Annotated in this window: 56 protein-coding genes (1 of these 56 cut by a window edge); 36 read left to right on the top strand and 20 right to left on the bottom strand. The window is 61.4% G+C overall.

Features of this window, described 5'->3' with window-relative positions:
• The 6 genes from HX823_RS28845 to HX823_RS28820 form a co-directional block, all read right to left on the bottom strand.
• Window positions 1–1,016, bottom strand: the 5' portion of a protein-coding gene (locus HX823_RS28845; protein ID WP_177077994.1) for an MFS transporter. The gene continues 328 nt to the left of window position 1, outside the view; 1,016 of the gene's 1,344 nt are visible here — the first part of the coding sequence; the start codon lies at window positions 1,014–1,016; its stop codon lies off the left edge, out of view.
• Between the two features lie 21 nt (window positions 1,017–1,037).
• The gene (locus HX823_RS28840; protein ID WP_177077992.1) at window positions 1,038–1,859 is read right to left on the bottom strand and encodes an aspartate/glutamate racemase family protein; all 822 of its coding nucleotides are present in this window, start codon (window positions 1,857–1,859) and stop codon (window positions 1,038–1,040) included.
• A 32-nt stretch (window positions 1,860–1,891) separates the two neighbouring features.
• A complete protein-coding gene (locus HX823_RS28835) occupies window positions 1,892–2,782 on the bottom strand; it encodes a hypothetical protein (protein WP_177077990.1) in 891 nt (296 codons plus the stop codon).
• A 63-nt stretch (window positions 2,783–2,845) separates the two neighbouring features.
• Window positions 2,846–4,504, bottom strand: a complete 1,659-nt coding sequence (locus tag HX823_RS28830) for a hydantoinase B/oxoprolinase family protein (RefSeq protein WP_177077988.1) — start codon at window positions 4,502–4,504, stop codon at window positions 2,846–2,848.
• Between the two features lie 13 nt (window positions 4,505–4,517).
• Entirely contained in the window at window positions 4,518–6,602 is a 2,085-nt protein-coding gene (locus tag HX823_RS28825) for a hydantoinase/oxoprolinase family protein (protein ID WP_177077986.1), read from the bottom strand.
• A gap of 171 nt (window positions 6,603–6,773) precedes the next feature.
• On the bottom strand, window positions 6,774–9,320 hold the full coding sequence (locus HX823_RS28820) for a LuxR C-terminal-related transcriptional regulator (protein ID WP_256350309.1): 2,547 nt from the start codon (window positions 9,318–9,320) through the stop codon (window positions 6,774–6,776).
• Window positions 9,321–9,646: 326 nt separating this feature from the next.
• Here HX823_RS28820 and HX823_RS28815 point away from each other — a divergent pair, with 326 nt between their 5' ends.
• Both HX823_RS28815 and HX823_RS32100 read left to right on the top strand, forming a co-directional pair.
• Window positions 9,647–10,288, top strand: coding sequence for a glycoside hydrolase family 25 protein (locus tag HX823_RS28815; protein ID WP_177077985.1), 642 nt, complete (start codon window positions 9,647–9,649; stop codon window positions 10,286–10,288).
• A gap of 313 nt (window positions 10,289–10,601) precedes the next feature.
• Complete coding sequence (locus HX823_RS32100) at window positions 10,602–11,078, top strand: hypothetical protein (RefSeq protein WP_235165401.1); 477 nt, start codon at window positions 10,602–10,604, stop codon at window positions 11,076–11,078.
• 103 nt (window positions 11,079–11,181) lie between these two features.
• Here HX823_RS32100 and HX823_RS28805 read toward each other — a convergent pair whose 3' ends face one another.
• Entirely contained in the window at window positions 11,182–12,039 is an 858-nt protein-coding gene (locus tag HX823_RS28805; protein WP_038843682.1) for a sensor domain-containing diguanylate cyclase, read from the bottom strand.
• Window positions 12,040–12,233: 194 nt separating this feature from the next.
• On the opposite strand from HX823_RS28805, the gene HX823_RS28800 reads away from it, so the two are divergent.
• From HX823_RS28800 to HX823_RS32095, 5 genes are all read left to right on the top strand, one after another.
• Window positions 12,234–12,395, top strand: coding sequence for a hypothetical protein (locus HX823_RS28800; protein WP_177077983.1), 162 nt, complete (start codon window positions 12,234–12,236; stop codon window positions 12,393–12,395).
• A gap of 5 nt (window positions 12,396–12,400) precedes the next feature.
• Entirely contained in the window at window positions 12,401–12,718 is a 318-nt protein-coding gene (locus HX823_RS28795) for a hypothetical protein (protein ID WP_038843679.1), read from the top strand.
• Window positions 12,719–13,140: 422 nt separating this feature from the next.
• Window positions 13,141–13,854, top strand: a complete 714-nt coding sequence (locus HX823_RS28790; RefSeq protein ID WP_152514696.1) for a hypothetical protein — start codon at window positions 13,141–13,143, stop codon at window positions 13,852–13,854.
• 134 nt (window positions 13,855–13,988) lie between these two features.
• Window positions 13,989–14,258: a hypothetical protein gene (locus HX823_RS28785; RefSeq protein WP_038843675.1), complete on the top strand. Its 270-nt coding sequence runs from the start codon at window positions 13,989–13,991 to the stop codon at window positions 14,256–14,258.
• Window positions 14,259–14,528: 270 nt separating this feature from the next.
• On the top strand, window positions 14,529–15,026 hold the full coding sequence (locus HX823_RS32095) for a hypothetical protein (RefSeq protein WP_073860010.1): 498 nt from the start codon (window positions 14,529–14,531) through the stop codon (window positions 15,024–15,026).
• 50 nt (window positions 15,027–15,076) lie between these two features.
• On the opposite strand, the gene HX823_RS28775 is transcribed toward HX823_RS32095, so the two are convergent.
• Together HX823_RS28775 and HX823_RS28770 are read right to left on the bottom strand one after the other, a co-directional pair.
• The gene (locus HX823_RS28775; RefSeq protein ID WP_038843672.1) at window positions 15,077–15,703 is read right to left on the bottom strand and encodes a helix-turn-helix domain-containing protein; all 627 of its coding nucleotides are present in this window, start codon (window positions 15,701–15,703) and stop codon (window positions 15,077–15,079) included.
• Window positions 15,704–15,708: 5 nt separating this feature from the next.
• Window positions 15,709–15,867 (bottom strand): hypothetical protein, encoded by a 159-nt coding sequence (locus HX823_RS28770; RefSeq protein WP_177077981.1) that lies wholly within the window; start codon window positions 15,865–15,867, stop codon window positions 15,709–15,711.
• A 223-nt stretch (window positions 15,868–16,090) separates the two neighbouring features.
• On the opposite strand from HX823_RS28770, the gene HX823_RS28765 reads away from it, so the two are divergent.
• The 3 genes from HX823_RS28765 to HX823_RS28755 all read left to right on the top strand — a co-directional run bounded on the left by HX823_RS28765 (window position 16,091) and on the right by HX823_RS28755 (window position 19,755).
• Window positions 16,091–18,208: a TonB-dependent receptor domain-containing protein gene (locus tag HX823_RS28765; protein WP_177077979.1), complete on the top strand. Its 2,118-nt coding sequence runs from the start codon at window positions 16,091–16,093 to the stop codon at window positions 18,206–18,208.
• A 75-nt stretch (window positions 18,209–18,283) separates the two neighbouring features.
• Window positions 18,284–18,826: a sigma-70 family RNA polymerase sigma factor gene (locus HX823_RS28760; RefSeq protein ID WP_038843667.1), complete on the top strand. Its 543-nt coding sequence runs from the start codon at window positions 18,284–18,286 to the stop codon at window positions 18,824–18,826.
• Complete coding sequence (locus tag HX823_RS28755) at window positions 18,823–19,755, top strand: FecR family protein (protein ID WP_177077976.1); 933 nt, start codon at window positions 18,823–18,825, stop codon at window positions 19,753–19,755. The genes HX823_RS28760 and HX823_RS28755 overlap by 4 nt, the downstream gene beginning before the upstream one ends.
• Here HX823_RS28755 and HX823_RS28750 read toward each other — a convergent pair.
• Window positions 19,752–21,569: a sigma-54-dependent Fis family transcriptional regulator gene (locus HX823_RS28750; protein WP_177077974.1), complete on the bottom strand. Its 1,818-nt coding sequence runs from the start codon at window positions 21,567–21,569 to the stop codon at window positions 19,752–19,754. The two genes, HX823_RS28755 and HX823_RS28750, sit on opposite strands and share 4 nt — an antisense overlap.
• Window positions 21,570–21,817: 248 nt before the next feature.
• Between HX823_RS28750 and HX823_RS28745 the strand changes: the two genes are divergently transcribed.
• From HX823_RS28745 to HX823_RS28720, 6 genes are read left to right on the top strand one after another with little or no spacing between them, the layout of a single operon-like run.
• Complete coding sequence (locus tag HX823_RS28745; protein ID WP_033896779.1) at window positions 21,818–22,912, top strand: ABC transporter ATP-binding protein; 1,095 nt, start codon at window positions 21,818–21,820, stop codon at window positions 22,910–22,912.
• A complete protein-coding gene (locus HX823_RS28740; protein WP_038843655.1) occupies window positions 22,912–24,009 on the top strand; it encodes an ABC transporter ATP-binding protein in 1,098 nt (365 codons plus the stop codon). Before HX823_RS28745 ends, HX823_RS28740 begins: the two co-directional genes overlap by 1 nt.
• Window positions 24,006–24,872, top strand: a complete 867-nt coding sequence (locus HX823_RS28735; RefSeq protein ID WP_010209674.1) for a carbohydrate ABC transporter permease — start codon at window positions 24,006–24,008, stop codon at window positions 24,870–24,872. The genes HX823_RS28740 and HX823_RS28735 overlap by 4 nt, the downstream gene beginning before the upstream one ends.
• A 10-nt stretch (window positions 24,873–24,882) precedes the next feature.
• Window positions 24,883–25,683, top strand: coding sequence for a carbohydrate ABC transporter permease (locus tag HX823_RS28730; protein ID WP_003174634.1), 801 nt, complete (start codon window positions 24,883–24,885; stop codon window positions 25,681–25,683).
• Between the two features lie 10 nt (window positions 25,684–25,693).
• Window positions 25,694–25,966 (top strand): DUF2160 domain-containing protein, encoded by a 273-nt coding sequence (locus tag HX823_RS28725; protein ID WP_016977309.1) that lies wholly within the window; start codon window positions 25,694–25,696, stop codon window positions 25,964–25,966.
• A 32-nt stretch (window positions 25,967–25,998) separates the two neighbouring features.
• Window positions 25,999–27,741, top strand: a complete 1,743-nt coding sequence (locus HX823_RS28720) for an ABC transporter substrate-binding protein (protein WP_177077973.1) — start codon at window positions 25,999–26,001, stop codon at window positions 27,739–27,741.
• Between the two features lie 55 nt (window positions 27,742–27,796).
• On the opposite strand, the gene HX823_RS28715 is transcribed toward HX823_RS28720, so the two are convergent.
• Entirely contained in the window at window positions 27,797–28,681 is an 885-nt protein-coding gene (locus HX823_RS28715; protein WP_177078051.1) for an AraC family transcriptional regulator, read from the bottom strand.
• A gap of 138 nt (window positions 28,682–28,819) precedes the next feature.
• On the opposite strand from HX823_RS28715, the gene HX823_RS28710 reads away from it, so the two are divergent.
• Genes HX823_RS28710 through HX823_RS28695 form a run of 4 tightly spaced genes read left to right on the top strand, consistent with a single transcriptional unit; the run spans window position 28,820 to window position 31,422 of the window.
• Complete coding sequence (locus tag HX823_RS28710) at window positions 28,820–29,563, top strand: SDR family NAD(P)-dependent oxidoreductase (RefSeq protein ID WP_177077971.1); 744 nt, start codon at window positions 28,820–28,822, stop codon at window positions 29,561–29,563.
• 16 nt (window positions 29,564–29,579) lie between these two features.
• Window positions 29,580–29,981, top strand: coding sequence for a VOC family protein (locus HX823_RS28705; RefSeq protein ID WP_038847037.1), 402 nt, complete (start codon window positions 29,580–29,582; stop codon window positions 29,979–29,981).
• Window positions 29,978–30,937 carry a trans-acting enoyl reductase family protein gene (locus HX823_RS28700; RefSeq protein WP_177077969.1) on the top strand — a complete coding sequence of 320 codons (960 nt, stop codon included), beginning with the start codon at window positions 29,978–29,980 and terminating at the stop codon, window positions 30,935–30,937. The genes HX823_RS28705 and HX823_RS28700 overlap by 4 nt, the downstream gene beginning before the upstream one ends.
• Before the next feature lie 20 nt (window positions 30,938–30,957).
• Window positions 30,958–31,422 (top strand): nuclear transport factor 2 family protein, encoded by a 465-nt coding sequence (locus HX823_RS28695; protein WP_177077967.1) that lies wholly within the window; start codon window positions 30,958–30,960, stop codon window positions 31,420–31,422.
• On the opposite strand, the gene HX823_RS28690 is transcribed toward HX823_RS28695, so the two are convergent.
• Window positions 31,419–32,285 carry an AraC family transcriptional regulator gene (locus HX823_RS28690; protein ID WP_095015679.1) on the bottom strand — a complete coding sequence of 289 codons (867 nt, stop codon included), beginning with the start codon at window positions 32,283–32,285 and terminating at the stop codon, window positions 31,419–31,421. The genes HX823_RS28695 and HX823_RS28690 overlap by 4 nt on opposite strands.
• A gap of 147 nt (window positions 32,286–32,432) precedes the next feature.
• Here HX823_RS28690 and HX823_RS28685 point away from each other — a divergent pair, with 147 nt between their 5' ends.
• Window positions 32,433–33,182 carry an SDR family NAD(P)-dependent oxidoreductase gene (locus HX823_RS28685; RefSeq protein ID WP_177077965.1) on the top strand — a complete coding sequence of 250 codons (750 nt, stop codon included), beginning with the start codon at window positions 32,433–32,435 and terminating at the stop codon, window positions 33,180–33,182.
• Here the strand turns inward: HX823_RS28685 and HX823_RS28680 are convergent.
• Window positions 33,176–34,102 (bottom strand): LysR family transcriptional regulator, encoded by a 927-nt coding sequence (locus tag HX823_RS28680; RefSeq protein WP_177077963.1) that lies wholly within the window; start codon window positions 34,100–34,102, stop codon window positions 33,176–33,178. The genes HX823_RS28685 and HX823_RS28680 overlap by 7 nt on opposite strands.
• Window positions 34,103–34,232: 130 nt before the next feature.
• Here HX823_RS28680 and HX823_RS28675 point away from each other — a divergent pair, with 130 nt between their 5' ends.
• Complete coding sequence (locus HX823_RS28675) at window positions 34,233–34,982, top strand: SDR family NAD(P)-dependent oxidoreductase (RefSeq protein WP_177077961.1); 750 nt, start codon at window positions 34,233–34,235, stop codon at window positions 34,980–34,982.
• On the opposite strand, the gene HX823_RS28670 is transcribed toward HX823_RS28675, so the two are convergent.
• Window positions 34,983–35,411, bottom strand: a complete 429-nt coding sequence (locus HX823_RS28670) for a hypothetical protein (protein WP_038847020.1) — start codon at window positions 35,409–35,411, stop codon at window positions 34,983–34,985.
• A gap of 164 nt (window positions 35,412–35,575) precedes the next feature.
• Here HX823_RS28670 and HX823_RS28665 point away from each other — a divergent pair, with 164 nt between their 5' ends.
• Entirely contained in the window at window positions 35,576–36,577 is a 1,002-nt protein-coding gene (locus HX823_RS28665; RefSeq protein WP_177077959.1) for an ABC transporter substrate-binding protein, read from the top strand.
• On the opposite strand, the gene HX823_RS28660 is transcribed toward HX823_RS28665, so the two are convergent.
• A complete protein-coding gene (locus HX823_RS28660) occupies window positions 36,574–37,470 on the bottom strand; it encodes a LysR substrate-binding domain-containing protein (protein WP_177077956.1) in 897 nt (298 codons plus the stop codon). The genes HX823_RS28665 and HX823_RS28660 overlap by 4 nt on opposite strands.
• Before the next feature lie 172 nt (window positions 37,471–37,642).
• Between HX823_RS28660 and HX823_RS28655 the strand changes: the two genes are divergently transcribed.
• The 7 genes from HX823_RS28655 (at window position 37,643) to HX823_RS28625 (ending at window position 44,122) form a co-directional block, all read left to right on the top strand.
• Window positions 37,643–38,590 (top strand): branched-chain amino acid ABC transporter permease, encoded by a 948-nt coding sequence (locus HX823_RS28655; RefSeq protein WP_177077954.1) that lies wholly within the window; start codon window positions 37,643–37,645, stop codon window positions 38,588–38,590.
• A complete protein-coding gene (locus tag HX823_RS28650; RefSeq protein ID WP_177077953.1) occupies window positions 38,587–39,672 on the top strand; it encodes an ABC transporter ATP-binding protein in 1,086 nt (361 codons plus the stop codon). The genes HX823_RS28655 and HX823_RS28650 overlap by 4 nt, the downstream gene beginning before the upstream one ends.
• Window positions 39,669–40,442, top strand: coding sequence for an ABC transporter ATP-binding protein (locus HX823_RS28645; protein ID WP_016977293.1), 774 nt, complete (start codon window positions 39,669–39,671; stop codon window positions 40,440–40,442). Before HX823_RS28650 ends, HX823_RS28645 begins: the two co-directional genes overlap by 4 nt.
• Window positions 40,435–41,151: an ABC transporter ATP-binding protein gene (locus HX823_RS28640; RefSeq protein WP_177077951.1), complete on the top strand. Its 717-nt coding sequence runs from the start codon at window positions 40,435–40,437 to the stop codon at window positions 41,149–41,151. Before HX823_RS28645 ends, HX823_RS28640 begins: the two co-directional genes overlap by 8 nt.
• Before the next feature lie 63 nt (window positions 41,152–41,214).
• Window positions 41,215–42,354 carry a branched-chain amino acid ABC transporter substrate-binding protein gene (locus tag HX823_RS28635; protein WP_177052173.1) on the top strand — a complete coding sequence of 380 codons (1,140 nt, stop codon included), beginning with the start codon at window positions 41,215–41,217 and terminating at the stop codon, window positions 42,352–42,354.
• Window positions 42,355–42,411: 57 nt separating this feature from the next.
• Window positions 42,412–42,894: an L-2-amino-thiazoline-4-carboxylic acid hydrolase gene (locus HX823_RS28630; RefSeq protein WP_177052176.1), complete on the top strand. Its 483-nt coding sequence runs from the start codon at window positions 42,412–42,414 to the stop codon at window positions 42,892–42,894.
• Window positions 42,887–44,122, top strand: coding sequence for a Zn-dependent hydrolase (locus tag HX823_RS28625; RefSeq protein WP_177077949.1), 1,236 nt, complete (start codon window positions 42,887–42,889; stop codon window positions 44,120–44,122). Before HX823_RS28630 ends, HX823_RS28625 begins: the two co-directional genes overlap by 8 nt.
• On the opposite strand, the gene HX823_RS28620 is transcribed toward HX823_RS28625, so the two are convergent.
• On the bottom strand, window positions 44,119–44,907 hold the full coding sequence (locus tag HX823_RS28620; RefSeq protein WP_177077947.1) for a helix-turn-helix domain-containing protein: 789 nt from the start codon (window positions 44,905–44,907) through the stop codon (window positions 44,119–44,121). The two genes, HX823_RS28625 and HX823_RS28620, sit on opposite strands and share 4 nt — an antisense overlap.
• 86 nt (window positions 44,908–44,993) lie before the next feature.
• Between HX823_RS28620 and HX823_RS28615 the strand changes: the two genes are divergently transcribed.
• From HX823_RS28615 to aqpZ, 4 genes are all read left to right on the top strand, one after another.
• The gene (locus HX823_RS28615) at window positions 44,994–45,992 is read left to right on the top strand and encodes a bile acid:sodium symporter family protein (RefSeq protein WP_038846999.1); all 999 of its coding nucleotides are present in this window, start codon (window positions 44,994–44,996) and stop codon (window positions 45,990–45,992) included.
• Window positions 45,993–46,078: 86 nt separating this feature from the next.
• A complete protein-coding gene (locus tag HX823_RS28610) occupies window positions 46,079–46,438 on the top strand; it encodes a type 1 fimbrial protein (protein WP_177077945.1) in 360 nt (119 codons plus the stop codon).
• Window positions 46,439–46,561: 123 nt separating this feature from the next.
• Complete coding sequence (locus HX823_RS28605) at window positions 46,562–47,746, top strand: sugar transporter (protein WP_033896745.1); 1,185 nt, start codon at window positions 46,562–46,564, stop codon at window positions 47,744–47,746.
• A gap of 102 nt (window positions 47,747–47,848) precedes the next feature.
• Entirely contained in the window at window positions 47,849–48,550 is a 702-nt protein-coding gene (gene aqpZ / locus HX823_RS28600; protein WP_371317988.1) for an aquaporin Z, read from the top strand.
• Between the two features lie 72 nt (window positions 48,551–48,622).
• Here the strand turns inward: aqpZ and HX823_RS28595 are convergent, their stop codons facing one another.
• The 4 genes from HX823_RS28595 to HX823_RS28580 all read right to left on the bottom strand — a co-directional run bounded on the left by HX823_RS28595 (window position 48,623) and on the right by HX823_RS28580 (window position 52,612).
• Window positions 48,623–49,822 carry an NAD(P)/FAD-dependent oxidoreductase gene (locus HX823_RS28595; RefSeq protein ID WP_177077941.1) on the bottom strand — a complete coding sequence of 400 codons (1,200 nt, stop codon included), beginning with the start codon at window positions 49,820–49,822 and terminating at the stop codon, window positions 48,623–48,625.
• Between the two features lie 133 nt (window positions 49,823–49,955).
• Window positions 49,956–50,324, bottom strand: a complete 369-nt coding sequence (locus HX823_RS28590; protein WP_038846986.1) for a response regulator transcription factor — start codon at window positions 50,322–50,324, stop codon at window positions 49,956–49,958.
• Window positions 50,325–50,405: 81 nt separating this feature from the next.
• A complete protein-coding gene (locus HX823_RS28585) occupies window positions 50,406–51,077 on the bottom strand; it encodes a response regulator transcription factor (RefSeq protein ID WP_177077939.1) in 672 nt (223 codons plus the stop codon).
• On the bottom strand, window positions 51,074–52,612 hold the full coding sequence (locus tag HX823_RS28580) for a sensor histidine kinase (RefSeq protein WP_177077937.1): 1,539 nt from the start codon (window positions 52,610–52,612) through the stop codon (window positions 51,074–51,076). The genes HX823_RS28585 and HX823_RS28580 overlap by 4 nt, the downstream gene beginning before the upstream one ends.
• 419 nt (window positions 52,613–53,031) lie before the next feature.
• Here HX823_RS28580 and HX823_RS28575 point away from each other — a divergent pair, with 419 nt between their 5' ends.
• Both HX823_RS28575 and HX823_RS28570 read left to right on the top strand, forming a co-directional pair.
• Window positions 53,032–53,961 carry a LysR family transcriptional regulator gene (locus HX823_RS28575; RefSeq protein WP_305729222.1) on the top strand — a complete coding sequence of 310 codons (930 nt, stop codon included), beginning with the start codon at window positions 53,032–53,034 and terminating at the stop codon, window positions 53,959–53,961.
• A complete protein-coding gene (locus HX823_RS28570; protein ID WP_177077935.1) occupies window positions 53,961–55,379 on the top strand; it encodes a mechanosensitive ion channel family protein in 1,419 nt (472 codons plus the stop codon). The genes HX823_RS28575 and HX823_RS28570 overlap by 1 nt, the downstream gene beginning before the upstream one ends.
• Window positions 55,380–55,399: the final 20 nt, after the last annotated feature.

Raw genomic sequence — 55,399 nt, 5'->3', positions numbered from 1 at the left:
ACAGAGGCGCTGATGAAACCGATGATGATGTATTTGCGGCCATAGCGATGAGTGAGCCACGACGCTGCCATGTAGCCAGGGATCATGCACAGTGCCGACAGCGCGATAAAACCGTAGCTTTGCGGCAGGCTCAGCCCGCGTTGCTGCAACAGCGTCGGTAGCCAGGTCTGCAAACCCCAGTAGCCCCAGGAGAACGTAAAGTTCACCAGAATCTGCAACGCACTGATCCTGAACAGCGCGGGTGAAAACAGCTCCCGCTGGCGCCCTAACGTCGTTTGGTCCACTTGCAGCAAGCAATCCTCAGGTACTTGCACGGTGCCTCGGCTTAATCGCGTGATGACCGCGCGTGCCTGCGGTTGGCGTTTGGCGCTGGCCAGCCAATACGGCGACTCCGGAACACAGCGCGCCACCACCCATGCCCACAACCCCCCCAGTGAACTCACCGCAATGATCGTGCGCCAACCATAGGGCATCAGCCATACGGTCGCGCCCAGCGCCAGCAACATGCCGATTGGCCATCCCGAGGCCAGGTACACGGTCAGCGCGCCGCGATGGCGTACTGGCAATAGCTCCTGATAGTGGGCAAACGTCACCACCATCATGCCGACCGCGGCCACGCCCGAGAGCAGCCGTAACGCGTAGAGCGAGGCGTAGTCGGGGGCAAACGCACTGGCCAGCGAGATCACGCCGTAACTGGCCAGGCTCCAGACCACCGCGCCCTTGCGGCCGATACGTTCGGCCAGCTTGCCCCAGACCAGTGAGCCCAGCAGCATGCCGATGAACATGGCGCCGATCAGGTGGCCGACGGCGAGCGCATCCAGGGAAAAATCCTGGGCGATCAGCGGCGCGGTGTAGACGATGATCATCATCTCCCACGCCTCAATGGCGAACACAAAAAACAGGGCAAGGCAGCACTTGAGGTGCTCGCGGGTCAGGGGTACGTCTCTGAATACATCGCCCACTTGCCGAGTGGAGGTGTAGTTGCCTTGTGCGGGCATTGGCGTGACGTCGCTCATAGGGAGTGCTCCAAGTAAGGGCTAGGCTTGCACACGGTTACCAATTGGCGCCGGGCCTTGAAACAGGCCAAAGGCTTTGATTTCGGCTTCCGGTGGTGGCTCGCAACTGCCGACGCGGCTGGGGCTCCAGCCGAAGCGCTGCTTCATGCCTGCCATGGCTTCGGCCATCTTGAACGCGGCGACCACCGGGTCGATCACGGGGACGCCGACCTCGCGCTGCACCTGTTCGAAGAAGCCAAATTCGATGGTGCAACCGAGGATGATGGCCTCGGCGCCGTCTTCCTCAACGGCCAAAAAAGCCTGTTCAATGATCCGGCGACGGGTGAGGGCCGGGTCTTTCTGGAACTCATCGACGCCCATGCCCAGCGCGCGCATAGAGGCGAGTCGATCCGCCGCGCCGTAGCCGCGAACGCGCTCGCGCATTTGCTCCATCCATTTGTCACGCCCGACGATGATCGAATAACGGTTGGCCAGTTGATCGGCGATTTGCAGGCTGGCCTGGCAGGGCGCAACGACCAGGCAATTGCCGGAGATTTCCCTGGCATCCTCCAGCGCCGGATCGTAGAAGCAGCCAATCACCAGCGCATCGATGTTTTGCTGAGCGCAGTCGCGGGCGATGCGTACCGTGCGCTCGTAAGTCATGGCCTCGTAGGCCCGGTACTCCAGGTGTGTCGGACTGTGCTGCATGTCGAACGACACTACTTCGATGTGTGTCGAGGGTTGTTTGATGCCGTGCAGCAAGTCGGCGATGGGTGCGTCGAACATCGAGCAACCAATCGGGTTAAGCCAGCGTACCGTCACTGGCACATCGTGTGGCGGGGGAGTGGGTGTTGGCGTGTACATGGGGTATCTCCTCGAATAGTGGGCCGATGGCGCTAGAAAAACTTCACTAGCGCCATGGTCAGCTCATTGGAATGGGTCAGATTGGCGCTGTGGTAGTAGTCGAAATTCAGGTTTGCAGACAGGAAGAGTCCCTGTTGGGAAAAACCTGTGTAGGTCATCGACGGTCCGATCTTTCCAACCCGTGACTCGGCGTAGTCCGAGGCTGTTCGATTGTTGATGTGGTAGACGTGATGCACGCCCAGCCACAGGTCATCCGTGACCAGATAGCCGGCGGCGACGTCGGCCAGCCATAGGCTGACACCGCCTTGCAAGCGCTTGGGATCGCCGGTGCCGAAATCCGTGGTGTTGCGGTTTCGTGCTGCGTAGTGGAGGCCAACCGGCGTGAAGGTGGCGGCGAATTTTCCGACGCGCAGGTAGTTGGCGAGGCTGAAGCTCACCGCATAACGGTTGGCGAAGGCGCCGTAACCCGCGACGTCGTTGTTGCCGTTGGGGAACTCGAATGACAGCGTCGGGTTGGTCCAGAAGGTGGTGTAGTCCGACGATCCGTATTCGGTGCTCGGTTCGACCACGTTGTAGTAGTAGGCGAAGCCCAGGTTGGGCGATGCGATACCCCAAGGGCTGGCCTGCTTCGCGCCGTTGGTGCTGGCGTAGCCGGGTGCTGCACCGACCCAGAATTGCAATTGATCTCGGGTGGTGTCGGTAAAGCCGGTCTCGGAAAAGTAGGCAAGTACCGTATTCGCGCCTGCACGTACATTGCCATCGGTGTTGCGGTTGAACACTGGAAAGGTTTCCAGCGCCCAGCGCCCCGGTATTCCCGGTTGACCAAAGCCAATGAATTGTTCGGCCTGGGCCGTAGGGCTGCTGCCCAAGGCCATCGCCAGTGCACACGCAGCGCCGCAGCGCCAGAGTGAAGGTTGGGACATGACGGTTCTCTCTTATTGTTGTAGGTGTACTTAGGGAGCGCCGCCGAGGGGCGGCGGTTGGGATCAGGGCATGACGCCGTACACGGCGCGGGCGGTTTGTGCGTCGACGTAGCCGTTCTTCACGTCGTCGCGCACGGCCGCCGGATCGCGTGCTGCGGGCGGGCCATAGCCACCGCCGGCACCGGTGCGTACCCGCACCAGGTCACCGGCATTGAGGGGGATGCTGCTGGCCATGGCGTAGCGCTCCGGTGGGTTGTCGCCGCGCAGCACTTCGACGTAGTTGGGGGTGCCGTCGTGGCCCTGTTGAAGGCCCCAAGGGGGGATGACCGAACGGGTGTAGCCGCAGGTCAGGAAGCTGCCATCGGCCCGCACGCGATAGTCGATGCAGATGCCACGCCCACCACGGAATTGGCCATGCCCACCCGGCTCGTCGTTCAGTTCCATGCGCTCGACATACAGGCCGTAGCGGGCCTCGCAGACTTCCACCGGACAGTTGTAGGTCTCGCCGTGCAGGCCACAATAAACGGCGTTATTGCCGTCACGCCCGGGCTCGGCGCCCCAGCCGCCGATTTCCGGCTCCACCAGGGTGTACAGGCGACCGTTATCCGGGTGCTGGCCGCCAATAACGGTGGCGCACACTGAAGAGAAATTGCCTGCCGGCAAGCGATCGGGAAAATGCTGGGCCAGGCAGCGCAAGATCAAGTCGTGCACGCGAATCAGGTTTTCAAAGTAAAACCCCTCAGCGGCTGGCGCTTGAGCATCGAACAGCGAGCCAGGGCGGGTCAGCACATTCAGCGGGCGGAAGGTGCCCCCATTGGTGATGCCTTGCGGGGTGGTCAGGGCCTTGAACGCCATTTGGGCCGCAACCACTGCGCCATCCCGGCTCAGGTTGGTGGGCCCGGCGCACTGATCGGGGTTGTCCCGCAGGTCGACGGTCATTGCACGGTCATGAATGTGTACCGACACCGTGAACAGGGAGCCATCGTCTTGCGGCTCCGTCAGCGAAAGGCTGACATTGGGCAGCTCGGCCAGGGCTTTGCGCGAAACCTTTTCGCCCAGGTCCATGAAGTCCTGCATCGCCAGCAAAAACAGATCAGTGCCGTACTTGGCCGTCAACTCACGCAGGTGCAAAGCCCCGCCGCGCACTGCCGCAACGCCAGCCCAGAGATCGCCTTCCATGAAGTCCGGCATGCGTGTGTTGGCCCGCAGGATCTGCAATACCGAGCGGATTGGTTGGCCACGGCTGATCAGCTTGACCGAGCACAGGCGCAGCCCTTCCTGAAAGATATCGGTAGCCTGAGTGGACATCGATCCGGGGACCATGCCACCCACATCGTTCCAGTGAGCGATGTTCGCGGTCCAGGCCACGCGCCTGCCCTCGGCGAATACTGGCATGGCCAGCACTACATCGTTCAGGTGAGTCACTGCACCGCTATGGGGGTCGTTGCAGATGAACACATCACCGTCTTCGATTTCCCGTGGGCCGGCATGTTGCAGCAGGATCTGTTTGACCGCCTTGTCCAGCACACCGACAAAGGCTGGGATACCCGCGCCGGAGCTGGCAATCTCGCCGTTGGCATCGGTGATGCCGGTGCCCATGTCCAATACTTCATAAATGACGGGGCTCATGGCGGCTTTGCGCATCGCCACGAACATTTCGTCAGCAATGGCCTGCAGCGAATTCTGGATAATGTCTCGGGTAAAAATGTCGAGCGTGTGCATGGCGAAACTCCCGTCAGCCGTTGATCGTGATGTGCAGGTTGCCGAGGCGGTCCACGTGCACCCGGTTGTGTGGGTGAACGACCACGGTGGTGCCGGCGTCCTCAACGATGGCGGGGCCGTCGAAACACATCTGGGGTTCCAGCAGGGCGTAGTCGTAGATGGCCGCTTCGTGGATGCCGTCGGTGGCGTAGTCGACGACGCGGTGGCCTTTGCGTGCGCCCTCCAGCGTGCGGTTGGTAACCGGGAGGGCTTCGGGAATCAGCTTGTCAATTTGAGCGATCGCAACCAGATGGAAGCCGACGATTTCTACGGGGGCGTCCAGGCAGTAGGTGTAATGCTGTTCGTACAGGCTGTGAAAACGATGCTCGATGTGCGCCCAGTCGCGGTCGAGCTGTTCGTCAGCGTTCAGCGGCACTTCCACTGAGTGTTCCTGGTTCTGGTAGCGCAGCTTGCAATGCACCGTTAACTCGACGTGCTCCGGGGGGACCGCCTCGGCAATGAATTGCTCGCGGGCCGAGGCCATCAGTTCGTCCAGGAACACCTGGGTGTGCGCCTGAGCCTGCGGCTGCGTGGTGTCAACAAAACGATTGATGAACAGGTCGCGACGCAAGTCCGACAGCGTCATGCCCCAGGCTGAAAACACCGAGGCACCCCGCGGAACGATGACTTTTCTGACACCCAGCTCTTGAGCCAAGGCGACCGCATGCAGCGCGCCACCACCGCCAAAGGCCATCAAGGTCAGCTCCCGAGGATCGTGGCCACGGCTCAGCGACACCAGTTTCAGAGCGTTGACCATATTGTTGTTGGCCAGGCGCACCACACCACGGGCAATGTCATCGGCGGGCAGTTCCAAGCGTTCGCTGAGCAGGCTGAAGCCATCCGCCACTGCTTGTAGATCGGCCACCACTTCACCGCCGCAGAAGTACGCCGGGTTGATTCGGCCGAGTGCAAGGTTGGCATCGGTGGTGGTGATGTCGGTACCACCGTTGCCATAGGCCGCCGGGCCGGGCAGGGCGCCCGCCGATTGGGGTCCGACATGCAGCTTGTCAAACCCATCGACCCAGGCAATGGAGCCGCCGCCGTTGCCGATCTCCACCAGATCTACCACCGGCACCATGATGGGGTAGCCGGCGTTGAGGCGGTCCCGCTCGATCCAGTAGTCCGTCTTGATTGCGACCTGGCCGTTGCGGATCAGCGCGCATTTGGCCGTGGTGCCACCGATGTCCAGGCCCAGCAGGTTGGGTTCGTCAATCAGGCGCCCCAGCTCGGCGGCCGCCCAAAAACCACTGGCCGGCCCGGACTCGACCATGGTGATCGGGATGACCCTGGCGTGGGCCACGCTATCAACGCCGCAATTGGATTGCATGATGTACAGCGGCGCTTCGTAGCCTCCGTTGCGCAGACCCGACTCCAGTTCATCGAGGTAGCGCGCCGCAATCGGTTGCACGTAGGCCGACAACACCGTCGTGCTGGAGCGTTCGTACTCGCGCCATTCGCGGGTGATCTGGTGTGAAGCGACCACCGAGACTTCAGGCCACAGCCGCTTCACTTCGGCCAGCACCGCCTGCTCGTGGCCGGGATTGGCGTAGGCATGCAGCAGGCAGATAGCGATAGCCTGCACGTCATCGGCGCGAAAGGCTTCGATGATGGCGGGCAGTTCGTTCAGCGCCAAAGGCTCGCGCTCAAGGCCGTCAGTGTGCAGGCGTCCGGCAATTTCCCGACGTAGGTAGCGCGGTACAAAAGGCGCAGGTTTAACCCATTTCAGGTTGAAATAGTCCGGGCGGTTGGCCCTGGAAATTTCCAGGATGTCGCGAAAACCTCGGGTGGTAATCAGCGCCGTCTTGACCCCGCGCCGTTCGGTAAGTGCGTTGATGACGACCGTGGTGCCGTGGGCGAGGAAGTCGACTTCCGAAAGCGTTACCCGTGCCTTTTTGATGACATTGAGAATGCCTTGGGCAAAGTCCGGTGGCGTGGTGTCCACCTTCGCGGTACGAATGGTTTGCTGGCCGGTGGCTGGATCACTTTCGAAGTACACAAGGTCAGTAAAAGTGCCGCCCACGTCGGTGGCTACGCGCACGGTTTTGCGGTTTGTCTGCACGGTGCATCTCCTGGATCGTGTCTTGTTGGAAGCAGGAGAAGGCCGGCATGGCGCCCCTCATTGCTGATGGTCACGATGCTAGGCAGGGCGTTAGATGAGGTGCCACGGGTTGGGCGGGTAGGTCGCGGGTCAATAGGTGGCCGAGCCTACCCGCCTGGGTAGGTTGGTGGCTTAGAAGGTGGTGTCGAGGTGCCCTTGGCGTATCGCAGCGCTGATCGCCGCGGTGCGATTGTCCACGCCCAACTTGGCGAACAGGTGTTTGAGGTGGAACTTCACCGTGTTCTCGGAGATATCCAGGGCGAGGGCAATAGCCTTGTTGGATTGACCGCTGGCGAGCAGGTCCAGTACTTGGGCTTCCTTGCCACTCAACGCCATGTGCATCGGCGTTGGGTGTGAGCGCCAGCCGCGGAGTCGCGTGATGATTGTAGTCAGTAGTGTTGAGGGGTTGGGAGAGGCCTCCAATGCCGGCAGCAGGCAGGGGCCGACTTCCAGCAGCAGGCCGGGAAGCGCGTACTGCATGACTGGGGCCAGGGCCATGTCGAGCGCATCTGAGTTCAGCCGCTGGCCCTTTTTCGCTGCGGCCAAGGCCATCAACCTCAAGCGCCAGGCGGGTAGACGCAAGCCTTTGTTTTCCATCTCTTCAGCGGTTCGTTGAAGGCCTGTCAATGCGGCCCCCGAGCAACCGCTGCGTAACTGCAAACGGCCCAACGCCAGGCTGGCAGCTTCCTGACTGCGCCAGTCTTCGCGCTGATCTGCAATCTGCTCCAGATTGGCCTGCAGGAGCGCTTGGCGAGCGGCGTGCAATTGCCCACCCTGTACCTGGGCATCAATGCGCCAGGCCTGTACCAAACGCGATAGCCGAGGCCACTGGCGTGCACGTGCCAATTGGTCCACATGGTTCAACTCCTGCAGTGCGGCGTGTAACCCATGGCTGCGTAACCGAGTACGCCACGCCACCTCCGCCGTCACCGCGACCACATCCAGCCAGCCATCGGCGTGTTCCAACGCTGCCCAGCCGTCATCCAGCCACGGCCGGGTTTCGGACCAAGTACCCTGCCAATACAGCTGGCGTGCCTTGAAGCAGCCGACCAAGGCCCGTAACGAACTCTCTTGACCAAAATGGCCGTCGGCAAATGCCAGTGCTTCTTCCACCAGCGTGTTGGCTTCGTTTATTTGTCCCGATAACGCCAGGGCCTGGGCTTCGTGGATTCGGCAGTAATTCTCGCCACGCGGGCTGGCGATCACTCGCATCTTGACGTGAGCGTCCCTGATGATGTGCAGGCTCGAAACCAACTCGCCGCGAGTCAGGGCGGCCAGTGCATGCACGCACTCCAGCGTGGCTTGCGCGAGCGTCTGGTCGAGGGGATAGGGGCTGCTATGGAACGTCGTAACGTCGGCATCAAGCCTCTCAAAACAGTCCTGATAAGCACCCGCCAGGGTTTGGATTACGTGAAAGTCGCGGGCGAGTCGTGCATCGCCGACCACCGAGCCCCGGGCCAGGTGCAACAGCTGAGCTGACAGTTTGTGATCACCCAGTTTGGCGTGCAGGTAGGCTTGGAGCAGCAGGAGATCCGGCTGGGTGTTGCAGGTTACGGCGTCGAACTGACTCAACAAGCCCTGGGCGTAACGAATGCCATGGTGCAGCACCAGTTCCCAGCCGCCAGCGCTGACCACCAGGCTCACCGCCAGTGGGATATCCCCAGCCTTGAGCGCGTGATGAATGGCTTGGCTCCAGTCTCTCTGCTGCGCCAACCAATGTGCAGCGGCGCGGTGAATGACTTGGGCTTGGTGGCTGTCGATACGCAGGCGCAGGAAGTCACGTAGCAATGCGTGGTAGCGAAACCATTGGCGTTCGGGGTCCAGGGGAATCAGTAGCGTGTCGAGGTGGTGCAGTTGTCTTAAAAGGTCAGCGCTGTCATGGCGGTCGCGCACCGCATCTGCCATATCGGCATTGAAACGTTGCAGCAGAGAGGTCTGCAGCAGCAGTGATCGGCAGTCCGGGGACAGACTGTTGAATATATGCGCGGTAAGGTAGTTTGCAACGTCGCTTACGCCTCCGGAGAACGCTGTTAAGCCATACACTGAGCCATCAATGCTGGTACGCCAGAGGCGCGCCAGTTGCACCGCCACGGCCCAACCCTCGGTTGCACTATGTACTCGGCACACATCGTGCTCATCCACTGCCTCGCCCAAAACGCCACGCACTTCGCGTAAAGACAGGATCAGCTCACGGGCACTGATTTCATACATCCAACCCTTGGCTTTCCAGCGCGACAGCGGCCAGTCTGGGCGGATCCTACTGGCAACCACCCAACGTAACCACGGCGCGGCTTGCTCCACTAACACACCAAGCAGCACACCCACCTCGGGACTGGCAGCGAGGTGATAGTCATCCAGAAATAACGTAATTGATCGATCTTCCTCTGCGAGTGCTCGCAGCAGCGCCTGGATAGTGCGCTGTGGCTGCACGTCCAGTGCTTGCGAGGCTGCCAGGCGTGGTAAGTGCGCCAGAGCAACGCCAGCATGGTCGAGGGCGAGGATCAGGTACGCGAGGAAACGATTGGGGTCCGCATCGGCCTCGTCCACGGATAGCCAAGCTACTAGGGCCTTCGGCGCTTGCTGGTGTATCGCGGCGTGCCATTGCATCAGCAAGGTGGTTTTGCCGTAGCCAGCGGGGGAGGTCAGCAGCGTTAGCGGGACAAGCGCGTTTGCTTGCATTGAGTTCAACAGCGCTTCCCGCGCAACCGACGTGAGCAAGAGCTGCGGCGGTGTGAGTTTGCCGATCCAGTACCCAGCATTGGATGAGCGAGGGGGGGACTTTTGGTTCATGGTGAGGCGCACCAATGAAGATCTATTGGGTGCGTTTTAACAGCAAATTACACGAGCTGTGGATTGACTGTGTTACCCGCAGTTTCCAAGGCTCAGGCACGGTAAATTAGCCCCTCCACCCGATCAGTTTTCCTCGGGGTGCGGTATTCCTATAGTGCATTGCCGATGTATGTCGATGAAAGAATTGACCCGACATCCATTGCAGGAACGCACAGATGAATTGCAACGAACCGATAAAAAACGAAAATGCGCGGGGCATCGATGTGTCGCGCTGGCAGGGCGATATTGACTGGAGCCGCGTTGCGAATGCGGGCATCACCCATGCAATCGCCAAAATGACGGAGGGTGGAGACTACACCGATCCAAAATTTGTCACGAACTTCCAAGGTATGCAGGCAAACGGTTTGAAAGCCGGGGTCTATCATTATTTCCGTGCCTTGAGCAGTACGCCGTGCGAGCAGTTGAACAACATCAAGGGGCGTTTGGCCGAGGTGGCGTTCAAAGCCGGGCGGGATAGGCTGGTGATTGATGTCGAGACCAATCGCAACGAAGGTGCCAGCCCGGATCAGATGGCCGATGCCCTGTTTCAGTTGGTGACGCTGGTCAGGGTCTCGCTGCTGGAGGGGGCATACCCGCATATTTACGCCTCTCCCAGCATCTGGAGTAACCGCGTGGCCTGGCGCAAGTACGATTTCAGTGAGTGCCCGCTGTGGATTGCCCATTGGGAAGTGGCTCAGCCCACAGTGCCTGAAACCTGGAGCGCCAAGGGTAAAAGCTGGGAGTGGTGGCAACACAGCAGCAAGGGCAAGATTGACGGTATTCAGGGGGCGGTAGACTTGGATTGGGTCAAGTCTTGATGGCCAACATCACAACGGCCCCATTCCGGGCCGTTGCTATGGAGTACCTTCAGTATGGGTGCTCCGAAATTTTGCCTATTTGAAGGGCTTGGCGGATGCATGTCTTGCATGGCTTCTATCATCTGCTCTGCGATCGAGCTTTTTCTCGTCATCTCTTTGTTTTTTTACTACTATTACCCGTCTGTGCGCTCAAGGAAGAGAGGCTGAGCGCCTTGAGTCTGGTAGAAAATCTACACTCGAACATTGAGTGAGCTATTGCTTTTACCCAGAACCTTACGACTCAGCCAACCATAATTACTTCTTGGTGAAACCGATGGATAAAATGTGTGGCATCGTTGTAGTGGTAGGACTTGCCCTCGCGGGATGCGCTACGAAAACTCCAGAAAAAACTGAAGTGACTCCGCCCCCCGCCGTCGTCCATGAAGTACCACCTGAAGTCGCACCTGCGTCGTCTGCCAATTACACCGTGCGGTATGAGGCTGCCCCTGTTGCTGACGTTCCAGCCCATACCTCTCCAGAGGCCGCTCAGCCAGAGTCTGAAACCAGTCGTGCTGAGCAATGCCGTAAAGAGCTGGATGTTCTGAAGGTTTACAACAAGCCGTCCTACGTTAAATACGAGGCGGAATACCAAGCCATTGCTGCCAAGACCGCTAAATACATGGAAATCAAAGACTCATTGGGTCCTGATTTGAACTATATGGTCATGCCCGCCTATCAATTTCAAATTCGTGAGTTCTGCTTCCGGGTGAAGACCCGTCTGTCGGAGCTTGTGCTGCGCCAAGCCAAGTAATGCAGGCAGACCCACCGCGAGTGCTTCTTGGTCCAAGAAGCTCTGGTGAGTCGCGTAAGGCTTGAAAATGCCCTGACCTGTCGGGGCATTTGCTTGGTGTCGGTCAGTTACAGCGCAACCTTTTCACCCGATACATCTCCCCATCCGCATGACTCAGCAGCGTATCCGCATCCTCCCCATCCCCCGGATAAAACGCCACGCCAACGCTGCAGGACGGCATCTTCACCCCGCCAAACTCAGCGCCCAACGGCTCAGCCATGACCGCCAGGATCTGCGCCACTTTCCCGGCCACCGCATCCTGCGACTGGATGTCCGTGATCAGCACCGTGAATTCATCCCCGCCCATCCGCGCCACCAGGTCGCTCTCGCGTACGCAGCGCTCCAGTCGTCGGGCGATCACGCAAAGGACGCGATCGCCCATGGCATGCCCGTGCACATCGTTGATGCCCTTGAAGTCATTGATGTCCAGAAACAGCAACGCGAGCGTGTGGTTGTGACGCCGCGCAGCATGCAGGGCCTGGTCCAGCCGATCATTGAACAGCGAGCGATTGGTAAGGGCCGTCAGCGGATCATGATGAGCAAGGAAACGTAGTTCTTCCTCGGCCTGGGTGAGCGCCGTCACGTCGCGCGCGACACCGATCCGCGCACCGACGTCCTTGGACCAGAAGGCCGCCCACAGGATGTGCACGACGCTGCCATCCTTGCGCAGGTAACGATTGCGGAAGTCGACATGGGGTTGGCCATTCATGACCCGCACAATGGAGGCGCGGGTGCGCGCCAGGTCTTCAGGGTGCATGTAGTCGGTGATCAGGGTGCCGGTGAGCTCTTGGGCGCGGTAACCGAGCAGTGCCTCGCAGGCATCACTTACGAAGACAATCTGGTTATCGCTGTCGACGACGAAGACCGTATCCAGCATCAAGTGGATCAGTTTGGGATAAAGGGCTTGCAGGTCAACGGGCATGGGGCATAGGGCATCCGGTTCAGATGGGCCGATCATAGCCCGATCATCACGAAAGGCGGCTAGGAGGATTGCAAATTTTTAATGCCGTTCATGCCAATTGTGCCCCGAGTGTTCAAAACCGCCGGCCAACCGTATGATCAGAACCAGCGCCTTATCGAGGCGCCGAGACTCACCCCCAATATAAGGACATGAGCATGCAAAAGCACTTCGGCAATTCAGGCCTGTTCAAGGCTGCTTCGTATCTCTGCGACGACACCCTCGGCAGTGGCATTGCCCGCTGGGAGTTGAAAAACAGTGCGTTGAATACGAAGGAGTTTTTGATATGTCCAAAGAATTACTCGGAGTTTCTGCTCTAGGATTGATGATCGTTGGTGAGTTTTGTGCAATCTACAGTGAGGTGGTAACCGCCAGGTTGGCGCAAGCCAATGACGGCTCATGGCAGGCGTTCATCATGCCGGTGGTAGTGATGTGCGTCGCGGGGCTTTGTCTGTTGGGGGCTTACTGGCTTGGGTATTTGGCGGTGGGTGATATCTGGGTGGTCACGGTGGTTTCCGTGACCTCGTTATTGTTGCTGGAGCCGATCGTGATCTGGGCGCTGTTCCAGGAACTTCCCGGACGAGGCGCATTGATCGGGTTTTGTCTGGGCGCCCTGGGCATGTTGGCCACTGTCTTGCTGTAGCTGCACGTTCTGGTCCGGTATTCCGATGCCGGGCCAGATTCGGGTGCGTCGTTGGCAATACCTTCCACCGCCGCAACGACAGCTGAGTATTAAAACGGTGATCCGCCGCTCAGCAAAAAAGCTGGGCCACCGAAAGCAGGCAAATCATCTGAACAACCATTTGTGCACGAATTGGATGTTTCATTGCCGTCACCTTTATGTACTGCGGTTGCCTTGAGTATAGATCCTCAAAAGAATTATTCAGAATCAAGCTTATTCATCTGCCAAACGGTCTCCAGTTACAACTATCTACCCCCGCCTACTGCACTTTTCTGGATTTCTCCGCTCTATCCTTGTCCCAGCCCCGCCGATCCCCCGCGTGGGCAGATGAATCTGACCGGGTGCCGATGGATCGCACGTTTCCTTGTTTCAACTTCCGACGGATGCGCCAGCCAATGCTGCTGGCGGCCTTGTTGATGCTCTGTGCCAGTGGTTGCAGCCAGCAACAGGGTCGGGATATCGCCAAGCAGTTCAGTAATGGCAAGCCCGATGAGTTTTTCCAGACCAGTGTCGATCGCATGGCGACGCTGGGCATGCGCGACAACCTACAAAGCCTGTATTTGCTGATGAACAAGCTCTATCTGCGTAATCCCAGCCAGTGGCGGCAGTCGGGGTACCCGGACGCGGTGACGGCGGCGCGGGAGATTCGCCAGGCCATCGAGCAACGTCGCGCGCTACCGGCCCTTGGGGAGCGTCGTGACCTGGCGGCGCTGAGCTATTCCTTGAGCCCTGAATTCAAAGGCGATCGGGTCGGCGCCTTCATCTATGCCATCGGCAGCATGATCGTGACCGCCCACGGCGGGCGTACCGAGTTTTACATCACTGATTCGATCAACCCGCAGTTCGTCAGTAATGCCGCGCGCAATATCGAGAAGGCCACCTGGTTGCTGAGCAAGCGCCAGGACGCGAATGGCGTGCTGCTGCTGTTTTCCAACGAGATTTCGGAGGAGGGCAGCAACCTCAGTTTTGCGGTGGAGTTCGGCAAGATCGTCGCGCGCCTCGACCTGCTGACCCAGATGCTCGATGAACGCTACCGGCGTATCGGTTTGAACTATGCGCAGAGTTTGTTGCTGATGAACTTCCTGCCGGTGCAATAAACGGCGCAGCATCAGCATAAAGGTGCGGTGTTTCCCTTTCCCGCGTAGGAATCGGCCTATCTTGGCGCCCAATGCTTGAAACACCCCTCTGTCATCAATAGCCTCGGATTTTTCTGAAATATGAGGCCTTTACCATGGGTAAGCGAAAAACGGTTTGGCCTACTGAAAGAGAAATACGCCTGCGCTTTATCCTGTTTGCCGTGATCGATGCGGCGAGTGTTCAGGGTGTCTGCGCCGAACTGTTGTTGCCTGCGCACAAACTCCTGCGTGATTCGCCGACCGAGGCGCAGTTGCTCGATGCATTGCGCGAGATTCTGGCGACAGATGAAATGGAGGGTTTCAGGCTTACGCCAGGGTCGGAAGCCGATGAATTGATGCAAATGCTCATGCGACCTGAACGTTAAGCGTGTCCTGTTAGATCGTTTATTTCCATAACGTTGGTCGACATTCCTGGGAGGAATATCCATGACGTCGTTTTGGCTCGGTTAACAAACACACTGGATGCAATAACGTCCAATGGTCAGCTATCACATCCAATGTCACTGTTTTATTCAACTAAGCTTCCCTCCGAACGCCCATTCCTGCTGCTCTGCCGCCGTCTTGCGCCGCCGTTCTCCGGCTTTAGAATCGGCGCCAGAACTTACTCATTTCCTGTCGATTACGGAGTTTCGAAGATGATGAATGCCATGCAGATGCCAATGAACACCGCCATGCCAATGATGCCGATGATGGGCATGCCGATGATGATGGCCACCATGAAATGCGAAATGGCCGCGGACGCCATGATGTGCACCATGAAGCCGGCCGCCGGCATGGACATGGCTCAGTTCAAGACCAACGCCGAAATGATGGCGATGATGATGAACTGCGGCATGCCGATGATGATGCAGTGCGCCAACATGTCGATGATGTGCATGTCGGCCGATGCCATGGCCATGATGACTGGCATGAACATGATGCCGATGATGGGCATGCCAATGCCGATGATGAAGTGCGTGATGGAATGCACCCTGATGGGTGACAGCATGATGTGCAAAATGATGCCAATGCCGGGCATGAGCATGGACATGATGAAAAACTGCTGCATGCTGATGAACAAAATGATGAACGACTGCGCCATGCCGATGATGATGAGCTGCAACGGCATGCCGATGATGTGCTGCACCTGCTGATAGGTCCGGCGCACTAAAAAACGCCCCGATGATTCGGGGCGTTTTGCATTTCAGTCCAGGCGCTCGGGGTAAGTGATCACCAGGAAGGCCACCGCCTCGCTGTCTGCCGGGTTGCGGTAGCGGTGAGGCTGATCGGCGTAGAACAGGATCGAGTCGCCGGTAGCAAGGAGGTAGCGCTCATCGTTGACCCTGACCTCCAGCACCCCTTGGGCCACCACCAGGTTTTCCTGGATGCCGGGCCCGTGGCCTTCGGAAATTTCCTCGCCCAGCGCCCGCAGGCGGATCTCGTAGAACTCTGACTGGCGCGCCGTATCGTAGGGGAACAACGCTCGGCTGATAAACGCACCGTCGGCACTGACCAGGCGCTTGCTCTGTTGCGCCGGCAGCACCTCCACCCCCTCAAACGCGCGGTCCTCCAGAAACGCCGCCACCGACACCTTCAAACCCTTGGCAATTTTGCACAGCACCTTGATCGACGGCACGCTACGCCCGGATTCGATTTGCGCCAGCATCGCCCGACTCACGCCACAGGCGCGCGCCAATCCATCCAGGGACAAATGGCGTTTACTGCGCAGGCGTTGCAGGTTGTGGGCGACGCACTGGCTGATCACATCGTCGTCAGTGGAGGGCTTGGGCAGCGGTTCAGGTGGTTCGGGAATCACGTGCAGGAAATTCATCGGCCTTACGCCCGGCGGGTATCGCTGGACGAGGCGGCTTGAGCGGTAAACACCGCCAGCCCGGCACGCGCTGCGTACATCGCCCACATCAACTCGGCCGCTGCACGCGCCTGGCGGCGTTTACGGTGGAGAGTGAAGTCGATGACGGTGGCGGATACTTGCATAGGGGCGATCTCGGGGGGCGTGGGTGACTCAGTGACTCCACAGTAATGCGTGGCGGTTATTTCTTTAAATACTGAGTTTGCATGTGGTAATTCGATTTCGGACTTAGCAAAGAATCCCGATCCTACACTGTTGTCAGAAGGGTCTGGTCCGTTAATAAGGAGTGACCTGGCGGGCGTCCCAGCCTTCCCACCACGTGCCCCCCGAATTCCAAGGACCTGCCCGATGCTGTTGCGCCACCCTCCGTTGCTGTTTGCCGCCCTGACGTTTAGCTCACTGGTGCATGCCGAAGACCTGCAATTGGCCCCGGTCGAAGTCACCAGCAGCGAAGCCAGCGCCGGTGAAGTGGCCGAGGCGCAGCTCAAGAGCGTGCCCGGCGGCACCAATTACATCGACATGAACAGCGTGCAGCAGGGGCGGGTGAGCACCAACGAAGACGTGTTCAAGTACCAGGCCGGGGTGTACGCCAAGGCGGCGAACAACGAAGGGGTGAAGCTCTCGATTCGTGGCTCGGGCCTGAACCGCAGCCCCGGCTCCCATGCCTCCGGCCTGTACGAAATGTTCGACGGCCTGCCGCTGACCGGCCCCGGCGGTACACCTTATGAACTCAAAGACCCGTTGTGGCAAAGCCGCGTCGAGGTGCTGCGGGGCGCCAACGGTTTTGACCAGGGCGCCTTGGCCCTCGGCGGCGCCGTCAACTACGTGACGCGTACCGGCTACGACGCGCCCAAGCTGCAACTGCGCTATGAAGCGGGTAGCAAAGGTTATGCCCAGCGCGAAATCAGCTCGGGCCAGGTGCTAGGGGATGCCGACTACTACATCAGCCTCACCGACTCCGAGTCCGACGGCTACCAACGGCAGAGTGCCGCCACCGGCAAGGGCGTGGCCGCGAACTTCGGCTACCGGTTCAACCCGGACCTGGAAACCCGCTTCTACTTCCGTTACCGCGAAACCACCAACGACACCCCTGGCAAACTCACGCGCAGTCAGATCAGCCACGACCCACGCGCGGCCAACAGCCTCAACGCCGCCCGCGATTCCAAGCGCCTGCAACCGGGGTCGACCTGGATCGCCAACAAAACCACCTTGCAACTGGATGACAGCTCCCGGGTCGAAGTCGGCCTGGCGTACCACGACTACCCGATGGACCTGCGCGAAGGCACCAATCGCCTGAAAGTCGCCTATACCGATATCAGCAGCACCTTCAATTACATTCGCCAGGACACGCTGTTCGGCCACGACAGCAAAACCACCGTCGGCCTGCGCACTACCCAGGCGATGCCCAACAACGGCGCCTCGGAATACGTGCGCACGCCGGCCGGCAACACCGCTGGCTACGCGCCTGGCACCAAGACCCGTGACTACAGCTACCTGGGCTCCGATACTGTGCTGCATATCGGCAACGACCTCGAACTGGTTCCGGACCTGTGGCTGACCACCGGCCTGGCGGCGATCTACACCCGTCGCGAAACCCAAGTTACCTATCCTGAGGGCCAGGCGCCGCTCAGCCAGCACGACTGGGACTACGCCCCTCGTATTGGGCTGCGGTATGACTTCACGCCGCAACTGCAGGTGTACGGCAACCTGAGCCGTTCGGTCGAGCCGCCACATGCGTGGTCGATGATCTGGGGTTCCAACAAATACTTCCCCGCAGGCAGTGGAGCGGCCACCGGCCTGCAGCGCGAAGGCGTGAGCCTGAAAAACCAGACCGCTACCACCCTGGAAATAGGCGGCCGTGGTGAAGCATGGCTCGGCCAGTGGGACCTGGCGCTGTACCGCTCCGAAGTGCGCCATGAATTGCTCACCGTGGAAACCCAGGCCCAGACGTCGACCAGCAACGCCATCATCGCTGAAAACAATGCCAGCCCGACGATTCACCAGGGCGTGGAGTTGAGCCTGCTGAGCCCGTTGTGGGAGGGCGGCCGCAACGGCCAGCTCACTCTGCGCCAGGCCTACACCTTCAGCGACTTCCATTACCGTGATGACGACCGTTTTGGCGACAACACCTTGCCGGGCATCCCCAAGCACTACTATCAGGCGCAAGTGCGCTACAGCCATCCGACCGGTTTCTACACCAGCCTCAACACCGAGCATTCATCAAAAGTGGCGGTGGACTACGCCAACTCCTACTACGCCGCGTCCTACACCCTTCTCGGCGCCACCTTCGGCTACGACGCCCCCCAGCAGGATTGGCAAGCCTGGGTCGATCTGCGCAACCTCACCAACCGCCGTTACGCCAATACCGTCACGCCGGGGTATGACGATAAAGGCCTGGATGTCGCGCGTTCCACGCCTGCGGATGGCCGTGGCATCTACACCGGCGTCTCCTGGAGCTGGCGCTGAGCCCTTGCCCAAACCCCGATTTACTGGCATTGTCTGCGCAATTGGTAACTCTTCCCATTTGAGATCTTTTTGCGCATGCATGACATTCCGGCCGCGCTGGGCGACTCCGTCCGGCAGCAGACCCTCACGGCGATGTACAGCGAGCACCACGGTTGGTTGCATGGCTGGCTGCGCAAGAAACTCGGGTGTTCCCAACATGCTGCCGACCTTGCCCATGACGCGTTCATTCGCGTCTTGATGCTGGCCGAACCCCAACAGATCAAAGAGCCGCGCGCGTTCCTGGCCACCACGGCAGGGCGGTTGCTGATCGATGGCGCCCGTCGTCGTCGCATCGAAAAAGCCTACATGGAAGCCCTGGTGATCCAATGCGAGGACGCCGGCATGCCCGACCCGGCGGCCATTCATGTGGCACTGCAAGCCCTGGAGCGCATCGCCGAAATGCTCGCCGGATTGCCGGCCAAGGCGCGCGAAGCGTTTCTGTTGAGTCGCCTCGATGGGCTGACCTACAGCGAAATCGCCACGCGCCTGGACGTGTCCTCCAGCACCGTCAAAAACTATATCTCCAGCGCCTTGGTGCACTGTTATCACAGCCTGCACCCGGCAGACCCGCTGGCATGAGTTCCGAACAGATCATCCAGCAAGCGGCGCAGTGGCTGACCCGCCTGCACGATGAAAACGTCAACGAAGCTGACCGCCAGGCGTTCAACGCCTGGCGGTCGGCCGACCCGCGCCACGCCGTGGCCATCGAACGCATGGGCGCACTCTGGGGCAGCCTCGATACGCTGCCGGCCAAACCCGCACGCATGGCCCTGAACCACGCATTCGCCCCGCGACGTCCGCGCGGTGCGCAAGTGGTGGGTTTGCTTGGCGTAGTCTTGTGCGGCTGGCTGGGCTTGCAACATCTGCCAGTCTGGATGGCCGACCAACGCACCGGCGTTGGCGAGCGCCGCCAGATCGCCCTCGAAGACGGCAGCCAGTTGCAGCTCAACAGCAATTCGGCGGTGGACGTGAAGTTCGACGGCCATCAACGGGTCATCGAACTGCTGCAAGGCGAACTCTGGGTGGACGTGGCCAAGGATGCGCAACGGCCCTTTGTGGTGCAAACAGACCAGGGCACGGCGACGGCATTGGGCACGCGTTATCTGGTCAAGCGTGCGGCGGATGGCACCACGCTGGTCACGGTGATCGAGTCCACCGTCGCGGTCCAAGGTGATGCCAGTGACGGTGTGAAGGTCACCGCCGGCCAGCGTTCGGTCCTCGACCACGGTCGCGCCCAGCCGCCGCAATCCATCGGCAACAGCGACCCGGACGCCTGGACCCGTGGCCTGCTCAAGGTCAACGACCAACCCCTGAGCGAGGTGCTGCAAACCCTTGGTAGCTACCGTCACGGCATGCTGCGCTTCGATCCCCTGGCCCTGCAAAACTTGCGGGTGTCCGGCGTGTTCAAGCTGGATGACACGGCGGCGGCGCTGTCGTCACTGGCGGACAACTTGCCGATCCAGGTGGAGTACTTCACCGACCTGCTGGTGGTGGTCAAGCCGCGCTAGCTTTCGTGCTGGCGCAGGCGCTTGTACAAGGTGTTGCGGCTCACCCCCAGCTCCCGCGCCAGGTGGGAGATGTTGCCGCCGGCCGCCTTCAAGCGCTGGTTCAGGTCGATGCTGTCATCCAGGTATTCACTGGCGGGCAGCGGCGGCTCCACCTTCAAGTCCACAAAAAAATCATCCGGCAGATGTTCCGCACGGATCGGTTGCTCTTCGGCCATGGCCAGCGCCACCTGCAACACGCTGCTCACCTGGCGCAGGTTCCCCGGCCACGGATGCTGCTCGAACAGCGCGAGCACTTCGGCGCTCAGGCCCGCCCATTGAGTCGGCTCGCGGTGTTGCTGCCACAGTTGCTGGAACAGCGCCTGCTTGTCGGTCCGTTCGCGCAACGGCGGCAGTTCCAGGGTCAAGCCGCCGATGCGGTAGTACAAGTCCTCACGGAAACGTCCGGCCTGCACCAAGTCCCGCAGTGCGCGGTTGGTGGCCGAGATGATGCGCAAATCCACCGGGAACAACTCGCTGCTGCCCACCGGCTGCACGCAACGTTCCTGGAGCACCCGCAATAGACGCGCCTGGGTCGGCAGGGGCATATCGCCGATTTCATCGAGAAACAGCGTGCCCTTGTCCGCCTTGCGGATCAGGCCGATGCTGCCTTTCTGATTCGCGCCGGTAAAGGCGCCTTTTTCGTAGCCGAACAGTTCCGACTCCACCAGCTCAGCGGGAATCGCCGCACAGTTCACCGCGATAAATGCCTTCTGGCTGCGCGAACTGGCCTGGTGCAGGGCTTTGACGAACACTTCCTTACCCACGCCAGTTTCGCCGTGGATCAGCAGCGGAATGTCCTTCTCCAATAAACGTTCGGCCTGGCGCACGGCTTTTTCCACGCGCACGTCGCCAAAATGCAAGGTCTTGAGGCCAATCGGCGCGGGCTTCGGTGGCGTCGGTTCGGTGAACACACGCGCTTGCACCGATGTCTGTTTGGGGCGTCTGAGCAAGCACTGGAAACGGTTGCGTCCCGCGGCTTGCAGAGAGAAGGGCAGCCCTTCTGGCTGGTTCAACAGCTCCAGCAATGACACCTTGAACAAACTGTCGATCATCACCCGCGACAGGCTAATACCCAGCAGGTTGTCGGCACGCCGGTTGGCCGACAGCACCTGGCCGCTCTCATCAAAAATCAACAGGCCGGCCCACTGGCTGTCGAGGTTGCTCAGGCCAGTGTTGAAGGTCAGTTGGAAGTGCTCTCCGCGAAACAGGTTGAGGATCAGCCGGTTCTCCACGGTCTGGCTCATCATCTTGACCATGCCCAGGGTATGGGAGGGTGGCAGGTAGCTGTCGCTGGACACATCCAGCACCGCGATGATCTCGCGCTGGGCATCGAAGATCGGCGCCGCCGAGCCGGTCATGAAACGGTTGGCCTTGAGGAAGTGTTCATCGTGTTCGATATGCACGGCCTGGGCACACGCCAGCGCGGTGCCGATGGCATTGGTGCCGCTGGAGCGCTCCATCCAACTGGCGCCAGGGTTGAAACCGCGCGCCAGCTTGGGCTCGATAAATCGCTGGGTGCCCCAACTGGTCAGTACCTGGCCCTGGTTGTCGGCCAACATGATCAGGCAATTGGAATTGCTGAGGATGTTCTCGTAGTAGGGCAGCACTTCCTGATGGGTGGTCTGCACCAGCGAGTGCTGGCTTTCCAGCAATTGGCTGATGCCCTCGGCGGGGAGTTGGTCGAAGCTGGGCGTGCTCTGGTGGTCCAGGCCGAAGGCGCGGCAACGGCGCCAGGATTCCTGGATAAGGGTGTCGTGAGCCAAGGGTTCGGCCATGGGCGACCTTCTGCTTTTTATTGTTTTTATGGGGCCCCGCAGGCGCGGGGGCCTAATTAGTGTTGTTCAGTACTGTTCATTGTCAACCCCCTGAGTGTTCAGTTGTTCAGCCAGGGTTGTTCATTTCTGTTCACTCCTGAACATCGAATGCTCGCCATTTCCTTGTGGATCAAGCACCTGCCAGTTCTGGCACGAAACTCGCTCTAGCTGATTGCCAGATTCATTCCAATAATAAAAAAGGTCGTGTCATGTCATTGACCCTGGAAAATGTCTCCCGCGTTGTCGAAGGCCAGACCTGGATCGACGACGCCACCCTGCGTTTCGAAGCCGGTTCCTTCAACGTCCTGCTCGGCCGCACCCTGTCCGGCAAGACCAGCCTGATGCGCCTGATGGCCGGCCTGGACAAGCCCAACAGCGGTCGCATCCTGATGAACGGCGTGGACGTCACGCAAAAACCGGTGCGCCTGCGCAACGTGTCGATGGTGTACCAGCAGTTCATCAACTACCCGACCATGACCGTGTTCGAAAACATCGCCTCGCCGTTGCGCCAGGCCGGTGTGTCCCACGAGGTGATCCAGAGCAAGGTGCTGGAAACCGCGAAAATGCTGCGCATCGAGAAATTCCTCCAGCGTCACCCGCTGGAACTCTCCGGCGGCCAGCAGCAACGCACGGCCATGGCCCGCGCGCTGGTCAAGGACGCCGAGCTGATCCTGTTCGACGAGCCGCTGGTAAACCTGGACTACAAACTGCGCGAAGAGCTGCGTCAGGAAATGCGCGAGCTGTTCGCCGCGCGCCACACCATTGCCATCTACGCCACCACCGAGCCCAACGAAGCCCTGGCCCTGGGCGGCACCACCACCATCCTGCACGAAGGCCGGGTAATCCAGAGCGGCAAGGCCGCCGAGGTGTATCACCAGCCGCAGACGGTACTGGCCGCCGAGCTGTTTTCCGAGCCGCCGATCAACCTGATGCCGGGGCGCATCAGTGGCAATGAAGTGAGCTTCGCCAATTTCGTGCACTTCCCGCTGAACGTCGACCTGCGTCCCATTGGTGAAGGCGAGTTCCGTTTCGGCGTACGCCCCAGCCATATCAGCCTGGTGCCGAGCAACGACGACGACCTGGAATTGGCGGTGACCGTGGAAGTCGCGGAGATCAGTGGTTCGGAAACCTTCCTGCATGTGCGCAGCGAACACTTCCTGCTGGTGCTGCATCTGCCGGGGGTGCACGAATACGACGTCGACGCGCCGATCCGCGTGTACATCCCCACCCATAAACTGTTTGTGTTCGATGGTCAGGGCCGTTTGGTCCAGGCTCCCGGGCGCCGTGTCGCGAGGGTCGCCTGATGGCCGAGATCCATTTGCAGAACCTGGCGCATAGCTACAGCCCTACGCCGAGCGGCCCTGAGGACTACGCCATTCGGGAAATGAACCACGTATGGGAGCAGGGCGGTGCCTACGCCTTGCTCGGGCCGTCGGGCTGCGGCAAGTCGACGTTGCTCAATATCATTTCCGGCCTGCTCAGCCCGTCCGAAGGCCAGGTGTTGTTCGACACCAAAGTGGTCAACGACCTCACCCCGGAAAAACGCAACATCGCCCAGGTGTTCCAGTTCCCGGTGGTGTACGACACCATGACGGTGTTCGACAACCTGGCGTTTCCGCTACGCAACCAGGGCATGGCCGAGGCGAAGATTCACAGCAAGGTGCAGGAAATTGCCGAAGTCCTCGACCTGCAAAACCTGCTGAGCAAAAAGGCGCGCAACCTCACCGCCGACGAAAAACAGAAAGTCTCCATGGGTCGTGGCCTGGTACGTGATGACGTGTCGGCAATCCTCTTCGATGAGCCGCTGACGGTGATCGACCCGCACCTCAAGTGGAAGCTGCGGCGCAAACTCAAGCAGATCCACGAGCAGTTCAACATCACCATGGTCTACGTCACCCACGACCAGTTGGAGGCCTCGACCTTCGCCGACAAGATCGCGGTGATGTACGGCGGGCAGATCGTGCAATTCGGCACGCCCCGTGACCTGTTCGAGCGGCCGAGCCACACCTTTGTCGGCTATTTCATCGGCAGCCCCGGGATGAACCTGATCGAGGTGCAGGCCGAGGCGGGCGGGGTGCGCTTTGCCGGCACCCATCTGCCGTTGTCTGAAGCCTTGCAGCAACGCATTGCCGACACCGATTACAAGAAATTGCAGGTCGGCATCCGCCCGGAATTCATCCACGTGTGGGACGAGCACAACCCTGACGCGCTGCAGGCCGATGTCACACACCTGGAAGACCTCGGCACCTACAAGATCATTACCCTCAACCTGGATGGCGCCGTGCTCAAGGTGCGCCTGGCCGAAGACAAACCGGTGCCCGAAGGCCAGGCCTCCATCAGCTTTCCCGCGCAGTGGCTGATGGTGTACGCCGACGATTACCTGCTGGAGGTGCAGCCATGAATAAGGTGCAGAACAACAAGGCCTGGTGGCTGGTGTTGCCGGTGTTCCTGCTGGTGGCGTTCAGTGCGGTGATCCCGATGATGACCGTGGTCAACTACTCGGTGCAGGACATCTTCGACCAATCCAGCCGCTACTTTGTCGGTGCCGATTGGTACAAGCAGGTGCTGCTCGACCCACGTTTGCATGACTCGCTGCTGCGCCAGTTCATCTACTCGGCCTGCGTGCTGCTGATCGAAATCCCGCTGGGCATCGCCATCGCCCTGACCATGCCGACCAAGGGGCGCTGGTCGTCGCTGGTGCTGATCATCCTCGCCATTCCGCTGCTGATCCCGTGGAACGTGGTGGGTACGATCTGGCAGATTTTCGGCCGCGCCGATATCGGTTTGCTGGGTTACAGCCTCAACGCCCTCGGCATCAGCTACAACTACGCCGCCAACACCATGGACGCCTGGGTGACGGTGTTGGTTATGGACGTATGGCACTGGACGTCGCTGGTGGCGCTGCTCTGCTACTCAGGCCTACGGGCGATTCCGGACGTGTACTACCAGGCCGCGCGGATTGATCGTGCATCGCCCTGGGCGGTTTTCCGACATATCCAGTTGCCGAAGATGAAAAGCGTGCTGTTGATCGCGGTGATGTTGCGCTTTATGGACAGTTTCATGATCTACACCGAGCCGTTCGTCCTCACCGGCGGCGGGCCGGGTAACGCCACCACGTTCCTGAGTCAGACGCTGACCCAGATGGCTGTAGGTCAATTCGACCTGGGCCCGGCGGCCGCCTTCTCGCTGGTGTACTTCCTGATCATCCTGTTGGTGTCCTGGCTGTTCTACACCGCCATGACCCACTCCGACGCCAACCGCTGAGGCCGCCAACATGAGCAAGCGCAAGGTTATTCCGCTGCTGATCTACATCCTGTTCCTGCTGGTGCCGATCTACTGGCTGCTGAACATGTCCTTCAAGAGCAACACCGAAATCCTCGGCGGGCTGACGCTGTTTCCGCAGGACTTTACCCTGGCCAACTACAAGGTGATCTTCACTGACCCAAGTTGGTACACCGGTTACCTCAACTCGCTGTATTACGTAAGCCTGAACACGGTGATCTCCCTGAGCGTGGCGCTGCCGGCGGCCTATGCGTTTTCGCGCTACCGCTTCCTGGGCGACAAGCACCTGTTCTTCTGGCTGCTGACCAACCGCATGGCGCCGCCGGCGGTGTTTTTGCTGCCGTTCTTCCAGCTGTATTCGTCGATTGGTCTGTTTGACACGCATATCGCGGTGGCGCTGGCGCACTGCCTGTTCAACGTGCCGTTGGCGGTATGGATCCTGGAGGGCTTCATGTCTGGGGTGCCCAAGGAAATCGACGAAACCGCCTACATCGATGGCTACTCGTTTCCCAAGTTCTTCGTGAAGATCTTTATCCCGTTGATCGGCTCCGGCATCGGTGTGACCGCGTTTTTCTGCTTCATGTTTTCCTGGGTCGAACTGCTGCTGGCGCGCACCCTGACCTCGGTCAACGCCAAGCCCATCGCGGCGGTGATGACGCGCACGGTCTCGGCGTCGGGTATCGATTGGGGCGTGCTGGCGGCGGCGGGGGTGTTGACTATCCTTCCCGGCATGCTGGTGATCTGGTTTGTTCGCAACCACGTGGCCAAGGGCTTTGCCCTGGGCCGGGTCTGAGGAATCGATGATGGAATGGATGGCCTGGACCACCCCCACTGCGCTGTTCTTTGGTGCCATAGCCCTGATCCTGGCGGGCATGACCACCTGGGAATTGCGTTCGCCGAGCATCCCTCGGCGCGGTTTGTTACCGATCAGCACCACCCGTGGTGATCGTTTGTTTATCGGTCTTCTCGGCAGCGCCTACCTGCATTTGCTGGTGATCGGCGCTACCGACTGGAGCATCTGGGTGGCGTCCGCGCTCTCCCTGGTATGGCTGTTGAGTGTGATGCGTTGGGGCTGATGCCCTTGTGAATAAACAACCTGGAGGTCTCTATGTTGAATAAGAACAATAAGCTGCGACATAGCATTTCATTGGCCGCCGTACTGGCCCTCAGTGGTTTGAGCGCTTCGGCCTGGGCCGATGCGTACGAAGATGCCGCGAAAAAATGGATCGGCAGCGAATTCAAACCGTCGACCCTCACGGCTGAACAGCAGCTTGAGGAACTCAAGTGGTTTATCAAGGCGGCGGAACCGTTCCGTGGCATGAAGATCAACGTGGTGTCGGAAACCCTCACCACCCACGAGTACGAGTCCAAGGTGCTGGCCAAGGCCTTCAGCGAAATCACCGGGATCAAGCTGACCCACGACCTGCTGCAGGAAGGCGACGTGGTGGAAAAGCTGCAAACCCAGATGCAGTCCGACAAGAACATCTATGACGGCTGGGTCAACGACTCGGACCTGATCGGTACGCACTTTCGCTACGGCAAGACCGAATCCATCACCGACCTGATGGCCAACGAGGGCAAGGACTACACCTCGCCGACCCTGGATCTGAAGGACTTTATCGGCCTCTCATTCACCACTGCGCCGGACGGCAAGATCTACCAACTGCCCGACCAGCAGTTCGCCAACCTGTACTGGTTCCGCGCCGACTGGTTTGAGCGCGCGGACCTGAAAGCCAAGTTCAAGGAAAAATACGGCTATGACCTCGGCGTGCCGGTGAACTGGTCGGCCTATGAAGACATCGCCAAATTCTTCAGTGAAGACGTCAAGGAAATCGACGGCAAGCGCGTGTATGGGCACATGGACTACGGCAAGAAAGACCCGTCCCTGGGCTGGCGCTTCACCGATGCCTGGTTCTCCATGGCCGGTGGCGGCGACAAGGGCCTGCCCAACGGCTTGCCGGTGGACGAGTGGGGCATTCGCGTGGAGGACTGCCACCCAGTGGGTTCCAGCGTCACCCGTGGCGGCGACACCAACGGCCCAGCTGCCGTGTACGCCACCCAGAAATACGTGGACTGGATGAAAGCCTACGCGCCACCGGAAGCGGCGGGCATGACCTTCTCCGAATCCGGCCCGGTGCCGTCCCAGGGTAACATTGCCCAGCAGATCTTCTGGTACACCGCCTTTACCGCCGACATGACCAAGCCGGGCCTGCCGGTGGTGAATGCCGACGGCACGCCGAAATGGCGCATGGCGCCGTCACCCGTCGGACCTTACTGGGAAAAGGGCATGAAGAAGGGCTATCAGGACGTAGGTTCCTGGACCTTCCTCAAGTCGACACCTGAGAAGCAAAAACTTGCGGCCTGGCTCTACGCGCAGTTCGTGACCTCGAAAACCGTGTCGCTGAAGAAAACCATCGTCGGTCTGACGCCGATTCGTGAGTCCGACATCAACTCCCAAGCGATGACCGACATGGCACCGAAACTCGGTGGCCTGGTGGAGTTCTACCGCAGCCCGGCCCGCGTCGAGTGGACCCCGACCGGCACCAACGTGCCGGACTACCCACGCCTGGCGCAACTGTGGTGGAGCAACATCGCCGCCGCTGCCAGCGGCGAGAAAACCCCGCAGCAAGCGCTGGACAACCTGGCCAAGGAACAGGATGCGATCATGACGCGCCTGGAGCGCTCCAAGGTGCAACCGGTATGCGGCCCGAAAATGAACCCCGAGCGTGACGCGCAATACTGGTTCGACCAGCCGGGCGCGCCGAAGCCGAAACTGGCCAACGAGAAGCCGAAGGGCGAGACCGTGGCTTACGGCGACTTGCTCAAGCAGTGGGAGGCCGCGCGCAAATGACGCGTTGATTCATTGACGCTGAACCTGTGGCGAGGGAGCTTGCTCCCTCGCCATATCAGCCTCGCGCCGCCGCCAAGATTCGCGCCGTATCCCTCGCCGGTGGCAACCCGAACACCCGCGCATAATCCCGGCTGAACTGAGTCGCGCTTTCATACCCCACCTCAAACGCCGCACTGGTCACGCTGCTCGCGCTGGCCACCATCAACGTGCGCGCCTGCAACAGCCGCACGCGTTTCTGGTACTGCAACGGGCTTAGGTTGGTCACCGCCTTGAAGTGCCGGTGAAATGCCGAAACGCTCATCGCGGCCTTCTGCGCCAATGCCTCCACACGAATCGGCTCGGCATAGTCACGCCGGATCCACTGGATCGCCCGGCTGACCCGCGCCATGGCCGTATCCGGCGCGGCAATCTCGCGCAACATCCAGCCGTGGGGGCCTTGCAGCACGTGGTAGAGGATTTCCCGCTCATACGCGGGCGCCAAGGCAGCAATCGCCACCGGGTCGCCCATCAGGCGCAGCATGCGCACCCAGGCATCCATCAGTGCCGGCGTCACTGCGGCCACGGAGAAACCGGCTTCCTGTTCGCAACGCCCGTTGGGGGCCGGCAGGTCATTGAGCAGGGTGGTCAGCACGGTCGGGTCAAGGGTAAGGCTCACTGCCAGGTAAGGCTCTCCGTTACTCGCCGGGTTCACCACACCTACGGCGGGCAACTCGATGGACATCACGAAATACGTCGCCGGGTCGTAATGCAGGGTGCGGTCGCCCACGGTCATGCACTTACTGCCCTGCAGGATCAGGTTGATCATCGGGTCATACACCGCCGCAAGCATATGCTCGGGAATCGCTCCCTGGACCATCGCCACGCGGGGGATGCCGGTCTCGGTGCGGCGGTTTTCGGCGTTTGCGGCCAAGGCGCGCAGTTCGATCAATTGAGTATTCATGGCAGCCATGCTGTGCCTTCCGTTGAGCCTTGCGCAAGCAAAAAGCAGAAACAGGCAGGATTGGAGTAGGAACGGCTGCGTGCAAGAGTAGGGTGATGGCTACTGTGGTCACTCAACTTTTCAGCAGTGGAGCAGGCCATGGGCGTTATCGTGATTACCGGAGGCAGCCGTGGGATCGGTGCCAGTACCGCCGAGCTGTGTGCACGTCAGGGGCATGGCGTGATCCTCACCTATAAGCGCAACCCGGATGCGGCACAGGCGGTGGTCCAGCGTATCGAGGCCAGCGGCGGTAACGCTGTTGCGCTGGAATTGGATGTTGCGGCTGTCAGCACATTCCCTGTCTTCCGTGAGGCGGTGACGCACGCCCTGCAGGCCACCTGGGGCGCAAGCACCTTGAGTGGGTTGGTGAACAACGCCGGCTATGGTTTGTTCAACCCCCTTGAGTCGGTGACCGAAGCGCAGTTCGACGGCCTGTTCAATGTGCACCTCAAGGGGCCGTTCTTTCTGACCCAAACCCTGCTGCCGCTGCTGGAAGAACACGCCAGCATCGTCAACCTCACCAGCGCCACCACCCGCGTCGCGACGGCGGGCGTTGCGCCTTACGCGGCGTTCAAGGGCGGCCTGGATGTGCTCACGCGCTACATGGCCAAGGAGTTCGGTGAGCGACGTATCCGTGCCAACGCCGTGTCCCCCGGTGCCATACGCACCGAACTGGGCGGCGGCTTGAACGATGAATTCGAAGCCCTGCTGGCCGGGCAAACCGCCCTCGGCCGTGTAGGCGAACCGGAAGACGTGGCACGGGTTATCGCCCTGTTGCTGTCGGAAGAAGGCCGCTGGATCAATGCCCAGACCGTCGAGGTCGCGGGCGGCTACCTCATCTGAATCAGGAGGCTCCACCATGCTCGATCATCTGTTTATCTCGGTGAGCGATATCCAACGCTCGATCCGCTTCTACGAAGCCACCCTGACGCCGCTCGGCATCACCGCGCGGCATGACTACGACGGCAAGGACGGCCCACCCGGCCACCCGGACCTGAAGGGCTTTGGCGCCCACGGCCGGATGTTCTTCTGGCTGCGCGAAGGCGTGGTGGAGGGGCGAGCGGTGCATGTGGGCTTCGTCGCCAATAACCGCGCCGAGGTGGAAAACGCCTACGCCGCCGCCCTGGCCAACGGCGCCACCGACAACGGCGCACCGGGCGCACGCCTGCACTACGACCCCAACTACTACGCGGCCAACGTGCTTGACCCGGACGGCTACAGCCTCGAATTCGTCTACAAGAACTGGCAGCACACCTCATGAAAACCCTGATGATCTACGGCGCCACCGGCTACACCGGACACATGGCGGCGCAACACGCGAAAACACTCGGACTCAACCTAGTGCTGGCCGGACGCAACGCCGAGCGCCTGGCAGCCCTGGCCAGTGAGTTGGACGCGCCGTACCGCGTGTTCACGGCGGATGCCGCCCAGTTGGACGGGATCGACGTCCTGCTCAATTTCGCCGGGCCGTTCGCCCAGACCGCCGGACCGCTGATGCGCGCTTGTATCGCCAATGGCACTGACTACCTGGACATCACCGCCGAAATCAATGTGTACCGCCTTGCCGAGCAACTCGGCGCTGAAGCGGACGTGATGTTGCTGCCCGGCGTGGGCTGGGACGTGGTGCCCACCGATTGCCTGGCCATGCACGTCGCCAGTCGTGTGCAGCAGCCGCAGTCGATAAAAATCGCCCTGCAGGTACCTGGCGCCATGTCCCGTGGTTCGGCCATGAGCGTCAGCGAGATCATCGGCGCAGGCGTCATGGCGCGCATCGAGGGTGAACTGGTCGCCACACCGGATGCCCAGCCGCAGCACCTGGACTTTGGTGACGGACTCGCACTGTGCGTGCCGCTGTCGTTTGGAGACCTAGTAACCGCCTGGCACTCCAGCGCCATCCCAAATATTTCCATGTTCGTGCACATCACCGGCGAAGCCTTCCCCGAAGGCGACCTGTCGCTGCTGCCCGACGGCCCCACCCAGGCCCAGCGTGAAGCCCACCGCGCACGCGCCGTGGCCGAAGTCACTGGCATCGACGGCTCGGTGGCGCGCTCGGTCATCGAGACCGTCAACGGCTACAGCTACACCCCACTGGCCGCCGTGGAAGCGGCACGCCGTGTACTCGGTGGCGAACGCCGAGTCGGTTTCGAAACCCCGGCCAAGCTGTTCGGCGTAGGCTTTGCCCAGACGATTGCCGGCACCCAGATCATCGATTATTAATCGCCACAGGAATTGCCCCCATGACGTCTACTGAGTTTCAAACCACCGCCGACACGTTCGCGGTGATCGACACCCTGCATCGCTTTGCTGCGGGCATCGACCAGAACGATCCGGCCCTGCTGGCTTCGGCCTTCACTCAAAACGCCGTGTCGGATTTTCGTCCGGCGGCCGCCAAGGCCGGCTTTGAATACCCCGTGCTGGAAGGCCGCGACACCATCGTCGCCGCGCTGTCGGGGGCGCTCAGCCAGCTCGACACCACGCACTCCGTGAGCAACGCGCGGGTGACGCTGGACGGCGACAGCGCCCGCCTGGACGCGCTGGTGGAGGCGCAACATGTGCCGCAAAGCGATCCGTCGCGGCACTACCTGATGAAGAACCGTTATGACGTTGAGTTGGTCAGGGAGGCCAGCATCTGGCTGATCCGGCGGGTGACGGTGGATAACGTCTGGCGTTCCGGTGACATCAGCGTGTTGTCCGGTGTTTAACCCGGCACCTTGAACCGGGCCGCGTCCTTTACCGGCGGTAAACCAAACAGCCGCGCATATTCGCGGCTGAACTGCGAGGCGCTTTCGTAACCCACGGTGAAGGCGATGGACGCCGCATCCAGGGTGTCGAACAGCAGCAACCAACGCGCCCGCAACAGGCGCAAGCGTTTCTGGTACTGAATTGGCGTCATCGCGGTGATGGCTTTGAAGTGCCGGTAGAACGCCGCCACGCTCATGTCGGTCATGGCCGCCAGTGGCTCTACGCGAAAAGGTTCGGTGTAGTGCTGGCGGATCCACTCGGTGGCGCGGCGGATCTGCGCCAGGCGACCATCGGGGCGTGCCATGTCCACCAGGGTTTCGCGCAGCGGACCCTGCAGGACCCGAAAAAGGATTTCCCGCTCGATCAGGGGCGCCAGTACGGCCGCCTCGTTGGGTCGATCCATCAACCGCAGCATACGCAGCCATGCATCCAGCATTTCCTCCGACGCCTGCACCGCCGCGAACCGTTGGGTGCGCGGGCGTTCGGCGGGTTGACGCTCGTCTGCCAGCACGGCAGCAATCATCGAGGGTTCCAGGGTCAGGCTGAGCGCCAGGTACGGCAAGGCGGGTGTCGAGGGATGGACCTGGCCGGTAGCCGGCACCTCCACCGGCACCACGAAGTAACTGGCCGGCCCGTAGGTCGCGACCTGATCGCCGATGGAGAGTGTCTTCGAACCTTGCAGCACCAGGTGCAGCATCGGCTGATACACCTGATCCGCGCACGCTTCGGCGCGCACCATCGCCACGCGAGGCAGGCCGGTGTCGGTCCATTTGTTGTCGGCGCGCATCACAAGGCGGCGCAGTTCATCCAGGTCGTCGTTCATGCAGCGACCTTGAGCCAGGTCGACGGGCAAAGCAAGCCGGCTGAGAAGAATAGGCAAGCATGGGAGAAGAACCGGCAACCGGCATTCCTATGGGGGGCCGAATACTGGTGGCAAGCGACATCACTCAACCTTGGGAAGACCAGAATCATGAAGCTCGACGGAAAAATTGCAGTGGTCACCGGTGCCTCGAAAGGCATCGGCGCAGGGATCGCAAAAGGCTTGGCGGCAGCCGGCGCGACCGTGGTGGTCAATTACGCCACCAGTCAAACAGACGCCGACGCAGTGGTTGCGCATATCCAGCAGCACGGCGGCAAAGCGATCAGTGTGCAGGCGGACATGAGTGTGGGCGCCGACGTTACGCGGCTGTTCGCAACGGTCGGTGAGCAATTCGGCACGCTGGATATCCTGGTCAACAACGCAGGCGTCGCGGTGTTCCAGATGATTGAAGACCTGACCGAAGAGGCCTTTCACAAACAGTTCAACCTCAACGTGCTGGGCTATCTGCTGGCGGCGCGCGAAGCGGTGAAGTTGCTGGGGCAGGGCGGCAGCATCATCAACATCAGCTCGATCCTCAGCACCGACCCCTACCTGGCTTCCAGCGTGTACTCGGCCACCAAGGGCGCGGTGGACACGCTGACCTTCGCCCTGGCGCGGGAATTGGGGCCGAAGGGGATCCGGGTCAACTCGATCCTGCCGGGCCATACCAACACGCCGGCCACCGATGGCAATTTTGCCGGCGAATTTGGCCAGTCGCTGATCGCCGGTACGCCCCTTGGGCGCTTTGGTGAGCCGGAAGATATCGCGCCGCTGGCTGTGTTCCTCGCCTCCGATGAGGCTCATTGGGTGACCGGCGAATCGATCCGGGCTTCCGGTGGTGTGCGGGGTGTGGGTTACTGACGGTCTGATCCTTGCCGCACATGAGGGTGTGCGGCAAACAACTCTACCAGCCACTCCACAAACACCCGCACCCGTGCACTCAGATGCCGGTTGGGCATGTACACCACCGACAATGGATTGGGCGCCGCTGACCATTCGTGTAACACCGGCACCAGTGCGCCCGAATCGATGTGCGGTTGCACCATGAAGCGCAACGTGTGGAGTATTCCCAGTCCGGCCAGGCCTGCCGCCAGGTAGGCGTTGCTGTCGTTGACCGCCACGAAATGCCGACCCTCCACCGCAACTTTTTCCTCTCCGTGTGACAATTCCAGTCTGTTTTGCTTGCCGCTGCCGGGGAAAAAATAGCGCACCAGCGTGTGGCCCTCTTCCAGTTCTGCAGGGTGGCTGGGTATCCCGTGGGCTGCCAGGTAAGTCGGTGTGGCACAGGTGACAAAGTCCAGGCTGCCCAAACGTCGTGCGATCAATGCCGAATCTGCCAAGTGCCCACCCCGGATCACGCAGTCGATGCTTTCACTGGCCAGGTCGGCGGTACGGTCGCTGGCGCCGATATCGATCTGGATCTTCGGATAACGCGCATGAAAATCGCGCAGGGCCGGGATCACCAGCAACGTGGCGATGGAAGTGCCCATGTCGATTCGAAGCCTGCCACTGGGCTGGTTGCGGGATACGGCCATGTCTGACTCGGCTTCCAGCCATTGGTCCAGCACTCGGCTCATGCGGGCATGATAGGCGCTGCCTTCCGGGGTCAGCGTCACCGTGCGGGTGGTGCGGTTGAGCAACCTCACCTGCAAGTGAGACTCCAGCGCCTGCATCATCTTGGTCACGGCATTGGGGTGCACCTGCAACTGTGCGGCGGCTTTGACAAAACTGCCGGTCTCCACGATGCGTAGAAACGCCTGTACGGCCTGGAAGTAGTCCATGGAGCCTCGCAGATTGTCACTGGTTGAGTGATACGGAATACAGAAATGCAGCGTTTATCACTTAAGTTGAAGAGATTACCTTGATTTACGGTTCGCAACCCGTGAATCGACCGTTTTTCAAGGAATCACCATGACCCAGTCTCTCAAAGGTAAAGTCGCATTGGTCACCGGTGCGTCTCGCGGTATCGGCGCCGCCATCGCCCTGCGCCTGGCCGCTGATGGTGCAGACGTTGCGTTCAGTTACTCCCGCTCCGCCGAGCGTGCGCAGGCCGTGTTGCGTGGGATCAAGGCCTATGGGGTGAAGGGGCTTGCCGTCGCGGCGGATCAAGCTGATGGTGGGGCGGTTGCCGCATTGGTCAGGACCGTGCATGAACACTTCGGGCGCCTGGATATCCTGGTCAACAGCGCCGGCGTCTTTAGCATGGGTGTGGTGGGCGATCCCGCGGCCGATACAGTCGCTTTGGACCGCCAGCAAGCGATTAACCTGAATGGCGTGGTGGCCGCAGTACGCGCTGCCGTGCCACTGATGGCCGATGGCGGTCGCATCGTATCGATCGGCACCATGTTTGCCAGTCGAGTACCTTTTGCCGGTGTCGGGGACTATGCCGCCAGCAAGGCAGCCGTGGCGGCGTACGGCCGCGCCTGGGCACGGGACTTGGGGCCGCGCGCAATCACGGTGAACACTGTACAGCCGGGGCCCATCAACACCGAAATGAACCCAGAGACCAGCGATATGGCGCCGCTGGTCAAGCAGATGACCGCATTGGGGCGTTATGGCCAGCCGGAAGAAATCGCCGGAGTGGTGGCGTTTTTGGTCGGTGCGGACGCCGCCTATATCACCGGTGCCACGCTGAATGTCGACGGCGGTCAGAACAGCTGATCATGCCGCCTGCGGTTGAACCTGCAACACCCCCTCTACCTCCTTGACCAACCCACTGGCCAAAAACAGCGGTGCCAGGCGTTTGTGCAGTTGCGGTTCGACAAACTCCTTCACCGTGTCCAGTGCCAGCACACCGCTCAATGGCAGCTCGGCCTTGGTGTACGACAACCAGGCTTTCTTCAACGCTTGCAACACATCGCTGCCCGCCGTGGTGGCGAAGCGGCGGTGGGTGGGTTTGCCGTCGAAGGTGAAGGTGTGCTGGAACTCATAGCCGGTTTCATTCCCTTGGCTGGCCGTGCAGCGGATGCAGCTGCATGGGCCGTCGCCGAAGGCGCTGCGCAGGTAGGCGTTGAAGTCCACCACGGGTTTGAGTGACAGGCGCTTATCCACCTCGAACAGGTCCCCGGTCATTTTTTCGTCAGTGTTCAACGTCCATTTCCTCGCAGTGTGCGGCAGGTTTTCAAAGCGCGGCACGATACCAGCCGAACGCCCGTTTGTGGGTTATTTGCATAACAATAGATCCCGATATTCTTTTCCTGTCTTAAAAATCGCCGCTAGGCTCCATCACCTTCTTAAAAACCCGGCAGACTCCTATGACGTTCAAGCGTTCTTCCCTGACCTTGCTGGCCGCTGCAACCGCCTTGATCAGTATCGGTGCCCAGGCCGAAGGCAAGATCAGCATCGCCCAGCAATTCGGGATCGGCTACCTGATCCTCGACGTGGTGCGCGACCAGCACCTGATCGAAAAGCACGGCAAGGAACAGGGCCTGGACATCCAGGTGGAGTGGAACAGCATTTCCGGCGCCACGGCGATGAATGAGTCGCTGCTGGCGGGTGCGTTGGACGTGGTCTCGGCCGGGGTGCCGCCGATGCTCACCCTTTGGGACCGCACCAAGGGCAAGCAGAACGTCAAGGCCATCGCTTCCCTTGGCTCGATGCCCAACTACCTGCTGACCAACAACCCCAACGTGAAGACTCTCAAGGACTTCACCGAAAAAGACCGGATCGCCGTGCCCGCCGCCGGCGTCGGGTTCCAGTCGCGCACGCTGCAGATCGAGACCGCCAAGCAGTTCGGCGATGCCAACTACAAGAAGTTTGACGACATCTCCATCAGCCTGGCTCACCCGGACGCGACCGCTGCGCTGATTGCCGGCGGCTCGGAGATCAATTCGCACTTCTCTAGTCCGCCGTTCCAGTACCAGGAACTGTTGAATCCCAACGTGCACAAGGTGCTCAGTTCCTACGACATCCTGGGCGGGCAGGCGACGTTCAACGTGCTCTACACCACGCAGAAATTCCACGACGAAAACCCCAAGACCTACAAAGCGTTCTATGACGCGCTGGCCGAGGCCGAGAAAATTATCAAGGCCGACAAACCGGCTGCGGCCAAGGCCTATATTCGCGTAGAACAGTCGAAGTTGCCGTTGGACCTGGTTGAAAAAATTGTTCAGGACCCGGAAATCGACTTCACCATCGTGCCGCAGCGCACTTACATCTACGCCGAAAAATTGCAGGCACTCGGTGTGCTGAAAAACAAGGCCGCCAGCTGGAAGGACTACTTCTTCGAAGAAGCCCATGGCGGCAATGGCAGCTAACCGGCAATCAAGCTGCGCTTGATCCAGTCATACAAGTCATTCCCCTCGCTCGACAATTCACTGTTGGCCCGCCGGCACAGGTAGTACTGGCGGCCATCATTGACCTCCCGTTCAAACAACTTCACCAACACGCCACTGGCTACCAGGGGCGCCACCAACGGCTCGCGCAGCAAGGCGCAGCCGAGGCCGGTGAGCGTGGCGGTGAGCGCCAGTTGGCCGTCTTCCAACAACAGCCCATTCAGCGCCGTGGTGTCCACGTCGGCCGCTTCGAACCACTGGCCCCAGGTGCCGCGTTCTTCGTCGTGCAGCAGTGGCAGCTGGCTCAACGCCTCGGGCGAGTCGATGGGGCCATGTTGCGCCAGGAAATCGCGGCTGCAATAGGGCGTCACCGCGCCGGAGATCAGCGGCTCACTGTGATAACCCGGCCAATGCCCGGTGCCGAAGCGGATCGACAGGTCGGCCGCATCGCTGGGGTAACTGCGGTGGTTGGCGTAGGTCACGTTGATGTCCAGCGCCGGGTGGTCCTTCAGAAAGTCCGCCAGGCGCGGGATGAACAGGTTGATGCCAAACAGCGGGATCAGGCTGATGGTCACCTGGCGCGTGGCGCTTTTTTCGCGCACGTGCTCGGTGGCGCTGCGCAGTACGGCGAAGGCCGAACGAATCGCGCGGTAGTACTCGCGGCCTTCATCGGTGAGTACCAGGTTGCGGCCCTGACGCAAGGTCAGTGGCTGTTGCAGGAAATCTTCCAGCAAGTGCAGTTGATGGCTGATGGCCGAGGCGGACACGTCCAGCTCGCGCGCGGCGGCATTCACGCCGCCATGGCGCGCGAACGCTTCGAAGGTGCGCACGGCACGCAGGGGAGGGTCGTTGGCTAATTGTTCTGATTTATTCATGTGTTGAATTAAATACTAACTTTTAATCTGAATAAAGAGCCATAAGTGCCGTATTTTTGGCATAAAAGGCCTGTTATTCGTTTGATATATGCATATGACTTTCTGATATTTGATAAAAACAGAATAGATGCTTAGTGTGCCGCCCTTGCACGCACTGAGGTTTCTGGTCCTGATGGATGGGTTTATCCAACAACTGCTCAATGGTTTGATGACGGGCAGTCTCTACGCGCTGGTGGCCCTGGGTTACACCATGGTCTACGGCATTTTGCGCATCATCAACTTTGCCCACGGCGACGTGTTGATGATCGGCGCGTTGGTGGGGTTGTCGGTGATCCGCCTGGTGCAGGCCGCCTGGCCTGCGCTGCCGCCAGTACTGGTGCTGCTCTGTGCAACCCTGGTGGCCATGGCGTTTTGCGCGGTACTCGCGGTGGTCATTGAACGCGTCGCCTATCGCCGCCTGCGCCATGCTCCGCGCCTGGCGCCCCTGATCAGCGGGATTGGCGTGTCGCTGTTGCTGCAAACCATCGCCATGCTGGTCTGGACCCGTAACCCGCAGATGTTCCCGCAACTGCTGCCGCTGGCGCCGATTGAAGTACTGGCTGGTGCCTCGGCGCACCCGGCGATTACCAACGTCACGGCGTTGGCCACCATCGCCATCGCCTTGTCGGTGATGGTTGCGCTGCTGGTGCTGGTGGAGCGCACGCGCTTCGGCCGGGCCATGCGTGCCGTGGCGGAAAACCCCCAGGTCGCCAGCCTGATGGGCATCAGCCCCAATCGGATTATCGTCATCACCTTCGCCATCGGCGGCGCCCTGGCAGCACTCGCCGGGATCATGATGGCCAGCAACTACGGCAGCGCGCATTTCTACATGGGCTTCCTGCCCGGTATCAAAGCCTTCACCGCAGCGGTCCTGGGCGGCATCGGCAACCTCAAGGGCGCCATGCTCGGCGGCCTGCTGCTGGGGCTGATCGAAGCCCTGGGCACCGGTTACCTGGGTGCGGCCACCAACGGCGTGTTCGGCAGTAATTACCAGGATGTGTTCGCCTTTATCGTGTTGATCGCGGTGCTGGTGTTCCGTCCTTCCGGGCTGTTGGGCGAACGTTTGGCGACCCGCGCATGATCACGTCTCTCTCTCCCAATAAACGCGCCAGCCTTGGCTTGCTGCTGTTCGCCGTGGCTCTGGTATTGGCGCCTTGGATCGTCGGGCATGCCGGCGGCAACACCTGGGTGCGTACCCTGGACTTTGCCCTGCTGTACATCATGCTCGCCCTTGGCCTGAACATTGTGGTCGGTTACGCCGGGCTGCTGGACATGGGCTTCATCGCGTTTTACGCGGTGGGCGCCTACCTGGCCGCGTTGCTCTCGTCACCCCATTTGCTGCAACAGTTCCCGGCATTGGCCGCGCTGTTGCCGGCAGGGATGCACACCTCGATCTGGCTGATCTTGCCGTTGGGCGCACTGCTCGCTGCCGGTTGCGGCGTGGTGCTCGGCGCGCCGACCCTACGCCTGCGCGGCGATTACCTGGCCATCGTGACCCTGGGCTTTGGCGAAATCATTCGCATCCTGCTGCGCAACCTTGATCGCCCGGTGAATCTCACCAACGGGCCTAAAGGCATTGCCCAGGTCGATCCGGTCAACCTGCTGGGCGTGAACCTCGGTCGCACCCAGGAGCTGTTCGGCCTGCGCCTGCCGTCGGTCTACCTCTATTACTACCTGTTTGCTGCGCTGGTGGTGCTGATTCTGTTTGCCTGCATCCGCCTGGAGCGCTCGCGCATCGGCCGCGCCTGGGTGGCGATCCGTGAAGACGAAGAGGCGGCCCAGGCCATGGGCGTGAATACCGTGCGCCTCAAGCTGTTGGCGTTTGCCATCGGTGCGGCGTTCGGCGGGGTGAGCGGGACGCTGTTCGCTTCGTTCCAGGGTTTTGTTTCGCCGGAGTCCTTCACCCTCAACGAGTCCATCGCCGTGTTGGCCATGGTGGTGCTGGGTGGCATGGGCCATATCCCCGGCGTGATCCTCGGCTGCGTGCTGTTGGCGGCCTTGCCCGAAGCCTTGCGCGCCAGCATGGGCCCGCTGCAGCAGGCGCTGTTCGGCCAGGTGCTGGTGGACCCGGAAATCATCCGCCAGTTGTTTTACGGCCTGGCGCTGATTCTGGCGATGCTCTACCGACCGGCCGGGCTGTGGCCCAAAGGAGTGGCACGATGAACGCACCGCTGTTGCAGATAGACCAGGTCAACAAGCACTTCGGCGGCGTTGCGGCGCTGACCGATGTGAGCCTGAGCATCCAGCCCGGTGAGATCTACGGGTTGATCGGTCCGAACGGCGCGGGCAAGACCACGTTCTTCAATGTGATGACCGGCTTGTACACCCCGGACTCCGGGCGCTTCCAGCTCGATGGTCGTGACTACCAGCCCACCAGCGTGCATCAGGTGGCCGAAGCCGGTATTGCCCGTACGTTCCAGAATATCCGCCTGTTCAATGCCATGAGCGCCCTGGAAAACGTGATGGTCGGGCGCCATGTGCGCACCCGCAATGGCCTGTGGGCGGCGTTGAGTCGTCACCGCCGCGCGCAGGAAGAAGAGGCGCAAACCCGTGCCCATGCCCACCGTTTGTTGGCGTATGTAGGCCTGGCCGGCTTTGCCCATTACCGCGCCGACAGCCTCAGCTACGGCCATCAACGCCGCCTGGAAATCGCCCGCGCCCTGGCCACCGAGCCACGCTTGCTGGCCCTGGATGAACCGGCGGCGGGCATGAACGCCAGCGAGAAAGTGCAACTGCGCGGCCTGCTGGAAAAGATCCGTGACGACGGCCACACGCTGTTGCTGATCGAACATGACGTCAAGCTGGTGATGGGCGTATGCGACCGCATCAGCGTGCTCGACTACGGCCAGGTCATCGCCGTCGGCCCACCCGCCGAAGTGCGTCAGCATCCGGCGGTGATCCAGGCCTATCTGGGAGCCAGTGCGCATGTCTGAAGCCTTGTTGAACGTCGAGGGCTTGCAGGTGCGCTACGGCGCCATCGAAGCCGTCAAATCCCTGGACCTGCATATCGCTGAAGGCGAGCGTGTCACGCTGATCGGCGCCAATGGCGCGGGCAAGTCCTCCAGCCTCAAGGCCCTGACCGGCTTGCTGCCGGCGACCAAGGGGTCGATCCATTTTGCCGGGCAATCGATTCTCGGCCAGGCCCCGGAACACCTGCTGCGCCAGGGCATCGCCATGGTCCCTGAGGGCCGTGGGATTTTCGCGCGGATGAGCGTGTTGGAAAACCTGCAGGCTGGCGCCTTTTTGCGCCGCGATAACGAGCAAGTACGGCGCGAAATGCGCCAGTTGTTCGAACACTTCCCGCGCCTGGAAGAACGCCTGCACCAGTCCGCCGGGCTGCTGTCCGGTGGTGAGCAACAGATGCTCGCCCTGGCCCGTGCGCTGTTGTCACGCCCGCGCTTGTTGATCCTGGACGAACCGTCCATGGGCTTGGCACCGATCATGGTCGAGAAGATTTTCCAGGTGATCGACGACGTCTGTCGCCAGGGCATGACCCTGTTGCTGGTTGAACAGAACGCACGGCTGGCGCTGCAAGTCACCGACCGAGCCTACGTGATGGACACCGGGCGCATCACCTTGACCGGCCCTTCCCAGGATTTGCTTGAACACCCCGAGGTGCGCAGTGCTTACCTCGGCGAATAAAACCATGACGCTACCGGACGCCCGGCGTGTTCCGACCCGCCCGACACTTAGCAGGAATAACCCATGAACACCTTGAAGAAAACCGCATTGATCGGCCTGGCCCTGAGCAGCCTGGCCAGCGCCGTGGCCCAGGCCGACCAGACTGTGTTGATCGGCCTCGCCGGCCCGCTCACGGGCCCGTCGGCCCGGATCGGCAAGGACCTGGAAAACGGCGCGCAACTGGCCATCGACCAGGCCAACGCCAAGCACCCGAAGATCAACGGTGAAGCCGTGACCTTCAAGCTGGTGTCCGAAGACGACCAGTCCGACCCACGCACCGCCGTCACCGTGGCCCAGCGCCTGGTCGACGAGGGCGTGGTGGGCGTGGTCGGCCACTGGAACACCGGCACCAGCATCCCGGCGGCACGGGTTTACCACGACGCGGGCATCGCCCAGGTGGCGCCGGTGGCTACCGGTCACGCTTACACCCAGCAAGGGTTCGACACCAGTTTCCGCATCATGGGCCACGACGATGATGGCGGTCGGGTCGCCGGCGACTATGCCCTGAAAACCCTCAAGGCCCAGCGTATCGCCGTGATCGACGACCGCACCGCCTTTGGTCAGGGCCTGGCGGACCAGTTCGTCAAATCCATCGAAGCCGGTGGCGCCAAGGTGGTGTCCCGCGAATACGTGGACGACAAGACCATCGACTTCAGCGCCGTGCTGACCAATATCCGCAGCCAGAACCCGGACCTGATCTTCTTCGGCGGCGTCGACGCCCAGGCTGCACCGTTGGCCCGTCGCATCAAGCAACTGGGGATCAAGGCGCCGTTGATGGGCGCCGGTGGTTTCGTCAGCCAGACCTTCCTGCAATTGGCGCAGAACGAAGGCGAAGGCGTGATCGCCCTGGAGCCGGGCCTGGCGATTGCGCAGATGCCGGGCGGCAAGGCATTCGAGCAGGCTTACAAGGAGCGCTACAAAACCAACATCGAGCTGCACGCGCCGTTCGCCTACGACGGTGTAGGCGTGCTGGTGGCGGCTATCGAGAAAGCAGATTCGGTGGACCCACAGAAATACCTGCCGGTGCTGCGCGCCATCAGCTATGAGGGCGTGACCGGCACCATCGCCTTTGACGGCGAAGGCAACTTGAAGAAACCGACGTTCACCGTTTACCAGGTCAAGGCCAATCAATGGCAGCCGGTGAGCGTGGCAGGCGGTCAATAATCGTATTGTCGGGTGCCTGTTGGGCACCCGGTTCTGTGGAGCTGATGGAGGCACACAATGAGCAAACTGGAAGGTGAACTGGGCATCCTCGCCCGGCGGCGCATCGAGGCCGAAATCATCAAGCCGATCTACGAGATCCTCAAGCGCGAACAGGGCAAGGACTTTGCCGCTGCCGTGATCGGTGAAGCCGTGGGCAATGCCGCGATCCAGGCCGGCAAGCATTTTGCGTCGCTGGAAGAGCAGGGCGCTGACCTCAAGAGCTTCGTCGAGCTGCAAGTGCTGTGGGAGAAGGACGACGCGCTGAAGGTCGAGATCATCGCCAGTGACGCCGACCACTACGACTACGACGTCAAACGCTGCCGCTACGCCGAGATGTACCACGAGATGGGCCTGGGCGAGATCGGCCACCTGCTGTCGTGCAACCGTGACGAGTTGTTTATCGTCGGCTACAACCCTGACATCCAGTTGACCCGCACCCAAACCATCATGGGCGGCGATCACCGTTGTGACTTCCGCTATCGGGCCAAACCCCATGAGTAAGCTGGCGCGTGTGAACGGCGAACGCCTGTGGGCTTCGCTGATGGAAATGGCGCAGATCGGCGCCACCGAAAAAGGCGGCGTATCACGCCTGGCGCTGACCGACGAAGACCGCCGTGGCCGCGACCTGTTCGTGCAGTGGTGCGAGGCGGCCGGTTGCAGCATCCGCGTGGACGCCATGGGCAATATCTTCGCCCGTCGCGCAGGGCGCTTCGACGATTTGGCCCCGGTGATGACCGGTTCCCACGGCGACTCCCAGCCCTTTGGCGGCAAGTACGACGGCATCTACGGCGTGCTTGCGGGCGTGGAAGTGCTGCGCACCCTGAATGACTTGGGCATTGAGACCGACCGGCCCATCGAAGTGGTCAACTGGACCAACGAAGAAGGCTCACGCTTTGCGCCGGCGATGATTTCGTCGGGCGTCTACGCGGGCGTGTTTGACCTGGAATACGGGCTGTCCCGTGAAGACAAAGCCGGCGTGACCATTGGCCAGGCGCTGCAGCAAATCGGCTACGCTGGCACCGAGCCGGTGGGCGGCCAAGCCATCCACGCCGCGTTCGAACTGCATATCGAACAAGGCCCGATCCTCGAAGCGCAGGGCATTACCATCGGCGTGGTCACCGGCGCCCAGGGCCAGCGCTGGTACGAAGTGGAACTGAGCGGCCGCAGCGCCCACGCGGGCACCACGCCCATGGACCACCGCCTGGATGCCTTGCTCGGTTTTGCCCGGGTGGTCGAGGCCGTCAACGGGTTGGGCCTGGAGCAGGGCGCCGAAGGGCGGGCCACGGTGGGCATGGCGAATATCTTCCCCAACTCACGCAACGTGGTGCCGGGGCGGGTGTTTTTCAGTGTGGAATTCCGTCACCCCGATGAAGCGGTCTTGGCACGCCAGGACCAGCAGTTGCGTGATGCCGTGGCGCAGATTGCCGACGGCATTGGCTTGCAGCACAGCGTGAAGCAGATCTTCCAGTACGCGCCGATTGCCTTTGATGCGGGCTGTGTCGAAGTCGTGCGTGCGTCGGCGCAGGCGTTGGGCTATAGCCATCGGCCGATGATTTCCGGCGCCGGGCATGATGCCTGCTACCTGAACCGGGTGGCGCCGACGGCGATGATCTTTGTACCCTGTGTGGATGGGTTGAGCCATAACGAGGCGGAAGACATTTCCCAGGAATGGTCGACGGCGGGGGCGGATGTGTTGCTCCAGGCGATGCTGGCAAAGGCCTCTGCCTAGCGAAAGAACTCACCCGGCGTCGCCTCGAACTGCTGGCGAAATGCATTGATAAACGCCGAGGTGGATTCATACCCACACCCCAGCGCCACATCCGTCACCCGCTCGCCCTGCTCCAGGGCGGGCAGGGCGGTGAGCAATCGCAAACGCTGGCGCCACGCGCGAAAGGTCAGCCCGGTGTCGCTCAGGAACAAGCGGCTGAGGGTCTTCTCGCTCACCCCCAGCTTCTGGCTCCACTGGCCCAAGGTCGTCTGCTGCTCCGGGTGTGAATTCATGCTGCGGTAGATCTGGCGTAAACGCGGGTCCAGCGGCAGCGGCAGCATCAGGTCGACTTGCGGCGCCGCCGCCAGTTGGTCCAGTACCACTTGGGCCAGGCGCCCATCCGGTCCATCCTCGGCATATTCCACCGGCAGTTCGCTGAAACTGCGGATCAACTCCCGCAGCAAACTGCTTACCTCCAGCACATGGCAGCGCTCATCCGCCCAGGCGGTGACGCTGCAATCCAGGTACAGGCTGCGCATCTCCGTGTGGGGCGAGCTGAACACGCGGTGCGGCATACCGGCCGGAATCCACACCGCGCGCTGAGGCGGCGCGACGAAGCGGCCGACGCTGGTCTGGATCTCCAGCACCCCGGAAATCGCGTAGGACAATTGCACCCACGGGTGGCTGTGGCGACGGGTCAACGCACGATTGGGCAAGGATTCGGTGCGTCCGTACACCGGCCGTGGCAGGCTGGAAAGCCCAGGCACACTGCGGCGGACGATCTTATCATGTCCTTTAGGCGGCATTTACTGGCTCATTGGCGTTAGTCGGTAACAAGCCGTTACGTTAGAGTCGCGACGACGCTCTTGGCAACCCCCGGAAGATCCTGCTTATGACTCGCCCCCGTTTTCTGCCCGACAACTTCACCCTGACGCTGATCGCCACGGTGATCCTCGCTTCCCTGCTGCCCGCCAGCGGCCAGACCGCCGTGGCCTTCGGCTGGGTCACCAACCTTGCGATTGCGCTGCTGTTCTTCCTGCACGGCGCCAAGCTGTCGCGCCAGGCGATTGTTGCCGGTGCCGGGCACTGGCGCCTGCATTTGTTGGTGTTCAGCCTGACCTTCGTGCTGTTCCCGCTGCTGGGCCTGGCGCTAAAGCCGGTGTTGTCGCCGCTGATCGGCAAAGACCTGTACATGGGCATGCTCTACCTCTGCGCCCTGCCGGCCACGGTGCAATCGGCAATTGCGTTTACGTCGCTGGCGCGGGGCAATATCCCGGCGGCGATTTGCAGTGCGGCGGCGTCCAGCCTGTTCGGGATCTTCCTCACGCCATTGCTGGTGACCCTGTTGCTCAACGTGCACGGCGAGGGTGGCTCAACCGTCGACGCGATCCTGAAGATCAGCGTGCAATTGCTGTTGCCATTCATCGCCGGGCAGATTGCCCGTCGCTGGATCGGCGAGTGGGTCGGCCGCAATAAATCCTGGCTGAAGTTCGTTGATCAGGGCTCGATTCTGCTGGTGGTCTATGGCGCGTTCAGCGAAGCGGTCAACGAAGGCATCTGGCACCAGATCCCGTTGTGGGAGCTGGGTGGGTTGGTGGTGGCGTGCTGCGTGTTGCTCGCCTTGGTGCTGGTGGCCTCGACCGTGCTGGGCAAGGCCTTTGGCTTCAATCAGGAGGACCGCATCACCATCCTGTTCTGTGGTTCGAAGAAGAGCCTGGCAACCGGTGTGCCGATGGCCCAGGTGTTGTTCGCCGGGGCAACCATGGGCGTGTTGATTTTGCCGCTGATGCTGTTCCACCAGATCCAGCTGATGGTCTGCGCGGCGTTGGCCCAGCGTTATGCCAAGCGGCCGGAAAGCATTCCAGAAATGATGGGGCAGGTGGATCCTTGATCTACGTCACAGCCTTTGCCGAATAAGCTCAAGTAAACGCCGGGCCAGACGACTACCTTCTTAACTACCCAAGAAGGAGCGTCGACATGAACGTTAAACGTTTGTCACTGGTTACCGGCGTTCTTGCGGTATGGGCGGGGGCTTGCCTGGCGGCGCCCTCAGGCGTCATTCAATTTCACGGCAGTATTGTCGAGCCCAGTTGTAATTCGGCTGCGCCGGGTGGGTCGACGGTGGAACTCAAAGGCTGCCCCCAGGCCCTGCGTGGCAGCCAGTTGGCGGTGCAACCGGTGGGCACGGTGAAGGCGCTGGGCACTGCGCAGGCTAACGTCAAGTTGGTCGCCGACAGCCGTGATGGGCGCTATTACGACCAACGGTATGTGCTGGTGGACGCCCTCGGCAAGCCCATTCAATCGGGGGCCTACGTGGTCACCCTGAGCGCGCCGTGATGGGGTTGAGGTTGTTTTGAGCCGGATCGGCGTCAACAGCCGCGCCAGAAACCTATAGAATGCTCGGCGGCGGCGCTTGTCCTGGGTGGCCGTCTGATCATCGTCCGAGTACCGCGCCCTTCAATGAGCATTTCAGCCGCAACGCCCCAAGCCAACTGGCAACCGGTCATCGCCCTCGCGTTGGCCGCCTTTGTGTTCAATACCACCGAATTCGTGCCCGTCGGGCTGCTCAGCGCCATCGGTGCCAGCTTCGACATGCCCGTGTCCAGCGTCGGCCTGATGCTCACCATCTACGCCTGGATCGTGTCCCTGACCTCGCTGCCGGTGATGCTGCTGACCCGCAACGTCGAACGGCGCAAGCTGCTGATCGTGCTGTTCTGCATGTTTATCGTCAGCCACATCCTTTCCAGTGTCGCCAACAGCTTCGGCCTGCTGATGATCAGCCGTATTGGCATTGCCTTGTCCCACGCCCTGTTCTGGTCGATCACCGCGTCCCTTGCAGTGCGCCTGGCGCCGGAAGGCAAGCAGGTGCAAGCCCTCGGCCTGTTGGCTACCGGTACTTCTTTGGCGATGGTGTTGGGTATCCCGTTGGGCCGCCTGCTGGGCGAAGCCATGGGCTGGCGCACCACGTTCCTAGTGATCGGCGCGTTCGCCGCCGCCCTGGTGTTCTGGCTGGCGCGCACCTTGCCGCTGCTGCCGAGCCAGAATTCCGGCTCCCTGCGCAGCCTGCCGCTGCTGTTCAAGCGCCCGGCGCTGGTGGCGTTGTACGTGCTCACGGCCATGACCGTGACCGCGCAATTCACGGCCTACAGCTACATCGAACCCTTCGTCGAAGGCGTCGCCGGCATGAGCGGCAGCGCGGTCACCCTGATCCTGCTGGTGTTCGGCGGCGCGGGCATCATCGGCTCGCTGCTGTTCAGCCTGGTGCACCGATTCAACCCGCACCTGTTCGTGGTCGGCGCGGTATTCATCCTCGCCGCGTGCCTGGCGCTGCTGCTGCCGTTGAGTGGTGCAGAATCCTACCTGGTGGTGTTGAGCGTGTTCTGGGGGATGGCGATCATGGGTTTTGGCCTGGCAATGCAATCCAAGGTACTGGTGCTGGCCCCGGATGCGACTGACGTGGCTATGGCGATGTTTTCCGGCATCTACAACATCGGCATCGGCGGCGGCGCCCTGATGGGCAGTTGGGTCGGCAGCCAGTTTGGCTTCGCCTGGATCGGCGCGGCAGGTGGGTTGCTGGCGGCGCTGGCGTTGATTGGGTATTGCCTGGCGATCCGCCGATTTGGGCAGGGTGTCGTAACCCGATAAAACAGGACAAGTCTTACACAGCAATTTGATACCCATTGCTACCGTCCCCCACGACCGCCCACGGTCTGTGGTGACGGCACTTGAACAGCAATGGAGTCGATTGTGCAAAAGCGTTTGACCGCCGAGTTTATCGGTACTTTCTGGCTGACGTTCGGCGGCTGTGGCAGCGCCATCCTGGCGGCGGCTTTCCCGGAACTGGGTATTGGGTTTGTCGGCGTTTCGCTGGCGTTCGGGCTCACGGTGCTGACCATGGCCTATGCGGTAGGCGGTATTTCCGGTGGGCATTTCAACCCGGCGGTGACCCTGGGTTTATGGGCGGGGCGGCGTGTGGCCGGCGGTGATGTGCTGCCGTATATCGCGGCGCAAGTTGCCGGTGCGATGGGCGCGGCAGCGGCTTTGTACCTGATTGCCAATGGGCAGCCGGATTTCACAGTGGGTGGGTTTGCAGCCAACGGTTATGGTCCATTGAGCCCTGGTCACTTCGACATGAAGGCCGCGTTGCTCGCGGAGTTCATCGCCACGTTTTTCTTCTTGTTCATCATCATGCGTGTGACCGCACCGGGCGCGGTGCCTGGCTTTGCGCCGATTGCGATTGGCTTGGCGCTGGCGCTGATACACCTGGTGTTGATCCCGGTGACCAATACTTCGGTGAACCCGGCACGCAGCACCGGGCCGGCGTTGTTTGCCGGGGGCGAGTACCTGGCGCAGCTTTGGCTGTTCTGGCTGGCGCCGATGGTGGGCGGGGTGATGGGGGCCTTGGCGGCGCGTTCGTTGGGTGAGGGCGATAAAAAAACGCCCGCCTAAACATCATCGGCGGGCGCTCGGGAATGACCGGGTCAGCAAGGAGTGAGCTGGCCGGTGTAGGGAGTACGGAGATCAGGCCACCGGAATCAACGGGTCCGCCGCCGCCAGCGCCACGGTGCGATCAGCGGCCGGAGGGTAGATCCACACGGTGTTGATCTGGTGCTTGAGGTCCTTGGCTTCCTGGCCGACCAGTTTCAGCTGGCGGTCCCAGCCTTCGGTGAACACCGCGCCCCAGGCGCCGAGGTCGAGGCAGGTCACGTACTTGGGCTGGCTGTAGGTCATCGGCGCGACGCCGATCAGGTCGGCGGCGACGTTGTTGCCGGCATAACGGCCCAGGGCGATGGCGTGCTGGCAGGACATGCCGGCGAAGTTGCCCAGGTCATCGGTCGCGGCGTAGGCCACGTCGCCAGCGGCGAACACGTCAGCCTGGCCCTTGACCTTGAGGTTGCCGTCCACATGCAGGCGGCCCTGGGGATCGCGGGTGCCGCTGACCTGTTCGGTGAGCGGGTTGGCGCGAAAACCGATGGTCCAGATTACAGTGCTGGATTCGATCCGTTGCCCATTCGCCAGGGTCACGCCGCCGGCATCCACCGAGGCGACAGAAGTGTTAAGCACCCAATCCAGGCCCAATTCGGTGCTCGCTTCGATGATCGAGGGACGAATGCCATCGCCCATGGACGCGGCGATCTGCGGGCCACGGTCAACCACCACGACGCGAATGTCAGCCTTGTCACCCAGTACTTCACGCAGGCGCGCCGGCATTTCGGTGGCGGTCTCGATACCGGTAAAACCACCCCCGGCGACCACCACGGTATTGCGAGCTGCGCTGTCAGGCAGGTTCTTCAAGGCCTTGATATGCGCTTCGAGGCGCGTGGCGTCTTCGATCTGGTCCACATCGAAGACATGCTCTATGCCTGGCATCTGCGGACGATTCAGGCGGCTGCCGGCGGCCAGCACCAAGCGGTCGTACTTGATCGTAGTCGAAGTGCCGCTTACGTCGCGGTAGGTCACTTGCTTGCCGTTTTCATCGATGCTGTCCGCCGCGCCTTCAATGAACGTCACGTTCACCGCGTCGAACAACGGGCCCAGCGGCGCCATCATGGTGTGCACATCGGGCTCGTAGAAACGTGGGCGGATGCGCAGTTCCGGTTGCGGGGCGAGCAAGCTGATCTGCACGTCGTTGCGGTCATGTTTGTCCAGCAGGCGGGCCGCGCTCAACGCGCTCCAGACACCACCGAACCCTGCGCCAATAATAAGAATGTGCTGTTTCATGGTTTGCTCCTGGAGAGGCGTTGTTGCGTGAGTGGGACTGTGTGGAGCCAGACTATCCAGGTGGCCTGCCTTGAACACTTCTACCTAGGGTCAATGCAGGCATGCGTAGGTGTGAGGCGGCTATACCAAGGTATTAGCGGCCCAGCACATCGGCGAGGCAGGCCATCAGTTGGGCGCAGGAAAACGGCTTGGGAAAGAATGCAATCGGCGGCGGCAATGCCGGGTCGATACTGGGCGGCGGGCCGGGGTAGCCGGTGATAAAAATCACCGGCAGTGAGACGCCATCGGCATGCAGGGTTTCGTAGAGCTGGATGCCGGTGAGGCCAGGCATCTGGATGTCGCTGATCAGGCAGGCGGTGGTGCGGGGGGCATCGGAGCCGAGAAAGGCTTCGGCATTCGCATAGAGCCGGACGCTGTAGCCGTTGGAGCGCAGCAGCCCATCCAGTGCCAGGCGAACGGACTCATCATCATCGACGATGGCAATTATCTTCGTGTCGGACATTTCGTTACCTGGAGGCTATCGGGCTGCACATGGAAGCAACCCGCCATCACCCCACGATACGCCGTCCACACCGGCAACATACTATACGTGCGTATACCCAACCTGCTGCTTGACCGGGATGCCGAGGGCCTGGGCCATACGTACCAGATCAGCGAAAGAGCGCGCGAGCATCTTGCGCATCGCCTGGCCGCGATGGATCTTCACGGTGATTTCACTCAGGCCGATTTCGCCGGCAATCTGCTTGTTCATCAGGCCGGAAACCGCCAGTGCCATCACCGTTTGCTCGCGGGGGGTGAGGGTGGCGTAGCGGCTGCGCAGTTCATCATCGCCGCGCTCGGCTTCACGCCGCGCCTTGTCCTTGGCGTGGGCGGCGCACACCGCGTCGATCAGGTCCTGCTCGCGGAACGGCTTGGCCAGGAAGTCCACGGCACCGGCTTTCATCGCGCGCACGGTCATGGCGATATCGCCGTGGCCGGTCATGAACACGATGGGCAGGTTGATCCGCGCCGTCACCAATTCATTCTGAAAATCCAGGCCGCTGGTGCCTTGCAGGCGTACGTCGAGCACCAGGCAACTGGGCAGGTCGGGGCGTGGGAAATGCATGAACTCGGCGGCCGAAGCAAACAGCTGGACCTGCAGGCCCACCGAGCGCAAAAGGCTGCCGAGGGATTCGCGCAGCGGGCGATCATCATCGACGATATACACCCAGGGTTCCTGGCTGATCACGCGGTTCATCGGGTGAAGGTCGTTCATGGGGCCTCCTTGGCCAACAGTGGCAGTGAGCAGGTGAATGCGGTGCCCTCGCCGGGCGTGCTGGCGGCCCAGAGACGGCCGCCGTGGAAGTCGATGATCGAACGGCAGATCGACAGGCCCATGCCCAGGCCGTCGGGCTTGGTGGTGAAGAAGGGTTGGAACAAGGTCGGCAGGTCCTTGGCGTCAATGCCGATGCCCTGGTCGGCCACTTCGAGCAGGACATTGTCGCCGTCTACCCAGGTGCGCACCCGCAGCAGGCGCTGGCGCGGGGCAACGGTTTCCATGGCGTGGCAGGCATTGATGATCAAGTTGATCAGCACCTGTTGCAGCTGCACGCGGTCGGCGTTGATCTGTGCGTCGAGCACGCCCAGTTCCACGCGGCTGCGCACTTTATGGCGCGACAGTTCGTGCTGCACCAGGCCCAGGGTTTCGTTGACGATGGCGTCCAGCGACTCGGGTTTGCGCAGCGGGTCGCACTTGCGTGACAGCGCGCGAATGCGGCTGATCACCTCACTGGCGCGGCAGGCGCTGGAGACGATGCGGTCCAGAGACTGGCGGGCTTCATTGAGGTCGGGTTCGGCGCGGTCAAGCCAGCGCCGACAGGCTTCGCCACTGCTGGTGATGGCGGTCAGCGGCTGGTTCACCTCATGGGCAATCGAGGCGGCCAATTCGCCCAGGGAAGTGATGCGGGTGACGTGAGCCAGTTGGCTCTGCGCATGGAACAACGCCTCTTCGGCGAGCTTGTCGGCAGTGACGTCCTTCACCGCGCCCAGGTATTCGAAATGCCCACGGCTCTCGACGGGGCTGGCGATCATATGCAGGTGCTTGACGCGCCCATCCGGCATCAGCAGGCGGTGCTTGACCTCGATCAGCGGCACGCGGTTCAGGGCCTTGGCGAAGACCTCGCGGGCCAGGTGACGGTCGTCGGGATGGGTGCGCTCCAGCACCATCGCCGCCGTGGGCGTCTGCTGGTGTGGGTATTCGAAGATCCGCGCCAATTCCTCGGACCAGGACATGGCATCGCTGTCGCCACGAAAACTCACGCTGCCGGTCTGGCTCAGGCGCTGGGCGCCCACCAGGTAGGCCTCGTTGTGCCGCAGGCTGTCCGCCGCGTACTTGCTGCGCAGGGCAAGAAAAGTGATGGCTGACAGCGCCGTGAGGCAGCGGAAGAACCCGGTGATCGATTCCCAACGTTCATAGTTGCCGTTGTAGAGAAACAGCGCAGTAAGCAGCGCGATGGAAAACAGCGCGACGCCAATCACCACATTGATTGAAAAGAGGTTGGCCGCCATCAACAGCAGCGTGATGTACAGCAGCGTCGGCGCCCAGTCGGTGTGGGTTTCGGAGTTGATCACGAAGATGCCGCAGGCCACGACCAGCCCGACCACCCAGCCCAGGGCGTTGATCGCTGGGGTCGGGCTGATGCCGAACGAGGCGCGTGCGTGGGTCTGTCGGGGGGTGAATACCAGCCGGTCCCAGAGGCCGGTCAACCACGACTGTTCGCGGCGCGCGCTCGCGGGAACGGTAATTTTCATGGCGTTCGGGCACTCCGTTGGTGTTATCGGGGGTGGAGCAGGGGTCACTTACTTTAAAAGCATCCGTTCTCACCGAGTAGGACACAAAACCCTGAAATCCTGCCAAGCCCTCTCTGTTGCAAGCAGCGCGCTCCTTGTGGTGAGCGAGCTTGCTCGCGCTGGGGCGCGAAGCGGCCCCAAAACCAGGCCCTAGGGTTTATCTGGAAAAATGCGGTGGTCTTACTGGGGCCGCTTCGCAGCCCAGCGCGAGCAAGCTCGCTCACTACAAAAAGCCCACTCCCCACAGAGAATGTTTTCCATTCAGAGCCCTATACGCAGGTATGACCACCTTGACCCCAGGTAGGAGTGACGCCCGGCCCGCGCCGCCATAACCTGAGGCCTCTCACTCCTCTCCAAGGCCCTGCGGCCGGGTGGCTAACATGATGAACAGAAATGACCTGCGTCGTGCTGACATCAATCTGCTGGTGGTGTTCGAGTCGATGATGCACGAGCGCAATGTCAGCCGGGTCGGCGAGAAATTGTTCCTCGGCCAGCCGACCATCAGCAGTGCCCTCGGCCGCTTGCGGTTGATGTTCGATGACCCGCTGTTCATTCGCGCTGGGCGGCTGATGCAACCCACGTCGCGTGCCGAGGAAATCTTCAGCAATCTCGGCCCGGCGCTGGACAGCATTGCGGCGGCGCTGAGTCGCTGCCAGGCGTTCAACCCGGCGACCAGCGAGGCCACCTTTCATATCGGCCTGTCCGACGACGTGGAATACGCCTTGCTGCCCAGCCTGTTGCGGCGCCTGCGCATCGAGGCGCCCAACATGACCCTGGTGGTGCGCCGTGCCGATCACTGGCAGATGTCGCAACTGCTCACCAGTGGCGAGATCTCCCTGGGCATCAGCCACACCCAGGAACTGCCGGCCAATGCACGCCGCAAAAGCCTGCGGCCGATGCGTCCGATGCTGCTGCGCGCCGATCACCGGCCAGGGGACGTGGGACTGGACGAGTTCTGCCAGCGGCCCCACGCGGTGGTGTCGTCCATGGGCAATGTGATCGATGACTCCGACCGTGCCCTGGGCCTGATCGGTCGCCAGCGCAAAGTGGTGCTCACCGTGCCGCAGTTCAGCGCGTTGCCGGTGCTGCTGGCCGACAGCGACATGCTCGCCATCGTGCCCGACTATGTGGCGCGCGCCATGGCCGGAGTCGGTGGCCTTCGTGCGCAGTGTGCGCCGCTGGATTTGCCTGAGCAGGAGTTGGCGCTGGTGTGGCGCGGCACCACCCATAACGATCCGGGGGAGCGCTGGTTGCGGGCGCGCTGCAGTGTGTTCCTGGGCGAGCCGGTGGTGCTCGCGGTGGCCAGCTGATGAACCTCTACACCCATCCCTTGCTGCTCGGCGGCGTGCTGATCCTGCTGGACCTGGTGTTGTGGCAAGGCCTTGGCCCGGCGCGGCGTACCTTGCGCAGCGGATTGCGGGTGCTGGTGTTCGCGCTGTTTTGCTGGGTCATGGTGGCGGCCGGCATCAGCCCCTTGCAGCCACCGCCTTGGCCGGAAGACGCGGTGCTCAACCTGATGGCGACCGTGCTGGGCATCGGCTGGTGGTTGTTCACTGCACGCACCCTGACCGTGATCCTCGGCCACGGCCTCACCACTCGTGTGGGGCAGAGCGCGCGCCTGCTGCATGATGTGCTGGGGGCGGTGATCTTCCTGGTCGCCATCGTCGGCGCAGCGGCCTATGTGCTGCAACTGCCGGTCAAGGGCCTGCTGGCGACCTCGGGCGCCATGGCGATCATCCTCGGCCTGGCGCTGCAAAGCACTTTGAGCGACGTGTTCAGCGGCATCGTGATCAACACCACCAAGCCCTATCAGATCGATGATTGGGTCAGCATCGATGGGGTTGAGGGCAAGGTGCTGGACATCGATTGGCGTTCTACTCATTTGCAGACGGAAGCGGGCAGCACCGCTGTGGTGCCCAATTCCCTGGCGGCCAAGGCCAAGATCCTCAACCACAGCCGGCCGGGCGGGGCGCATGGCGTCAGCGTCAGCCTGGCGGTGCCCAGCGGCATCGCGCCTCGCCTGGCACTGGAGGCCTTGGAAAAAGCCTTGCAGGGCACTCACGCCTTGCTGCCGGGGCCCAAGGTCTCGATCAAAAGCTCGCAACTGGAATTCAACGAGTACGAACTCAAGGGCTTCGTCGCCTCACGCTCAGCGCGCAGCGGCGTGCGCAACCTGATGTTTGACCTGGCTCATCGACACCTTGAAGCGGCTGGGTTGACCTGGGGTGAAGGCTCCAACACCAAGGCTTGGAGCCGCCAGCGGCAATTGCTGGAGGAAGTCCGGGTGATGCGTGCCCTCAGCCTTGAGGAACGCGACCGCCTGGCCGAGGCCATGACCCCCGTGGACTTCCAGGCCAATCAGGTGCTGTTGGCCTTCGATGAAGTCGCCGATAGCCTGATGATCATCGCCACGGGCGTGGTATCGGTAGCGATCCATGATGGTGATCGCGTGGTCGAAGCCGGTCGCATGGGCCCCGGCGAAGTGATGGGTGAGGAGGGCATCTTGGCGGACGGGCGATCCCGTGGGCAATTTCGCAGCCTCACCAGCGGGCGGTTGTTCCGCATCGAAAAATCACTGCTGGGCGCGCAGTTGCAGCACAGCAGTGATTTGTTGATGGCATTGGACCGGTTGCAGCATCAGCGCGAAGACATCCGTGATGCGGTGGTGCTGAAGAAGCCTGCGCCGGCCAAGAAGAGTGGTTTGCTGCGGTGGCTCCAAAAACACTGATTGTAGTGAGCGGGCTTGCC

It is taken from the genome of Pseudomonas sp. P7759 (assembly GCF_013386445.1).
Classification (GTDB): Bacteria; Pseudomonadota; Gammaproteobacteria; order Pseudomonadales; family Pseudomonadaceae; genus Aquipseudomonas; species Aquipseudomonas azotoformans_A.
The sequence above is the reverse complement of the archived record's forward strand: the minus strand, read 5'-3'. Positions and strand labels throughout refer to the sequence as shown.

What these genes read in the sequence shown, in the direction of transcription:
- HX823_RS28840 (WP_177077992.1), bottom strand. Translation starts at nt 1,859, where the DNA reads ATGTACACGCCAACACCCACTCCCCCGCCACACGATGTGCCAGTGACG.
- HX823_RS28835 (WP_177077990.1), bottom strand. Translation starts at nt 2,782, where the DNA reads ATGTCCCAACCTTCACTCTGGCGCTGCGGCGCTGCGTGTGCACTGGCG.
- HX823_RS28830 (WP_177077988.1), bottom strand. Translation starts at nt 4,504, where the DNA reads ATGCACACGCTCGACATTTTTACCCGAGACATTATCCAGAATTCGCTG.
- HX823_RS28820 (WP_256350309.1), bottom strand. Translation starts at nt 9,320, where the DNA reads ATGCAAGCAAACGCGCTTGTCCCGCTAACGCTGCTGACCTCCCCCGCT.
- HX823_RS28815 (WP_177077985.1), top strand. Translation starts at nt 9,647, where the DNA reads ATGAATTGCAACGAACCGATAAAAAACGAAAATGCGCGGGGCATCGAT.
- HX823_RS32100 (WP_235165401.1), top strand. Translation starts at nt 10,602, where the DNA reads ATGGATAAAATGTGTGGCATCGTTGTAGTGGTAGGACTTGCCCTCGCG.
- HX823_RS28805 (WP_038843682.1), bottom strand. Translation starts at nt 12,039, where the DNA reads ATGCCCGTTGACCTGCAAGCCCTTTATCCCAAACTGATCCACTTGATG.
- HX823_RS28800 (WP_177077983.1), top strand. Translation starts at nt 12,234, where the DNA reads ATGCAAAAGCACTTCGGCAATTCAGGCCTGTTCAAGGCTGCTTCGTAT.
- HX823_RS28795 (WP_038843679.1), top strand. Translation starts at nt 12,401, where the DNA reads ATGATCGTTGGTGAGTTTTGTGCAATCTACAGTGAGGTGGTAACCGCC.
- HX823_RS28790 (WP_152514696.1), top strand. Translation starts at nt 13,141, where the DNA reads ATGCGCCAGCCAATGCTGCTGGCGGCCTTGTTGATGCTCTGTGCCAGT.
- HX823_RS28785 (WP_038843675.1), top strand. Translation starts at nt 13,989, where the DNA reads ATGGGTAAGCGAAAAACGGTTTGGCCTACTGAAAGAGAAATACGCCTG.
- HX823_RS32095 (WP_073860010.1), top strand. Translation starts at nt 14,529, where the DNA reads ATGATGAATGCCATGCAGATGCCAATGAACACCGCCATGCCAATGATG.
- HX823_RS28775 (WP_038843672.1), bottom strand. Translation starts at nt 15,703, where the DNA reads ATGAATTTCCTGCACGTGATTCCCGAACCACCTGAACCGCTGCCCAAG.
- HX823_RS28770 (WP_177077981.1), bottom strand. Translation starts at nt 15,867, where the DNA reads ATGCAAGTATCCGCCACCGTCATCGACTTCACTCTCCACCGTAAACGC.
- HX823_RS28765 (WP_177077979.1), top strand. Translation starts at nt 16,091, where the DNA reads ATGCTGTTGCGCCACCCTCCGTTGCTGTTTGCCGCCCTGACGTTTAGC.
- HX823_RS28760 (WP_038843667.1), top strand. Translation starts at nt 18,284, where the DNA reads ATGCATGACATTCCGGCCGCGCTGGGCGACTCCGTCCGGCAGCAGACC.
- HX823_RS28755 (WP_177077976.1), top strand. Translation starts at nt 18,823, where the DNA reads ATGAGTTCCGAACAGATCATCCAGCAAGCGGCGCAGTGGCTGACCCGC.
- HX823_RS28750 (WP_177077974.1), bottom strand. Translation starts at nt 21,569, where the DNA reads ATGGCCGAACCCTTGGCTCACGACACCCTTATCCAGGAATCCTGGCGC.
- HX823_RS28745 (WP_033896779.1), top strand. Translation starts at nt 21,818, where the DNA reads ATGTCATTGACCCTGGAAAATGTCTCCCGCGTTGTCGAAGGCCAGACC.
- HX823_RS28740 (WP_038843655.1), top strand. Translation starts at nt 22,912, where the DNA reads ATGGCCGAGATCCATTTGCAGAACCTGGCGCATAGCTACAGCCCTACG.
- HX823_RS28735 (WP_010209674.1), top strand. Translation starts at nt 24,006, where the DNA reads ATGAATAAGGTGCAGAACAACAAGGCCTGGTGGCTGGTGTTGCCGGTG.
- HX823_RS28730 (WP_003174634.1), top strand. Translation starts at nt 24,883, where the DNA reads ATGAGCAAGCGCAAGGTTATTCCGCTGCTGATCTACATCCTGTTCCTG.
- HX823_RS28725 (WP_016977309.1), top strand. Translation starts at nt 25,694, where the DNA reads ATGGAATGGATGGCCTGGACCACCCCCACTGCGCTGTTCTTTGGTGCC.
- HX823_RS28720 (WP_177077973.1), top strand. Translation starts at nt 25,999, where the DNA reads ATGTTGAATAAGAACAATAAGCTGCGACATAGCATTTCATTGGCCGCC.
- HX823_RS28715 (WP_177078051.1), bottom strand. Translation starts at nt 28,681, where the DNA reads ATGAATACTCAATTGATCGAACTGCGCGCCTTGGCCGCAAACGCCGAA.
- HX823_RS28710 (WP_177077971.1), top strand. Translation starts at nt 28,820, where the DNA reads ATGGGCGTTATCGTGATTACCGGAGGCAGCCGTGGGATCGGTGCCAGT.
- HX823_RS28705 (WP_038847037.1), top strand. Translation starts at nt 29,580, where the DNA reads ATGCTCGATCATCTGTTTATCTCGGTGAGCGATATCCAACGCTCGATC.
- HX823_RS28700 (WP_177077969.1), top strand. Translation starts at nt 29,978, where the DNA reads ATGAAAACCCTGATGATCTACGGCGCCACCGGCTACACCGGACACATG.
- HX823_RS28695 (WP_177077967.1), top strand. Translation starts at nt 30,958, where the DNA reads ATGACGTCTACTGAGTTTCAAACCACCGCCGACACGTTCGCGGTGATC.
- HX823_RS28690 (WP_095015679.1), bottom strand. Translation starts at nt 32,285, where the DNA reads ATGAACGACGACCTGGATGAACTGCGCCGCCTTGTGATGCGCGCCGAC.
- HX823_RS28685 (WP_177077965.1), top strand. Translation starts at nt 32,433, where the DNA reads ATGAAGCTCGACGGAAAAATTGCAGTGGTCACCGGTGCCTCGAAAGGC.
- HX823_RS28680 (WP_177077963.1), bottom strand. Translation starts at nt 34,102, where the DNA reads ATGGACTACTTCCAGGCCGTACAGGCGTTTCTACGCATCGTGGAGACC.
- HX823_RS28675 (WP_177077961.1), top strand. Translation starts at nt 34,233, where the DNA reads ATGACCCAGTCTCTCAAAGGTAAAGTCGCATTGGTCACCGGTGCGTCT.
- HX823_RS28665 (WP_177077959.1), top strand. Translation starts at nt 35,576, where the DNA reads ATGACGTTCAAGCGTTCTTCCCTGACCTTGCTGGCCGCTGCAACCGCC.
- HX823_RS28660 (WP_177077956.1), bottom strand. Translation starts at nt 37,470, where the DNA reads ATGAATAAATCAGAACAATTAGCCAACGACCCTCCCCTGCGTGCCGTG.
- HX823_RS28655 (WP_177077954.1), top strand. Translation starts at nt 37,643, where the DNA reads ATGGATGGGTTTATCCAACAACTGCTCAATGGTTTGATGACGGGCAGT.
- HX823_RS28650 (WP_177077953.1), top strand. Translation starts at nt 38,587, where the DNA reads ATGATCACGTCTCTCTCTCCCAATAAACGCGCCAGCCTTGGCTTGCTG.
- HX823_RS28645 (WP_016977293.1), top strand. Translation starts at nt 39,669, where the DNA reads ATGAACGCACCGCTGTTGCAGATAGACCAGGTCAACAAGCACTTCGGC.
- HX823_RS28640 (WP_177077951.1), top strand. Translation starts at nt 40,435, where the DNA reads ATGTCTGAAGCCTTGTTGAACGTCGAGGGCTTGCAGGTGCGCTACGGC.
- HX823_RS28635 (WP_177052173.1), top strand. Translation starts at nt 41,215, where the DNA reads ATGAACACCTTGAAGAAAACCGCATTGATCGGCCTGGCCCTGAGCAGC.
- HX823_RS28630 (WP_177052176.1), top strand. Translation starts at nt 42,412, where the DNA reads ATGAGCAAACTGGAAGGTGAACTGGGCATCCTCGCCCGGCGGCGCATC.
- HX823_RS28625 (WP_177077949.1), top strand. Translation starts at nt 42,887, where the DNA reads ATGAGTAAGCTGGCGCGTGTGAACGGCGAACGCCTGTGGGCTTCGCTG.
- HX823_RS28620 (WP_177077947.1), bottom strand. Translation starts at nt 44,907, where the DNA reads ATGCCGCCTAAAGGACATGATAAGATCGTCCGCCGCAGTGTGCCTGGG.
- HX823_RS28615 (WP_038846999.1), top strand. Translation starts at nt 44,994, where the DNA reads ATGACTCGCCCCCGTTTTCTGCCCGACAACTTCACCCTGACGCTGATC.
- HX823_RS28610 (WP_177077945.1), top strand. Translation starts at nt 46,079, where the DNA reads ATGAACGTTAAACGTTTGTCACTGGTTACCGGCGTTCTTGCGGTATGG.
- HX823_RS28605 (WP_033896745.1), top strand. Translation starts at nt 46,562, where the DNA reads ATGAGCATTTCAGCCGCAACGCCCCAAGCCAACTGGCAACCGGTCATC.
- HX823_RS28595 (WP_177077941.1), bottom strand. Translation starts at nt 49,822, where the DNA reads ATGAAACAGCACATTCTTATTATTGGCGCAGGGTTCGGTGGTGTCTGG.
- HX823_RS28590 (WP_038846986.1), bottom strand. Translation starts at nt 50,324, where the DNA reads ATGTCCGACACGAAGATAATTGCCATCGTCGATGATGATGAGTCCGTT.
- HX823_RS28585 (WP_177077939.1), bottom strand. Translation starts at nt 51,077, where the DNA reads ATGAACGACCTTCACCCGATGAACCGCGTGATCAGCCAGGAACCCTGG.
- HX823_RS28580 (WP_177077937.1), bottom strand. Translation starts at nt 52,612, where the DNA reads ATGAAAATTACCGTTCCCGCGAGCGCGCGCCGCGAACAGTCGTGGTTG.
- HX823_RS28575 (WP_305729222.1), top strand. Translation starts at nt 53,032, where the DNA reads ATGATGAACAGAAATGACCTGCGTCGTGCTGACATCAATCTGCTGGTG.
- HX823_RS28570 (WP_177077935.1), top strand. Translation starts at nt 53,961, where the DNA reads ATGAACCTCTACACCCATCCCTTGCTGCTCGGCGGCGTGCTGATCCTG.